This window comes from Hymenobacter montanus (assembly GCF_014699115.1).
In the GTDB taxonomy this organism is placed as follows: Bacteria; Bacteroidota; Bacteroidia; order Cytophagales; family Hymenobacteraceae; genus Hymenobacter; species Hymenobacter montanus.
This window is the reverse complement of sequence record NZ_JACXAD010000007.1, coordinates 56,964-112,994: the sequence shown is the minus strand read 5'-3', so window position 1 is coordinate 112,994 and position 56,031 is coordinate 56,964. Positions and strand designations below refer to the sequence as shown.

At 59.3% G+C, this 56,031-nt stretch carries 56 protein-coding genes and 1 tRNA gene (2 of these 57 running past the window's edge); 43 read left to right on the top strand and 14 right to left on the bottom strand.

What is annotated here, in order from left to right:
• The 14 genes from IC235_RS08160 to secG form a co-directional block, all read left to right on the top strand.
• On the top strand, window positions 1-594 hold the 3' portion of the coding sequence (locus tag IC235_RS08160; protein WP_191004678.1) for a uracil-DNA glycosylase family protein. 150 nt of this gene lie to the left of the window's left edge; 594 of the gene's 744 nt are visible here — the last part of the coding sequence; the start codon falls outside the window, past its left edge; it ends in the stop codon at window positions 592-594.
• 208 nt (window positions 595-802) lie between these two features.
• Window positions 803-1,924, top strand: coding sequence for a Nif3-like dinuclear metal center hexameric protein (locus tag IC235_RS08155; RefSeq protein ID WP_191004677.1), 1,122 nt, complete (start codon window positions 803-805; stop codon window positions 1,922-1,924).
• On the top strand, window positions 1,914-2,675 hold the full coding sequence (locus IC235_RS08150; RefSeq protein WP_191004676.1) for a zinc ribbon domain-containing protein: 762 nt from the start codon (window positions 1,914-1,916) through the stop codon (window positions 2,673-2,675). The genes IC235_RS08155 and IC235_RS08150 overlap by 11 nt, the downstream gene beginning before the upstream one ends.
• A 124-nt stretch (window positions 2,676-2,799) precedes the next feature.
• Entirely contained in the window at window positions 2,800-4,074 is a 1,275-nt protein-coding gene (locus IC235_RS08145; protein ID WP_191004675.1) for an IPT/TIG domain-containing protein, read from the top strand.
• 203 nt (window positions 4,075-4,277) lie between these two features.
• Entirely contained in the window at window positions 4,278-5,846 is a 1,569-nt protein-coding gene (locus IC235_RS08140; protein WP_191004674.1) for a tetratricopeptide repeat protein, read from the top strand.
• A gap of 99 nt (window positions 5,847-5,945) precedes the next feature.
• On the top strand, window positions 5,946-6,533 hold the full coding sequence (locus IC235_RS08135) for a DUF6714 family protein (protein WP_191004673.1): 588 nt from the start codon (window positions 5,946-5,948) through the stop codon (window positions 6,531-6,533).
• 111 nt (window positions 6,534-6,644) lie between these two features.
• The gene (pabB, locus tag IC235_RS08130) at window positions 6,645-7,946 is read left to right on the top strand and encodes an aminodeoxychorismate synthase component I (protein WP_191004672.1); all 1,302 of its coding nucleotides are present in this window, start codon (window positions 6,645-6,647) and stop codon (window positions 7,944-7,946) included.
• 191 nt (window positions 7,947-8,137) lie between these two features.
• Window positions 8,138-9,574 (top strand): tRNA (N6-isopentenyl adenosine(37)-C2)-methylthiotransferase MiaB, encoded by a 1,437-nt coding sequence (gene miaB / locus IC235_RS08125; RefSeq protein ID WP_191004671.1) that lies wholly within the window; start codon window positions 8,138-8,140, stop codon window positions 9,572-9,574.
• A gap of 76 nt (window positions 9,575-9,650) precedes the next feature.
• Window positions 9,651-9,836 (top strand): hypothetical protein, encoded by a 186-nt coding sequence (locus IC235_RS22035; protein ID WP_223847145.1) that lies wholly within the window; start codon window positions 9,651-9,653, stop codon window positions 9,834-9,836.
• 17 nt (window positions 9,837-9,853) lie between these two features.
• Complete coding sequence (locus IC235_RS08120; RefSeq protein ID WP_191004670.1) at window positions 9,854-10,075, top strand: type II toxin-antitoxin system HicB family antitoxin; 222 nt, start codon at window positions 9,854-9,856, stop codon at window positions 10,073-10,075.
• Window positions 10,076-10,096: 21 nt separating this feature from the next.
• Entirely contained in the window at window positions 10,097-11,389 is a 1,293-nt protein-coding gene (locus IC235_RS08115; RefSeq protein WP_191004669.1) for a sigma-54 interaction domain-containing protein, read from the top strand.
• Window positions 11,370-11,948, top strand: coding sequence for an LptE family protein (locus IC235_RS08110; protein WP_223847144.1), 579 nt, complete (start codon window positions 11,370-11,372; stop codon window positions 11,946-11,948). Before IC235_RS08115 ends, IC235_RS08110 begins: the two co-directional genes overlap by 20 nt.
• Window positions 11,949-12,234: 286 nt before the next feature.
• The gene (locus IC235_RS08105) at window positions 12,235-13,656 is read left to right on the top strand and encodes a hypothetical protein (RefSeq protein ID WP_191004668.1); all 1,422 of its coding nucleotides are present in this window, start codon (window positions 12,235-12,237) and stop codon (window positions 13,654-13,656) included.
• Between the two features lie 376 nt (window positions 13,657-14,032).
• Complete coding sequence (gene secG, locus IC235_RS08100) at window positions 14,033-14,455, top strand: preprotein translocase subunit SecG (protein WP_191004667.1); 423 nt, start codon at window positions 14,033-14,035, stop codon at window positions 14,453-14,455.
• A 566-nt stretch (window positions 14,456-15,021) separates the two neighbouring features.
• Here the strand turns inward: secG and IC235_RS08095 are convergent.
• Complete coding sequence (locus IC235_RS08095; protein WP_191004666.1) at window positions 15,022-16,128, bottom strand: DUF4832 domain-containing protein; 1,107 nt, start codon at window positions 16,126-16,128, stop codon at window positions 15,022-15,024.
• A gap of 90 nt (window positions 16,129-16,218) precedes the next feature.
• On the bottom strand, window positions 16,219-16,788 hold the full coding sequence (locus tag IC235_RS08090; protein ID WP_191004665.1) for a DUF4874 domain-containing protein: 570 nt from the start codon (window positions 16,786-16,788) through the stop codon (window positions 16,219-16,221).
• 913 nt (window positions 16,789-17,701) lie between these two features.
• Here IC235_RS08090 and groES point away from each other — a divergent pair.
• The 3 genes from groES to IC235_RS08075 all read left to right on the top strand — a co-directional run bounded on the left by groES (window position 17,702) and on the right by IC235_RS08075 (window position 20,543).
• Window positions 17,702-17,992: a co-chaperone GroES gene (gene groES / locus IC235_RS08085; protein WP_068195400.1), complete on the top strand. Its 291-nt coding sequence runs from the start codon at window positions 17,702-17,704 to the stop codon at window positions 17,990-17,992.
• A 66-nt stretch (window positions 17,993-18,058) separates the two neighbouring features.
• Window positions 18,059-19,711, top strand: a complete 1,653-nt coding sequence (gene groL / locus IC235_RS08080; RefSeq protein ID WP_191004664.1) for a chaperonin GroEL — start codon at window positions 18,059-18,061, stop codon at window positions 19,709-19,711.
• A gap of 367 nt (window positions 19,712-20,078) precedes the next feature.
• Entirely contained in the window at window positions 20,079-20,543 is a 465-nt protein-coding gene (locus IC235_RS08075; protein ID WP_317173545.1) for a transposase, read from the top strand.
• 295 nt (window positions 20,544-20,838) lie between these two features.
• Here the strand turns inward: IC235_RS08075 and IC235_RS08070 are convergent, their stop codons facing one another.
• Both IC235_RS08070 and IC235_RS08065 read right to left on the bottom strand, forming a co-directional pair.
• A complete protein-coding gene (locus IC235_RS08070; protein WP_191004662.1) occupies window positions 20,839-22,410 on the bottom strand; it encodes a peptide MFS transporter in 1,572 nt (523 codons plus the stop codon).
• Window positions 22,411-22,513: 103 nt separating this feature from the next.
• Entirely contained in the window at window positions 22,514-23,455 is a 942-nt protein-coding gene (locus IC235_RS08065) for a helix-turn-helix domain-containing protein (protein ID WP_191004661.1), read from the bottom strand.
• A 231-nt stretch (window positions 23,456-23,686) separates the two neighbouring features.
• Here IC235_RS08065 and pckA point away from each other — a divergent pair, with 231 nt between their 5' ends.
• Window positions 23,687-25,312, top strand: a complete 1,626-nt coding sequence (gene pckA, locus IC235_RS08060) for a phosphoenolpyruvate carboxykinase (ATP) (protein WP_191004660.1) — start codon at window positions 23,687-23,689, stop codon at window positions 25,310-25,312.
• Window positions 25,313-25,749: 437 nt separating this feature from the next.
• Here the strand turns inward: pckA and IC235_RS08055 are convergent, their stop codons facing one another.
• Window positions 25,750-26,784 carry an SDR family oxidoreductase gene (locus IC235_RS08055; protein WP_191004659.1) on the bottom strand — a complete coding sequence of 345 codons (1,035 nt, stop codon included), beginning with the start codon at window positions 26,782-26,784 and terminating at the stop codon, window positions 25,750-25,752.
• Window positions 26,785-26,928: 144 nt separating this feature from the next.
• Between IC235_RS08055 and IC235_RS08050 the strand changes: the two genes are divergently transcribed.
• Window positions 26,929-27,630, top strand: a complete 702-nt coding sequence (locus IC235_RS08050) for a 16S rRNA (uracil(1498)-N(3))-methyltransferase (protein ID WP_191004658.1) — start codon at window positions 26,929-26,931, stop codon at window positions 27,628-27,630.
• A gap of 640 nt (window positions 27,631-28,270) precedes the next feature.
• Here the strand turns inward: IC235_RS08050 and IC235_RS08045 are convergent.
• Both IC235_RS08045 and IC235_RS08040 read right to left on the bottom strand, forming a co-directional pair.
• A tRNA-Lys gene (locus IC235_RS08045) sits at window positions 28,271-28,343 on the bottom strand.
• Window positions 28,344-28,432: 89 nt separating this feature from the next.
• Window positions 28,433-29,815 (bottom strand): hypothetical protein, encoded by a 1,383-nt coding sequence (locus IC235_RS08040; protein ID WP_191004657.1) that lies wholly within the window; start codon window positions 29,813-29,815, stop codon window positions 28,433-28,435.
• Window positions 29,816-30,283: 468 nt separating this feature from the next.
• Here IC235_RS08040 and IC235_RS08035 point away from each other — a divergent pair, with 468 nt between their 5' ends.
• Window positions 30,284-31,882 carry a protein adenylyltransferase SelO gene (locus IC235_RS08035; protein ID WP_223847143.1) on the top strand — a complete coding sequence of 533 codons (1,599 nt, stop codon included), beginning with the start codon at window positions 30,284-30,286 and terminating at the stop codon, window positions 31,880-31,882.
• A 163-nt stretch (window positions 31,883-32,045) separates the two neighbouring features.
• Here the strand turns inward: IC235_RS08035 and IC235_RS08030 are convergent, their stop codons facing one another.
• Window positions 32,046-32,771, bottom strand: coding sequence for a Bax inhibitor-1/YccA family protein (locus tag IC235_RS08030; protein WP_191004656.1), 726 nt, complete (start codon window positions 32,769-32,771; stop codon window positions 32,046-32,048).
• Between the two features lie 208 nt (window positions 32,772-32,979).
• Here IC235_RS08030 and IC235_RS08025 point away from each other — a divergent pair, with 208 nt between their 5' ends.
• From IC235_RS08025 to IC235_RS08005, 5 genes are all read left to right on the top strand, one after another.
• Window positions 32,980-34,422, top strand: coding sequence for a DNA/RNA non-specific endonuclease (locus IC235_RS08025; protein WP_191004655.1), 1,443 nt, complete (start codon window positions 32,980-32,982; stop codon window positions 34,420-34,422).
• Window positions 34,423-34,494: 72 nt separating this feature from the next.
• Window positions 34,495-34,860 carry a DoxX-like family protein gene (locus tag IC235_RS08020; protein ID WP_191004654.1) on the top strand — a complete coding sequence of 122 codons (366 nt, stop codon included), beginning with the start codon at window positions 34,495-34,497 and terminating at the stop codon, window positions 34,858-34,860.
• A gap of 12 nt (window positions 34,861-34,872) precedes the next feature.
• Window positions 34,873-35,613, top strand: coding sequence for a DUF2071 domain-containing protein (locus IC235_RS08015; RefSeq protein ID WP_191004653.1), 741 nt, complete (start codon window positions 34,873-34,875; stop codon window positions 35,611-35,613).
• Window positions 35,601-36,365: a class I SAM-dependent methyltransferase gene (locus IC235_RS08010; RefSeq protein ID WP_191004652.1), complete on the top strand. Its 765-nt coding sequence runs from the start codon at window positions 35,601-35,603 to the stop codon at window positions 36,363-36,365. Before IC235_RS08015 ends, IC235_RS08010 begins: the two co-directional genes overlap by 13 nt.
• Window positions 36,349-36,744, top strand: coding sequence for a hypothetical protein (locus IC235_RS08005; protein ID WP_191004651.1), 396 nt, complete (start codon window positions 36,349-36,351; stop codon window positions 36,742-36,744). The genes IC235_RS08010 and IC235_RS08005 overlap by 17 nt, the downstream gene beginning before the upstream one ends.
• Here the strand turns inward: IC235_RS08005 and IC235_RS08000 are convergent.
• From IC235_RS08000 to rsmA, 5 genes are all read right to left on the bottom strand, one after another.
• A complete protein-coding gene (locus IC235_RS08000) occupies window positions 36,705-37,478 on the bottom strand; it encodes a hypothetical protein (protein WP_191004650.1) in 774 nt (257 codons plus the stop codon). The two genes, IC235_RS08005 and IC235_RS08000, sit on opposite strands and share 40 nt — an antisense overlap.
• 27 nt (window positions 37,479-37,505) lie before the next feature.
• Entirely contained in the window at window positions 37,506-38,327 is an 822-nt protein-coding gene (locus IC235_RS22580; protein ID WP_191004649.1) for a nuclease A inhibitor family protein, read from the bottom strand.
• Window positions 38,328-38,514: 187 nt separating this feature from the next.
• Window positions 38,515-38,988, bottom strand: a complete 474-nt coding sequence (greA, locus tag IC235_RS07990) for a transcription elongation factor GreA (RefSeq protein ID WP_191004648.1) — start codon at window positions 38,986-38,988, stop codon at window positions 38,515-38,517.
• A gap of 105 nt (window positions 38,989-39,093) precedes the next feature.
• Window positions 39,094-40,116 (bottom strand): NAD(P)-dependent oxidoreductase, encoded by a 1,023-nt coding sequence (locus IC235_RS07985; protein WP_191004647.1) that lies wholly within the window; start codon window positions 40,114-40,116, stop codon window positions 39,094-39,096.
• A 22-nt stretch (window positions 40,117-40,138) separates the two neighbouring features.
• Window positions 40,139-40,972, bottom strand: a complete 834-nt coding sequence (gene rsmA / locus IC235_RS07980) for a 16S rRNA (adenine(1518)-N(6)/adenine(1519)-N(6))-dimethyltransferase RsmA (RefSeq protein ID WP_191004646.1) — start codon at window positions 40,970-40,972, stop codon at window positions 40,139-40,141.
• A gap of 178 nt (window positions 40,973-41,150) precedes the next feature.
• Between rsmA and IC235_RS07975 the strand changes: the two genes are divergently transcribed.
• The 18 genes from IC235_RS07975 to IC235_RS07890 all read left to right on the top strand — a co-directional run bounded on the left by IC235_RS07975 (window position 41,151) and on the right by IC235_RS07890 (window position 54,633).
• Window positions 41,151-42,611: a leucyl aminopeptidase family protein gene (locus tag IC235_RS07975; protein WP_191004645.1), complete on the top strand. Its 1,461-nt coding sequence runs from the start codon at window positions 41,151-41,153 to the stop codon at window positions 42,609-42,611.
• An 84-nt stretch (window positions 42,612-42,695) separates the two neighbouring features.
• A complete protein-coding gene (locus IC235_RS07970; protein WP_191004644.1) occupies window positions 42,696-43,070 on the top strand; it encodes a four helix bundle protein in 375 nt (124 codons plus the stop codon).
• A gap of 15 nt (window positions 43,071-43,085) precedes the next feature.
• A complete protein-coding gene (gene pdxA / locus IC235_RS07965) occupies window positions 43,086-44,234 on the top strand; it encodes a 4-hydroxythreonine-4-phosphate dehydrogenase PdxA (protein WP_191004643.1) in 1,149 nt (382 codons plus the stop codon).
• A 79-nt stretch (window positions 44,235-44,313) separates the two neighbouring features.
• A complete protein-coding gene (locus tag IC235_RS07960; RefSeq protein ID WP_191004642.1) occupies window positions 44,314-44,622 on the top strand; it encodes a type II toxin-antitoxin system HigB family toxin in 309 nt (102 codons plus the stop codon).
• Window positions 44,619-44,987, top strand: a complete 369-nt coding sequence (locus IC235_RS07955; protein ID WP_191004641.1) for a helix-turn-helix domain-containing protein — start codon at window positions 44,619-44,621, stop codon at window positions 44,985-44,987. The genes IC235_RS07960 and IC235_RS07955 overlap by 4 nt, the downstream gene beginning before the upstream one ends.
• A gap of 53 nt (window positions 44,988-45,040) precedes the next feature.
• Window positions 45,041-45,598, top strand: a complete 558-nt coding sequence (locus tag IC235_RS07950) for a YceD family protein (RefSeq protein ID WP_223847142.1) — start codon at window positions 45,041-45,043, stop codon at window positions 45,596-45,598.
• A 62-nt stretch (window positions 45,599-45,660) separates the two neighbouring features.
• Window positions 45,661-45,891, top strand: a complete 231-nt coding sequence (gene rpmF, locus IC235_RS07945; RefSeq protein WP_046242677.1) for a 50S ribosomal protein L32 — start codon at window positions 45,661-45,663, stop codon at window positions 45,889-45,891.
• A 114-nt stretch (window positions 45,892-46,005) separates the two neighbouring features.
• A complete protein-coding gene (gene plsX, locus IC235_RS07940; RefSeq protein WP_191004640.1) occupies window positions 46,006-46,947 on the top strand; it encodes a phosphate acyltransferase PlsX in 942 nt (313 codons plus the stop codon).
• 151 nt (window positions 46,948-47,098) lie between these two features.
• On the top strand, window positions 47,099-48,124 hold the full coding sequence (locus IC235_RS07935; RefSeq protein WP_191004639.1) for a beta-ketoacyl-ACP synthase III: 1,026 nt from the start codon (window positions 47,099-47,101) through the stop codon (window positions 48,122-48,124).
• 200 nt (window positions 48,125-48,324) lie between these two features.
• Window positions 48,325-48,888 (top strand): elongation factor P, encoded by a 564-nt coding sequence (gene efp / locus IC235_RS07930; RefSeq protein ID WP_191004638.1) that lies wholly within the window; start codon window positions 48,325-48,327, stop codon window positions 48,886-48,888.
• A 22-nt stretch (window positions 48,889-48,910) separates the two neighbouring features.
• A complete protein-coding gene (accB, locus tag IC235_RS07925; RefSeq protein WP_191004781.1) occupies window positions 48,911-49,384 on the top strand; it encodes an acetyl-CoA carboxylase biotin carboxyl carrier protein in 474 nt (157 codons plus the stop codon).
• Window positions 49,385-49,508: 124 nt separating this feature from the next.
• Complete coding sequence (accC, locus tag IC235_RS07920; RefSeq protein ID WP_191004637.1) at window positions 49,509-50,855, top strand: acetyl-CoA carboxylase biotin carboxylase subunit; 1,347 nt, start codon at window positions 49,509-49,511, stop codon at window positions 50,853-50,855.
• A gap of 41 nt (window positions 50,856-50,896) precedes the next feature.
• A complete protein-coding gene (locus IC235_RS07915; RefSeq protein ID WP_191004636.1) occupies window positions 50,897-51,304 on the top strand; it encodes a hypothetical protein in 408 nt (135 codons plus the stop codon).
• Between the two features lie 190 nt (window positions 51,305-51,494).
• Window positions 51,495-51,746 (top strand): hypothetical protein, encoded by a 252-nt coding sequence (locus tag IC235_RS07910; protein WP_191004635.1) that lies wholly within the window; start codon window positions 51,495-51,497, stop codon window positions 51,744-51,746.
• Between the two features lie 23 nt (window positions 51,747-51,769).
• Entirely contained in the window at window positions 51,770-52,105 is a 336-nt protein-coding gene (locus IC235_RS07905) for a hypothetical protein (RefSeq protein ID WP_191004634.1), read from the top strand.
• A gap of 78 nt (window positions 52,106-52,183) precedes the next feature.
• On the top strand, window positions 52,184-52,798 hold the full coding sequence (locus IC235_RS07900; protein ID WP_191004633.1) for a Uma2 family endonuclease: 615 nt from the start codon (window positions 52,184-52,186) through the stop codon (window positions 52,796-52,798).
• A gap of 117 nt (window positions 52,799-52,915) precedes the next feature.
• Entirely contained in the window at window positions 52,916-54,316 is a 1,401-nt protein-coding gene (locus IC235_RS07895; RefSeq protein ID WP_191004632.1) for a dihydrolipoamide acetyltransferase family protein, read from the top strand.
• A 119-nt stretch (window positions 54,317-54,435) separates the two neighbouring features.
• Window positions 54,436-54,633: a hypothetical protein gene (locus IC235_RS07890; protein ID WP_191004631.1), complete on the top strand. Its 198-nt coding sequence runs from the start codon at window positions 54,436-54,438 to the stop codon at window positions 54,631-54,633.
• A 165-nt stretch (window positions 54,634-54,798) separates the two neighbouring features.
• Here the strand turns inward: IC235_RS07890 and IC235_RS07885 are convergent, their stop codons facing one another.
• Window positions 54,799-56,031 carry the final stretch of a valine--tRNA ligase gene (locus IC235_RS07885; RefSeq protein ID WP_191004630.1) on the bottom strand. It continues 1,506 nt past the right edge of the window, so the window shows 1,233 of its 2,739 coding nt (coding positions 1,507-2,739); its start codon lies off the right edge, out of view; the stop codon is at window positions 54,799-54,801.

Below are 56,031 nucleotides of genomic sequence, written 5' to 3'. Positions count from 1 at the left end.
AACCAGTCTCGCGTGGCTGTACTGGGCATTAATCCCGGCCGGCTGGGCATGGGTCGCACCGGCGTAGCCTTCACCGACCCGGCGGCGCTCACCGAGTTTTGCGGCATCCACCACGACCTGCCCCGCCAGCGGCCGGAGCCCTCAACCCAGTTTGTTTACCAGGTGGTGACGGAGATGGGCGGACCGGCCGCATTCTACCAGCAGTTCTACCTGGGCTCCGTGTACCCACTGGTGCTGCTGCGCGAGGGTCTGAACTATAACTACTACGACTCGCCCGCCCTCACGAAAGCCCTATGGCCCGATATGCGCCAATCGCTGCGCCAGCAAGCGGAAGAACTGGGCCTGCGAACCGACGTAGCCATCAGCTTGGGCCAGCGCAACGGCACCTTCTTCCAGCGCCTGAATGATGAATTAGGCTTGTTTGAAAAAATCATTGCCCTCGACCACCCCCGCTACCTCATGCAGTACCGGCGCCGCGACCTGGAAGCTAACGTCGCCCGCTACGTTGAGGTATTGGGTAGTCTTAGAGCCATTTTCGCATCAGAGAAAGGAATTAAAAATGAAGAATTAAAAAATGGACCAGCACATTTTTAATTCTTCATTTTTAATTTTTAATTCCTAAAAAGCCCTAGCTCTATTGCCCAATAAGCGGCGGGCCACGTGGAGCCCGCCCGGAAATTCGTAGCAGCCCACCGGTTTAGAGTGCCCTCAAAGCTACCCGCGTAAAGCCGGGCTGCGCCGGCCGCGGGTCCGTTAAGCGCCGCGTGGCGTTCTTTGGCTCCCCACTTTACTGGCTCACCTTATGCCTACCGTTCAAGACCTGGCCCGCCTGCTGGAGGCGGCTGCTCCCCTCGCCTACCAGGAAAGCTACGACAACGCCGGCCTGCAGTGCGGCGACCCGCACGCCGAAATCAAAGGGGTTCTGATTGCGCTCGACTGCACGCCGGCCGTGGTGGCCGAGGCCGGGCGGCGCGGCTGCAACGTAGTGGTCTGCCATCACCCGGTCATCTTCCGGCCCCTCAAGCGGCTCACGGGGGGGAGCGAAGTAGAGCAGACCATCATTGCCGCCCTTAAAAACGACGTGGCGATTTACGCCGCTCACACCAACCTCGACAACGTGCGCGGCGGCGTAAACGACAAGCTGGCCGAGAAGCTGGGCCTGGCCAACACCCGCGTGCTGGCCCCGCAAAGCGGTAACTTGGCCCGCCTCAGCACTTACGTACCCCACCGGCCCGAAGACCAGCGCACCGATGTGGCCGGCCGCGTGCTGGCCGCACTGTACGCCGCCGGGGCCGGGCAGGTGGGCTCCTATTCGGAGTGCAGCTTCCAAACCGAGGGCACCGGCACGTTCACGCCCGGCGCGGGCACCCGGCCGGCCATCGGCACTCCGCAGCAACCCGAAGCCGTGCCCGAGCGGCGGCTGGAAGTCCTGCTGCCCCTGCACCGGCAGACGGCCGTGCTGCGGGCCTTGCGGGCGGCGCATCCGTACGAGGAAGTAGCCTACGAGCTGGTCAAGCTCGAAAACCAACACCAGGGGGTGGGCGCCGGGTTGGTGGGTGAATTGCCGGCCGGGATGGTCCCCGCGGCATTCCGGGCCCTGCTGAAAGAGCGCCTGCTCGTGCCGGTGGTGCGCCACACGCCCTTTGAGCGAACCATTAAAACGGTCGCCATCTGTGGCGGGGCGGGTGCCTTCCTCATCGGGGCGGCGCGAGCTGCCGGGGCTGACGCCTACGTGACGGGCGACGTGAAATACCACGAGTTTTTTGGGGCCGAAGGACAACTCATGCTCTGCGATGTGGGCCATTTCGAGAGCGAGCAGTTCACCGGCGAGGTATTCCGCGATTTGTTAACGGCCGGATTTAAACGTACTTTTGCGGTCTTAATCGCCGAAACCCCTACGAACCCCGTTCAATATGACTGCTAAAAGTGCCGCCGTGGCTCCCGCCGACGTTCCCGTAGCTGCCAAGCTCGAAGCCCTGCTCACCCTGCAGCACCTCGACTCGCAGCTCGATGAAATCCGGCGCGTGCGCGGCGATTTGCCCGAAGAAGTTCAGGATTTGGAAGACGAAATTGCTGGCTACGAGGTGCGGGTCAAGAAATTTGACGAAGAGATTCAGGCCCTGAACGACTTCATTAAGAGCCGCAAGCAGGCCAGCAAAGACGCCGAGTCGCTCATTAAAAAGTACGACGAGCAGCAGCAGAACGTGCGCAACAACCGCGAGTTCGAAGCCATTGCCAAGGAAATTGAGCTGCAGCGCCTGGAAATTCAGATTGCTGACAAGAAAATCAAGGAGGCCCAGTACCAGATTGACGTGAAGAACGCCGAAATCAGCGGGACCAAGCAGAAGCTGGACGAGCGGCGCAAAGACCTCGACAACAAAAAAAGCGAGTTGGAAACCATTGTTTCCGAAAATGAGGAGGAAGAGCGGACCATCATGATTCAGCGCGAGGAAGCCACCAAACCGGTGGAAGACCGCCTGCTGACGGCCTACACCCGCATCCGCGGCAACGTGCGCAACGGCTTGGCCGTGGTGCTGGTACGGCGCGATGCCTGCGGGGGCTGCTTCAACACGGTGCCGCCCCAGCGCCAGGCGGACATCATCTCCCACAAGAAAATCATCGTTTGCGAACACTGCGGCCGGATTCTGGCCGACGTAGAAGCCCGCACGGTGTAGCCAGGGCCGGTTGTGCTCGCCAGAGTCATCCCACTGGCTAATCCACTTACCATAACCGCTTCTGCAGATTGTGTGCTAAGATAGTGCTCTACCCCAAAAACAATCTCAACGTGCAACTCCTGTAATGAAGCTCCAATTAATCGCTTCTCGTAAGCTTATATTGCTCGCTAGCACCCTGGTATTTGCAGCCTGTAGCAAAGACAAAAAGAACGACCCTCTCCCACCTCAGAACACGCCCGTAATTACTTCCACTGCGCCGGCTACGGCTATTGTTGGCGCGTCTTTAACCATTAGTGGCACCGATCTAAGCTGGAGCACAGCGCCTGTCCGCGTTACCATCAACAGTGCGGATTGCCCGGTTACTGCAGCCAGCCCAAGCTCCATCACCTGTACGCTACCCACCGAGCTGGTATCGCCTGGCGGCGTGGCAACATTTCCTTTGCAGGTAAAGGTGGGCAGTCAGCTCTCGAACACCGTTCAGCAATCTGTAAGTGCTACCGAGCAAAGCGGATGGTTCTATGTAAAGACCGGCTTGGCAACCGGGCTTAATAAAATTGTTGTCCCAGACCCACGTATTCTTTACGCTCAGAAGTCGAGGTTTATCTATGGAAGTGCAGATGGCGGATACGCATGGGCAGGTGCCAGTGATAATGGTATTCTTGGGCTTGGCTCAGCATTAGCCAGTTACGACGGTACAACGACCATGTCAGATTTCGCCAGGCAGATTGCTTTTGGCAGTCAAAACCATGGCCTGGGAAACATAAGTATTCGGGGTGGCGATGGGGCTAACGGTGTTATCAATGGGATTTTTATGAACAGCCCCACCACTGGTTTGGTAATGACTGACAAAGGCGAATTTTTTACGGTTAACTCTGCGGGCACTTACCAAAGCGAATATGTAAGTACCTATTCTGGAAACAATACGCTTGGTTATAGAATTATGGCTGCCGCAGATATGAATAACCTGGTGGCAACAGGGTATGTTCAGGTTGCAGGCACCGCCACGCCCATCATAATCCGCAAACGGAACGGCGTTTACTCTGAGAGTATTAATTTCAACCTCATCAGCAACCTTCAGACTCAGGTAAAGGACATTCAGATGCCTGATGCTAACACCTACTATATTACTGATGCGAGCAATAAGCTCTATAAATACATTCCTGGCGGGACGGTGCTAGAGAATCAGCGGGCCAGCACTATCTACTTCCCAACTGCGATGGAGGGGTATGCTGCCTATAATGGCGTTATCTACCACACTACGGATGGCGCCGATAACTGGCAGCCTGTTCATACTATGCCCGCAGGCGATAATATAACCTCTATCCGAGGCAAGGGTGGGCTGGTGTATGTGCTCGGTGAAAATGCTTCCGGCGGATTTATTCTAAAGTACAAGCCCTAATCCTTCGTCTTCCAGAGCTGCTGCTCGCTCACCGTGCAAGTATTTTAGCCAAGCAGACTGCTGTCGTCCCACTTATCGTTTTTATTTTCCTCTGCCTGCTCGCTTTAGCAGAGGAGGCACCTGCCTTAACTTCGACCACCTGCTCCATTATAGAAATAAGAAAAGGAACGGTCTGGCCGTTCCTTTTTTGTTGCCTTTTAACCATGTTCAACTGCTTCGGCTTCCTGGCTGCTTTTCGAGTTACGGCCCGGCGCGGCGGGCTGGTGGCGGGGGTGTTGGCCGGGGGGCTGCTGCCCTGGCCGGCGGGCTCGGCCCAACCGGGGGGTTCGGTATTCGCTCAACCAGCGGCCGGTAGTCCCTCGCTAGAACCCCTTACCGCCGCCAGCCGCCGGGCCTACGCGGAGGTGCTTAAGCTGCGGCTGAGCGCGGCCCGCGAGCTGCTGCGACCGGAGCTGGCCAGCACGCCCGCGGCCCCCGCCCCGCTGCTGGTAGCCAACTGCGCCGATTTTGCCGAACTCATCATCACCCAGGACGCTCGCCGCTACGATGCGCTGATAGCGGCTCAGGAAGCGCACTTAAACGCCTTGGATCGGGCCCCCGCCAGCGCTATGCGCGACTACGCCCGGGCCGAGATCACCCTGCACCTGGGGCTGTCGCAGCTGGTGTTCCGGCACCTGATAGCGGGTGGTTTTCACCTACGCGGCGGCTATCACCAGATGCAGGCGGTGGTGAAACGGTATCCGGGGTTTGCCCCCGCCCGCAAAACCTTGGGCATCTGCCAATTTGCGGTGGGCTCGCTCCCTGAAGGCTACCACTGGCTGCTGCGGCTGCTCGGCCTGAGCGCCGACCTCGACACCGGCTTGAAAAACCTGGCCCTGGCCGCCGCCCAGCCCCACGATTTTCAAACCGAAAGCCAGCTCTACCTCGCCCTGATTCGGGAGACCTACTACAAGCAGCCCGACGAGGCCCTGCACTTAATTGAGCGCCTGGCCGCCCAGCAGCCCGACAACCTCCTTTTTGCCTACTTGCTCACCAGCGTGCACAAGCGCCAGCACCATGGCGATGCGGCCCTGGCCGCCTACCGGGCCCGGCCCACCGGTCCCGGCTACCTGCCGGTGGCCTACCTGCATCACATGGCCGCCGACCTACTGCTCTACCAGGGCGACTACGCCGCCTCGAAACGCGAAAACCTCACGTTTTTACGCGAGTATTCCGGACAGCACTACCGCAAAGACGCGGCCTTTAAGCTGTACCTGGCCGCGTGGCTGAGTGGGCAGCCCGCCGCGCAGGTTGCCCGCTACCGGGCGCAAATCAACCAGCCCGGCCCGACCGACGTGGAGGAAGATAATTACGCCCAGCATTATTACGAAATGGCCCAGGCGCTGAACCCCACGCTTACCCGCGCCCGCCTGCAAATCGATGGCGGCTACCATCGCCGGGCGCTGGCCACCCTCAACAGCTTCCACGCCACGCCGGCTACGCTGCTGCGCGACCGCATTGAGGAGCCTTACCGCCGCGCCCGGGCCTACCACGGCCTGGGCCGGCTCGACTCGGCCCGGCTGGCGTACGAGCGCACGCTGGCCATTTCGGGCCCGACGGCACCCTATTATTTTGCCCCCCAGGCGGCGCTGCAGCTCGGGTACCTGGCCCAGGAGGCCGGTCAAAAAGCCCTGGCGCGCTCCTACTTTGAAAAAGCTCTGCACTACCCCTGGCACGAATACAAAAACAGCACCGATGCCAAAGCCAACCTGGCCCTGCGCAAACTGCTGTAAATCAGCTCTTGCTGGAAGAAGCCACCTGGGCCGACGGAGTACTCCTCATTCTCTCATCGGCCTTGCGGCCAGGACCTATCTAACCTTACCGTCCTCGTTATGACTGCCGATGAATTGATTGCCGAGATTACTATGTGCTTCGAGAACGAGCCTTTTCCAGGTGATTTAAATATTGTGACCAATAACACCCCTGGTTACGATTTGGAGGCGCTACAAATCAGGGAAGCTTTCAAAGTACATACGTGGCAAACGCTGCCCGACGAATTGATGCAGTACGAGAATACCGCTTATTGCTCGCTTAGTGCAAAGGGGTTAAAGTATTATTTGCCTGCTTATTTACAATTTGCCGTGCGGGCCTACGCCGAGGCCGATATCATCCCGGATGGCCTTATTTCACTGCTTACTTTACCCGCGGAGGTAGATGTAGTGCGGTCTGCCTTCGACATAAAACGCTATCAAATAGACGAGAAGTTGCCGGAAATTGATTGGGGAAGTTTTTATCAAAATAGGCTCCGCGAGTTGAATGAATCAGTGCGTTGGTCGATCGACCGCTATAGCCAGTTTAACCCGGCACAGGGGCGCGCTATCTATCATTTCCTGTGCTTCATGCGCGATGAACACGGCGCTGACTACTGGAACGACGAGTTGCAGTTAGCTATTGACCGCTATTGGTTTCAGTTTGCTTAACCTCCCAACCGCAAGGCTCTGTTTAGACGATATCAAATCGTAAGAAACCACGCGCTGGGCCCGCTCCACCGGCGAACCCGTTCTGCTTGCCTGCCACTTGACTATTTTCCCGTGTCCGCCGCTGCCCCCTCATCCACCGTCCTCACCGTTGCGTTAGCCGACCTGCCAGCCGATTTCCGCGGGCGAGCCCTGCAGTGGGCGGCCGGTTTTCCGCACTGTGCCTATTTCGAGCCCAACGGACTGGAGTACCCGTACGGACCTTTCGACCGCCTGCTGGCCGTAGCGGCGGCCGGGGCCGAAACGGCCGCGTCGCTGGCCCAGCTGCGCCCGCTGCTCGATCGCCGGCCCGACCTGGGCCCACGCTGCGGCTTTATCACCTACGAGGTAAAAAATGACCTTGAGGCGCTGACCAGTGAAAACCACGACGCCCTGGGCTGGCCGCAGCTGCACTTTTTCGCCCCGGACACCTGGCTGTGCTGGCGGCCCGACGCGGTGGAAATTCACGGGCAAACGGCGGGTGTGCTACCCCAGATTCTGGCGCAGCCACGGCCGGCTGGGTGCGCCCCGCAGCTACCCGCCATGCGGCCCCGGCTGGCTAAGGCTGATTACCTGCGGGCCGTAGCGGCTATCCGCGAAGACATCCTTAACGGCGAAGTGTACGAGCTCAACCTGTGCCAGGAGTTTTACGCCGAAAACATTGTGCTGGACCCCGTGAGCGTATTCTGGCGGCTTATGGAGGCCTCGCCCGCGCCCTTCGCCGGCTTTATCCGCTGGCACGACCACTTCCTGCTGTGCGCCTCGCCCGAGCGTTTTTTGGCGCGTCAGGGCTCGCAGCTCGTTTCCCAGCCCATCAAAGGCACCATCCGCCGCGGAGCCACGCCCGCCGAAGACGCACAGCAGCGGCACACCCTGCTGCACGACGAAAAGGAGCGGGCCGAAAACCTTATGATTGTGGATCTGGTGCGCAACGACCTCGCCCGCGTCGCCCAAACCGGCACCGTGCGTGTGCCCGAGCTGTTTGGCCTCTACCCTTTCCGACACCTCTGGCAAATGATTTCCACGGTGACGGCCGAGCTGCGCCCCGGGGCGGACTTGGTCGACGGGCTGCGGGCGGCTTTCCCGATGGGCTCGATGACCGGGGCCCCCAAGGTTCGGGCCATGCAGCTTATTGAACAGTACGAGAATAGCCGGCGGGGCCTCTACAGCGGCAGCATCGGCTACGTGGGCCCCACCGGCGAGTTCGACCTCAACGTGGTCATCCGCTCGCTCCAGTACCGGCAAGACACGGGCTACCTCAGCTTCCAGGTGGGCTCGGCCATTACCTACGACTCCGACCCCGAGCGGGAGTATGAAGAGTGCCTGCTCAAGGCCAAGGCGCTGCTGGAAGTACTGAGCACCAAAATCGCGGAGTAGAGCTCAAAAAAGCATTTAGATTGCTGGGGTCGCCCGTGACCGGCGTACCTACCGCTACGGGGTAGGAACTAATAGCCGGGCGGGATAAGTGGCCTACTTCGAATGCCCGAGCCGACGGGAAATCTCCTGCCATTCTGTCATTTTACCGCCCGCCGCCGTATCTTTGTGTTCCGCTGAAATGCGCTTTTATTATGGCCCAAGCCCTGTTAACCCTTGACTTTTTAGATAAAGCCCCTGCTACCCCCGAGGCTACGCCGAGTGCGAACGTGCGCGTGAGCGCGGCCACGCGCACCGGCCGGCAGCGTAAGCTGTACATTGAAAGCTACGGCTGTCAGATGAATTTTTCGGACTCCGAGATCGTGTCGAGCATTCTGTTTGACGAGGGTTTCGACACGACCGACGACTTGGCCAGCGCCGACCTGGTGCTGCTTAACACCTGCTCGATTCGCGAAAAGGCCGAGCAAACGGTGCGTATGCGCCTCTCGCAAATCAACTCGTACAAAAAGCGCAACCCGGGCCTGCTCGTGGGCGTGCTCGGCTGCATGGCCGAGCGCCTGAAAAGCAAGTTTCTGGAAGAAGAAAAAATCGTGGACCTCGTGGTCGGCCCCGACGCCTACCGCGACCTGCCCCAGCTCATCAGCCAGGTCGACGGGGGCCAAAAGGGCGTGAACGTGCTGCTCAGCCGCGAAGAAACCTACGCCGACATCACCCCGGTCCGCCTGAACTCCAACGGGGTATCGGCCTTCATCAGCATCATGCGGGGCTGCGACAACATGTGCTCGTTCTGCGTGGTGCCCTTCACCCGCGGCCGTGAGCGCAGCCGCGACGCCCACAGCATCGTGCAGGAAGCCCGGGCCCTGGTGGCGCAGGGCTACAAGGAAGTGACCCTGCTCGGCCAGAACGTGGACAGCTACAAGTGGGCCGCGGCCGACGGCTCCGAGCACGTCAACTTTGCCCAGCTCCTCGAGCGCGTAGCCCTCGTCAGTCCGGAATTGCGGGTGCGCTTCGCCACCTCGCACCCCAAGGACATTACCGACGAGGTGCTGCACACCATGGCGCGCTACGACAACATCTGCAAGTTTATTCACCTGCCGGCCCAGAGCGGTAACTCGCGCATCCTGGCGCTCATGAACCGCACCTACGACCGCCCCTGGTACGAGGAGCGGGTGCACGCCATTCGCCGGATTCTGGGCGCGGACTGCGCCATCAGCACCGACATGATTGCGGGCTTCTGCTCCGAAACCGAGGCCGAGCATCAGGATACCCTCCGCCTGATGGACTTCGTGCACTACGACATGGCTTACATGTTCTTTTACTCGGAGCGGCCCGGCACCCTGGCCGCCCGCAAGCTGGCCGATGACATCCCGCTGGAAGTGAAGAAGCGCCGCCTGCAGGAAATCATTGACTTGCAGCAGCTTCACAGCGCCAGGCGCAACGAGCGCGCCGTGGGCCGGGTACACCAGGTGCTGGTCGAAAACTTCTCAAAACGCTCGAAAGAGCACTTAAGCGGACGCAACAGCCAGAACCAAGTGGTCGTTTTTCCAAAGCAAAACTTCAAGAAAGGCGACTACGTGAACGTGCTGGTGCACAGCAGCACCGCCAGCACCTTGCTGGGCGAGGCGGTATGAGCCGACGGCAGAAGTTCTTAACCCAGTTACTTTCGGCCGAGCAAGATCCGCACTCGACTTTAGCGCGTTATGCCTGTTGCTGGAAGCCCTTGGCTTTGAAAAACGAGTGCGGGGCAGCCACCACTTGTTTGGCAGAACCGGCGTGACTGAGTTAATCAACCTTCAACCCGCCGCCGGCAACACCGTCAAGGCTTACCAAGCGAAACAGGTACGCGCCATCCTATTAAAATATCGTGCGGAGTTGGGCTTAAACGCCCCATAATCTTCTATTTACACGCCATGTTCGACCCTCACCATTATCCGGTTGTTTTGTACTGGAGTGCCGATGACCAAGCCTTTATCGTAGAAGTCCCCGACCTGCCCGGCTGCATGGCCGATGGTGCCACCCAGGAGGAAGCCCTGGCTAACGGGTTGCTCATCATTCAGGAATGGTTGGACTTTGCCAAAGAGTTGGGACGTGAAATTCCAGCTCCGCGCGCACGTTTACAAATCGCCGCGTAGCAGGCCTTTAACTTCCTCGCATTGACACCCTCCGAGATTCAATCCATCAAGCTTCGGTTCGGCATCATCGGCAACGCGCCGGCCCTGAACTACGCCATTCAGGTGGCCGCCCAAGTCGCGCCCACCGACATGACGGTGCTCATCACCGGCGAAAGCGGGTCGGGCAAAGAGTCGTTTTCCAAGATTATCCACGCCTTGTCGCCGCGCAAGCACGGGCAGTTCATCGCCATCAACTGCGGCGCCATTCCCGAGGGCACCATCGACTCCGAGCTGTTCGGCCACGAGAAGGGCTCTTTCACCGGCGCCAATGAGGCCCGCAAGGGGTACTTTGAGGTCACCAACGGGGGCACCATTTTCCTGGACGAAATCGGCGAAATGCCGCTCGGCACCCAGGCCCGCCTGCTGCGCGTGCTCGAAAATGGGGAGTTCATCCGGGTGGGCAGCAGCAAGGTGCAGAAAACCGACGTGCGCGTAGTAGCCGCCACCAACGTCAACCTGCTCGACCGCGTGCAGGCCGGCACTTTCCGCGAAGACCTCTACTACCGCCTCAACACGGTGCCCATCACGGTGCCGCCCCTGCGCGAGCGGGGCGAGGACATTTACCTGCTGTTCCGCAAGTTTGCGGCCGATGCGGCCGAGCGCTACCGTACCCGGCCCATTATGCTGCTGCCCGATGCCGTGCAAGCCCTGACGCGCTTCCGGTTTCCCGGCAACATCCGCCAACTCAAGAACATTGCCGAGCAGATGTCGGTACTGGAAACCGAGCGGGAAGTCGATGCCCGCCGCCTGCTCCCCTACCTGCCCCAGGAACAGACGAGCCGCCTGCCCATGCTGCTCAGCGCGGGGGGGGCCGACGGCACCACGACGGGCTACTCCGAGCGGGATTTGCTCTACAAAGTGCTGTTCGACATGCGCCGCGACATGACGGACCTGAAAAAGATGGTGCTGGAGCTGGCCACCGGCCACCGCCCGCACGAAGCCCAGGAGCTGCTGCGCCAGAACAGCCACCTGTTCAACAATACGCCCCCCGCCAGCACGTTTGAGAGCGGCCCGGCGTCGGAGTACTTTTTACCCCCGGCACCCAGTACCTACAACAGCGAGCCGGTGACAAGCTACCACGACGAAGCCCCGGTTGAGGACATCCCGCACGAAACTGAGGAAGAGACCCTTTCCCTGGACGTAAAGGAACGGGAGATGATTCTCAAGGCCCTGAAAAAGCACAATAACAAGCGTAAGTACGCCGCCCACGATTTAGGAATTTCGGAACGCACCCTGTACCGCAAATTGAAACAATATGATTTGGAACAAATTTGATGGAATAGCGGCTGGCCGGTTGATTGGGCGCGGAAAAACGGTTAGCTACCGGCTCCTGCTAGTGGCTATCGGGTTTCTGGCGGTCCTCAGCAGTTGCGGGGTGTACTCGTTCAATGGCACCAACATTGACCCCGCCGTGCGCACCATTTCCATTGGCACCATCCAAAACAACGCCCCCACCGGGCCCTCCTTCCTGACTCAGCGCTTTACGGAAGATCTGAAAGACTATTTTCAGCGCAACACCAGCCTGAAGCTGGTGCCGCGCGACGGCGACCTGCAGTTTGAGGGCAGCATCGTAGCCTTCGACTTCGCCCCGGCCGCCATCCAAACAGTCAACGGCGTGGACCAGGCCGGATCCAACCGCCTTACCATTCAGGTAAAAATCCGCTTTACCAACACCAAGGACGACAAGCAGAGCTTTGAGCAGCTTTTTCAGAGCTTCGACGACTACCCCGGCGGCCAAAACATCGCCACGATAAACAGCGACCCCACGGCGGTCCGCAGAACCACCACCAAAATCATCACCGATATTTTCAACAAGTCGGTAGCGAATTGGTAATGAGTCGTTAAGTCGCTCCAAGCGGGTACTAGGTGTGCTTCTGGTGGGGCCTCACGTACCCCCTGCGAGGTCGTACCCGGTAGGGCCGGCGCTATCTGCTTTATGCGTAGAGCCTGAGGGAAGAAGGAACCTGCCAAGGAATAAAGTAACACCGCATTCGGAGTGTTGCTGCAGGAGCTATAAATTAGAAGCGGAGCCGCCGTAAGCACTTTTTTGTGGCGTAAATTGCGCCCTTGCTTGATGGCCTGCTAGCCGCTGCTTCATAATTTTTACGCTATACCTGCCCGTGACCCGCGCTACGCTTCTGCATGTTCTTGACCACCCCACCTCCCTGGGCCCGGCGGAAGTGCGTGAGCTGGAACAGCTAGCCCAGGCATTTCCATACTGCCAAACGGCCCACCTGCTGCTGGCCAAAGCCGCCCACGACCAGGGCACCATGCTCGCCGGCCAGCGCCTGCGCCGCGCCGCCACCTACGCCGCCGATCGTACGCTGCTACGGCGCCTCATCGAGCACGTCGAGCCAGCCCTTGCGGAGCCGGTGGCAGCACCCGCTGCGGAACAGCCCGCAGCCCTGCTGACCGAGGCCGCCGAAGTGCCCCAGCCGGTGGCCCCAACGATAGCGGCCGAGCCCCCCGCGGCGGCGCTTCCGTCTTTAATCGAGCAAGCTGCTGAACCCGAACCAACGGCTGCAAGCGTGGCAACAGCAGTCGTAGCGCCAGCCATTTCCTCGGAAGCAGCAGAAGCTTCTGAGCCTGGTTTGCTCAGTTTTGAGCAAGATGTTCCGCCAGCCGAGTTAGCTCCCGTTTCAGAAGAAGTGCCAGCGCCAGAGGTATATCCGACGGCTTCAGCTTCAGTTGCCGGGGCCCCCGGGTCCGATTCAGCAGAAATAGCGGCGTTACTTCCTTGGGACTGGGAAAGCGCGGACATTCCTGCCCCAGAACAGGCCCCGGAAAGTGCTCCCAAAGCCGATTCTGAAGAATCCGAGTTGCCTGTTCAGGCACCCGCCATTCGCCCTCCCGTAGAAGTCGGGGAAGCGCGGTTTGAGTTTGGGTTGGCGGAGCCGCCCCTGGTAACCACACCCGTATACGAGTTGCCAGGCCTGGTAGATGAATGGGCTGCCGCCGACATTACGCGCCGGCTAGGCGGCCTCGTCGTACCAGACGCGCTACCCGCTACCCCCCTGGAAAGTAGCTTGGTCGGGGCCTTCACTCCGGCGGCTTTCACGGGCGATGACCTCATTGGCTACGCCTTGGGCAGCAGTCGTATGGGCTTCTGCCTGCAGCAGCGGCCCACCTCAACCGACCAGGTGGCAGCGCCCGAACCCGACGCCGGACTGGCCATCGTGGATCCGCTCCCGCCGACTGGCGCCTTGTTCGAGCCCGACCCGCTGCTGCTTGAATACTGGACGACGCACTGTCCGCCACCACCGGCCTTGCCCTCGTCGCTCGACCTCATCAACAACTTCCTGCGCCGCCAGCCTCGGCTCACCCGGCCCGCCATGCTGCCGACGGCCCGAGCCCAAGCTGATTTGAGCGTCCGCAGCACCCGGGTCGAGCCCGACCTGGTTTCCGAGAGCCTCGCCAACATCCTCATCCGCCAAGGCAAAACGGCCCGGGCCATTGAGATTTATGAGAAGCTCATGGTGAAGCAGCCGGAGAAGATGGCGTATTTTTTGGCTCAGATCAACCAACTGCAACCGCCGGCGTAGTTCGGTTTTCTACGTTTTCGCGGTAAAAGCCTGCCGCCGCTCGGGGTGGCTCCGCCTACTTTAGTGGGCTCCAGGGAATACCTGTTGGCTTAACGGTTGCTAAGTCATTCGCCATTTGTCGGGAGAGAACGAGCATCGTACCTTTGCTGGAGTTGCCTCCCTTTCCTAATTGTAGTGCATTACCTGAATTACCTCTTCATCTGTAAGAGGTGGTTACCACTAAAGTTAGGTGAGCGACCCCATTGGTCCTACACTAGTTTCTCCGACTAAGCAAAAGCTTATCTAAACCGCTAAAAATTTCCAGGGCGTACTTTGCGGCCCTAATTAGTCCTTTCGCAACCTCCGGCTCAAGCAGCCCTTGTCATTTTTGCTCCTCATGTACATTGCCATCATCGTCCTCATTCTTCTCGTGTGTTTCCTGCTGGCCCTGGTGGTGCTGGCCCAAAACCCCAAAGGTGGCGGCATTTCCAGCCAGTTCAGCGCCGGTGGCGCGGCCAGCATGATGGGCGTAAAGCGCACGGGCGACTTGCTTGAGAAACTTACCTGGGGCTTTGCCATCGGCTTGGTGGTGCTGTCGCTCGGTACCCACATGCTGACCGCGACTGGCGGCGGCCCGGTGCGCAGCGTCAACCAGCAGCGCGCCCTGGAAACGCGTCTGCCAGCCCCGGCCCGGCCGGCCGGCGCGCCGGCTCCTGGTGGGGCGGCCCCTGGTGGCGCTACTGCTCCTGCGGGCACGAGTACGGCACCCGCCACGGCGCCGGCCCAGCCTGCCGCCCCGGCATCGGCTCCGGCTAAGTAATAGCAACATTGGCTCCTGATTAAAGCCGGTGGCTCCTTCGGGAGTCACCGGCTTTTTTTATGCACATAAACAAGATGCCTTGTGCTATCACGGGCAGCACCATTCTAAGAGAATTTTTAATTTCTTTCATCCAACTGCGCTTAGATCCCTCTTTTCAGCCTAGCAGTGCGCTGAAACAACTATTCAGGAGTGCCTTCTAACGCGCCAGAAGGTGGAGGATGCATTTGCAAGAATCTAATTCACAAAGAAAAATCAGCTTAAACAGCTTCTTAGTCCTTTATACTCAGACCTATTTCTGGCAATTACTATTACCAATAAATTTAATCACTTCCAACAGGGGCCATTTACCACGCCGACACACGCGCAGCAGCGGCTCTAGACGCTGCCAATCTCGGGTCGAGAGGTCGGAACTATACCGTTTGCGTAGGCTACACCTTCCATACCCCAAGTTAACTCAAACAACTTCCAAAAGAGCTTTTAAAATGCGGCTTTTGGGCCAACCTTCTAACCAACCCCAAGAAAGCGGCCGCCGCCCTAGGGCAGCGGCCGCTTTCTTGGGGTCGTTCCTACTGCACTTGCAGGCGCTGCTGGACGGGGGCCTGGCCCGGGGCCGTCACCCGCAGCAAGAAGGGGCCGCCCGTGGCCGGCACGGCCGGCAAGAGCAAGCTGTTGGGGCCCGCCTGCACCAGCCGCTCCTGGTTCCAGCGCACGCGGCCAAGCAGGTCGAGCAGCTGTACGCGCACCCAGCCACGGCCCGGGGCCTCGTACTGAGCCCGCAGCGGGGCGTGCCCGCTGGGCATAGGGTTGGGCGTGACGGCCAGGCGGGCCACCGGCGCGGTGGCCGTGCGGACCGCAGTTACGGTGGGTGGCGTGACCTGGAGTGTGTGCCCGAGCTTGTTGTAGCCAGTAGCCGCTTCCCACGTGTTCTGGTTGGCTAGGCGGATGCTGTACTCCGGGCGGTCGTGGAGCGAGACGTACGGGTCGGGTAAGTTGAGGAGCACGTCGTAGGGACCGGCGGGTAAAGACGCCGGGGGCGTGAAGGCCAGGGTCCATGTTTTGGTTTCGTGTGCGCTGGGGAAGTAGAGCCGGTTGCCGACTTGGTCGCCTATTATGTCTTGCACAAATTTCTCGCCGGTAGTCTGATGGCGCAGAATCACCTCGATCTTGCGGGCGTTGTATAAAGTTCCTCCATTGTCGTTAACCAGAGTCACGGCCAGGGTCGAGGCCTGCCCCGCCGCCACGCTGTTGGGAAGGGAGGCGCTGATTAGGCGAAAGCGATACCCTACGCTTTTCAAGACCCGTACCACCTCCGGGTCCGTGTCGCTGGTTTTCCCTAATGCCTCCGTCGGCGCGGCGATGTGGTCCCAGTGGCCGGCATCCAGCTCGGCGATGAACTGGTCGCCGGTCGGTAGATAGCCGCAGTTTGGATCGGCCACTGCAATCTGGGGCACGTACAAGCCATCCGTCGCCATATACGGGGTTGGGCCCCGGTACTCATTGGTGTGGTAATCGCCCTGCGAGTCGGTCAGAAAACACTGGTTTTGAAACCCCACCCGAGATTTATCGGAACCGCTGAAGGCCTCCGTGGCGGAGATGGGAGCGTTGCCATACAGTCCGCGCTTACCGCGGGGGGTATAGCAAATCGCGCGGTCGCTGGGGGTGGCATCCAGCATGGCCCGGAAGATAGCGCGCGTGTTGTCGTTGGTGGCATCAATGGACGTCGCGTTCCCGATGTTGAGGTTGGCGGAAATCCATTGTTCGCCTCAGGGGCCGATTATGCCCCAGGCGACCAGCGCCAGCACGTCCGCATTCCTCGTCCAGATGGGTTTGAGCTGGGCGCAGTGCTGAACGATAATGTCCTTGGTGGCGTCTTTTTCCGACTCGCGCCAGTTTTGCGGGTTTTCGTAATCGTATTCGTACGCGTAGTGAAAGTACGGAATGGCCTTCAGCCCCAGGCCACGCAGCGTCGCCATGTCGGCATCGATGCGGTCCAGCACTGACTGTGGCACCGCCTCATACTTGTAATCGCCCAGATAGTAGGTAAGGCAAACCGTCGAGACCCCGTTTTGCTGCCGTTGCGTGCGCAGGGTATTGCTGATACTGCTTACGGCTGGCAAGAAAGTACTGGTGCCGGTGCTGAAAAACCAATACATATTGCCTGTTTCCGGATTAGCAAAGAAACTATTGTCGGCGGTGTAGGTTTTGGTGGTTTGGGCCTGGGCACGGCCGGCATTGATGGCCAAGACGAGGGCGCCCCCCACGCTCAGGTGCCGGAGCTTAGTGCCGGCGACCCGGAGTCGGGAGGACAGCGTACGGGTGGGGTTGGAGGTCATGGTTGGACAGGGAGCAGAGGGTGAAGTTGGGTTTGTGACGCCGGGTAGCCCCCACTCAGGCAAGTTTCGCGGCTTGCTCCAGAAAAGGAAAACCGTATCTCATAGCAAAGAGGAGTGAGCGTGAAACCTCTTATGCCCGTTGGTTAGGCGGCAGCCGGTCGGACAGTAATAGTTACCAAGTATTGCTTATTGCTACTTGCCTACGGGAGCAGTAGCGCTTGGGCGTAGCTAGTGACCACCACTAAGTATCAAACCAAAGCCAGCAGGCTGGTTACGGAACCTCGGCTCCCAAAGTATGGGGTCACCTCACAGGCCGCCGTAGCAACTGCCTGGGCAGAACAGATTTGAGTGGGAGCTTGCAACAAGTCTTGTTTCAGCCTAGGCCGGAAACAGTTCATCTAGGATGAGCTTCCAAGTAGATGTTGTTGCATGATGGAACGGAGAGGCTTAATGACTGATAAAGGGGAAGCATAAAGCAAAAAGTATAATATAAAGAAAGATCAGAGGAGGGGGCTACGAGACCAGCGCGAAAAGGCATGGGCCTCCCAGGCCCTTGAGCAATGATGTGATTGAGAACCTAATACAAGGATGAATCTCCTGCTGGAGTAAATATAAGTAACATTAGCAGTCCTCAACCCCGGCCTCGGTTAAAAGTTTGGTACTGAAGTTAACTGAGCAGCCTCTAGAAGTGACAGCCACACTATACCAGCCTGCATTCAGCGGCTAAACCAGTAAGAGGTGCTGCCGCACATCAGCCAGGTTTTGCCAGTGGCAGTAGGCTGCCAAACAGCAATTCTGCCATCTTTTGGTTGCCAACACTGCCTATTTTGTCAGGTTTATGGCCCTGGCACGGGAAGTGACATTGGGCCGGACACCCTGTTTTTCCATCTAACTTAATCCAAACACACACAGAATGGCACTTAGCATGAAACCGCTGGCTGACCGCGTCATTGTTCGCGCCGCCGCCGCCGAGGAAAAAACCAAATCCGGCATCATCATTCCCGATACGGCCAAGGAGAAGCCCCAGCGTGGCGAAGTTGTAGCCGTGGGCGAAGGCAAAACCGCCGATAGTGGCTCGCTTATCAAGCCGCAGGTGAAGGTGGGCGACCAGGTGCTCTACGGCAAGTACGCCGGCACTGAAATCACCGTCGACGGCGAAGATCTGCTCATCATGCGCGAGTCGGACATTTTCGCCGTGCTCTAAGCCCCGGGCTTAATCCGCGAAAATTTCTCAGTTAACACCTCATCTAAATTACTTCATCATCCAGAAATGGCTAAGAACATCCAATTCGACACCGACGGCCGCGCCCGCTTGCAAGCCGGCGTGAACAAACTGGCGAATGCCGTGAAAGTGACCCTCGGTCCGAAAGGCCGCAACGTCATCATCGACAAGAAATTCGGCGCGCCCAGCATCACCAAAGATGGCGTGACCGTGGCCAAGGAGATTGAGCTGCGCGACCCGATTGAAAACATGGGGGCCCAGCTCGTGAAGGAAGTAGCCTCGAAAACGGCCGACCAGGCCGGCGACGGCACCACTACGGCCACCGTGCTGGCCCAGGCCATCTACACCGCCGGCTCGAAGAACGTGGCGGCCGGCGCCAATCCTATGGACCTCAAGCGCGGCATCGATAAGGCCGTGCACGCCGTGGTAGCCAACCTGAAAGCGCAGTCGAAGAAAATCGAGAACAACTCGGAGATTGCCCAGGTGGGCACGATCTCGGCCAACAACGACGCGGAAATCGGGAAGATGATTGCCGATGCCATGGACAAAGTGGGCAAGGAAGGCGTCATCACGGTGGAAGAAGCCCGCGGCACCGAAACCGAAGTGAAGACGGTGGAAGGCATGCAGTTCGACCGCGGCTACCTCTCCCCTTACTTCGTGACCAACCCGGAGAAAATGGAAGTAGAGTTTGACTCGCCTTACGTCCTCATCTACGACAAGAAAGTGAGCACGATGAAGGAGCTGCTGCCCGTGCTGGAGCAAGTGCTGCAAACCGGCAAGCCCCTGGTCATCATCTCCGAAGATGTGGACGGCGAGGCCTTGGCCACCCTGGTGGTGAACAAGCTGCGCGGCTCACTGAAAATTGCCGCCGTGAAGGCTCCCGGCTTCGGCGACCGCCGCAAGGCCATGCTGGAAGACATTGCCACCCTCACGGGCGGTACCGTTATCAGCGAAGAGCAGGGCTACAAGCTCGAAAACGCTACCCTGGAGTACCTGGGCACGGCGGAGAAAATCATCATTGACAAGGACAACACGACCATCGTCAATGGCAAGGGCTCGAAGGAAGCCATCAGCGGCCGCATTGCCCAGATTAAGGCCCAAATGGAAACCACCACATCGGACTACGACAAGGAGAAGCTCCAGGAGCGCCTCGCCAAGCTGAGTGGTGGCGTGGCCATCCTCTACATCGGTGCTTCGACGGAGGTGGAGATGAAAGAGAAGAAAGACCGCGTCGACGACGCCCTGCACGCTACCCGCGCCGCCGTTGAGGAAGGCGTAGTCCCCGGTGGGGGCGTGGCCCTGGTACGGGCCATCGAGGCTCTGGCCGCCGTGGATACCCTCAATGCCGACGAGCGTACCGGCGTGAACATCATCCGCACCGCCCTGGAGTCACCCCTGCGCACCATTGTGCAGAACGCCGGGGGCGAAGGCTCAGTAGTAGTTCAAAAAGTGATGGAAGGCAGCGGCGACTTCGGCTACAACGCCCGCGAGGACCGCTACGAAAATCTGGTGGCCGCCGGCATCATCGACCCCACCAAGGTAACGCGCCTTGCCCTGGAGAACGCCGCCTCCATCGCCGGCCTGCTGCTGACGACCGAAGCGGTGATTTCAGACGAGCCCGAGCCCAAGGAACACGGCCATAGCCACAGCCACGGCGATGGTGGTATGGGCGGTATGGGTGGCATGGGTGGCATGATGTAATCGCCTCAACTGCTTTTAGCCCGTTGCTAATTAGCGTAAACAGCCCCGCTGGCAGTGCCAGCGGGGCTGTTTGTATTAACGGATGTGGTGCCACGAATTGCCCGTAGGGCTTTGTGGTAACATTATAGTTCGGGGTGTTAAATAATATAAGTCATCTATATTAATTTTCTTACAGTATACTTACAGAACATTCAAGCAATTTAGTGGTGCCACGAAGCCCTGCGGGCAATTCGTGGCACCACATCGGCCTTTTCATTTCTGCGATATGCACCTTCAGCCCGGGCACCTTTACCACATTTATAACCGGGGAAATAATCGGGAGCGTATCTTTTTCAGCCCCGAGAACTATTTATTTTTCCTGAGAAAGATGCGTAAATACCTTAGCCCGCACTTGCGTATTCTGGCGTGGTGCCTCATGCCTAACCATTTTCACTTGCTGGTCCAGGTGCGGGAAGAAGCCACTCCAGTAGGCTGCGGCGCCGGGTTTCGAATCTTGCTCAGTTCCTACACCCGGGCCATTCAGCGGCAGGAGAACCGCACGGGCTCACTGTTTCAGCAGCAAACGCAAGCTAAGAGCCTAGCCGATGGCGACCCGGCCTACGCCGGAATATGCTTCTGCTATATTCACCAAAACCCGTTACGCGCCGGGTTGGTGCGCGACTTGCTCGAATGGCCGTGGTCGTCGTTTGCTGATTATGCGGGGCAGCGCGCCGGTACGCTTTGCGACCAGGCGATGGCGCGGCAGTTGCTGGACTTGCCAGCGGCTGAGCCGGAGGTTGTGGAGTGGATTCTGCAGACCATGCCGCCAGAGGTTACGGCATGGTTGTATTGAAGAGAGTCAAACTCACTGCGCAATCAGTTAGTCGTTCGGGATAACAGCGGGACCACGACCCATCTGGACAACTGGCTTCGCCGGCCTGGGATTCATGGCCCCACAATTCGCTTTGCCAAGACCAGAAGAAAGCGAGGGAACGAGCAACTACGCCTTGGGAAGTATCGACAATGGATCAGACAATGCCCCAAATGGGAACGACCACATCATCGAGCAACAAATCAATTCCACCACGAAAAAGCCCCCGGCACCACTGATGCCGGGGGCTTTCGGAGATGTGCGCAACGAATCCGCTTTACGCCTGGGCAGTTGGTGCGGGGTAGTTGCGGGCGTCCATCATCTTGGTCAGTTGGCGGCTGATGACGAATAGGATGAGGGCGGCGGCGGAAGCAGACACCACAAACACCAGGAAGAAGTCATACAGACTGGTGATGGTGAAGCCCAGCAGCACGGGGGCCGGGGCCGTAGATTTCGGGTCGGGGTAGAGGCTGCTCATGTAGCCGGCCAGGTAGTTGGCAGCGGCGTTGGCCAGGAACCAGACAGCCATGAGCAGGGAGGCAAACTTGACGGGGGCCAGCTTGTTCACCAGCGACAGGCCGATGGGCGACAAACACAGCTCGCCAATGGAATGGAAGAAATACAGGGCCACCAGGAAGAACATGCTCACCTTCACGCCCGGCTGCAGGTTGTGCACGCCCAAGCACATTACCAGGTAGCCCAGCGCCAGCAGGGCCAGGCCGATGGCCATCTTGACTGGGGAGGGCGGCTCGGAGCCGCGCTTGCCCAGGGCCGTCCAAAGCAGGGCCATTACCGGGGCGCCGGCCACTACGAAGAACGCGTTCAGGTTCTGGAAAATACTGGCGGGCAGCTCGTAGCCAAAGAGCGTGCGGTCCATCTGCTCGTCGGCAAAAAACGTGAGTGAGGCCGGAGCCTGCTCGAACGCCGCCCAGAAGAACACCACGAAAAACGACACGATGAAAATAACCAGCACGCCCTGCACGTCGGCCCCGGACAGGGACTTGTCGCTGAAGATCATGATGATGATGGCCACCAGCGCCAGGCCCAGCAGCGGAGCAATGGTCGGAAACTTGGCTGAATCGAGCCACAGAATGCCCAGCATGACGGCCAGCAGCACCGGCAGCAGGGCAAACACGCCCTTAATGCCGCCCGAGATAGCCGGGGTCTCCCCCACCTGCACGCCTTCGGGGGTGTGCAGGTACTTGGTTTTGCCCCACTGAAAAATGCTCGTGCCCAACAGCATGGCAATGCCGCAGGCTAAGAACGCCCAGCGGAAGTCGCCCGGGTGCCCAGTGTCGCCCAAAAGGCTGGTGATGGTATTGCCGATGAAGGAGCCCAGGTTGATGCCCATGTAAAAGATGGTGTAGGCCGCGTCCTTGCGCTTGTCGGTGGCGCTGTAGAGAGAGCCCACCATGCTCGAAATATTGGGTTTAAAGAAACCATTACCCAGGATCATAAAGCCCAGGCCTAAGTACAGGAGCTGGTGGCTAAGGCCGTGAGTGGCGGCCGGACCGTAGTTGGAAGCGGCGAAGAAGAGGGTAAACTGGCCCAGGGCCATCAGCACGCCGCCCGTGAGGATGGAGCGACGATTGCCCCAGTACCGGTCGGCAATAAAGCCGCCGATCAGGGGGGTGAGGTAAATCAGGCTGGTGTAGCCCCCATAGAACTTGGACGCGAAGGCCTTGTCCATCATCATGGCCTTGGTCAGAAACAGCACGAGCACGGCGCGCATGCCGTAGTAGCTGAACCGCTCCCACATTTCGGTGGCGAACAACAGGTATAAGCCGCGGGGGTGGCTCGTGGATTCCGCCTGAAGCGGCTGCTCGGTTTGAGCGGAAATGGTTTGCATGAGGGAAGCTGGGGGGTGAACGGAAAGGATGAGGAAGTTACAACCGGCGCCCGCTGCGCAAGCCGTGCAATACGGGCACGGTAAATCTAGGAAAGTTTCGGCATTATGAAGGCAGCGTGACATTTTTCCACTCGGGCAACTCGGGCCGGGCCGTTTTGGGCGGCCCGTCGGGGCGGTAGGCTTTGGCGCGGTAGGCCCCGGGTGAGAGCCCGGTTTGCTTGCGAAAAAAGCGCGTGAAATAGCCGGGGTCGACAAACTGCAGCTCGTAGGCAATCTCGGCTACCGAGAGCGAGGTATACAGCAGGTAGTTGTGCGCCTTGCGAATGGTGTGGGCCTGCACAATCTGCTGGGCCGTTTTGCCCTTCACGGCCTGGCAGATTCGGTTCAGATGCACCTGGGTAATCTTGAGCTCCTGGGCAAACTGCGAGATCTTCTTCTCGAAGGGGGCCGTCCGCTCAATGGCTTTCTGGAACTCGCGGAAGTAGTGCAGGGCGCGGTTGGGGCTTTCCTCCTTCCGGCGGTTGTGGTGCAGCAGGCGGAATATCTTTACAAAAAGCAGCTTGAAGTAGCCGTTGAGCGCAAGCTGCTTGCCGGGCAGCTCCGAATAAATCTCCTCGTGAATCTGCTGCTCGAGGGACAGTAAATCGGCAAACCCTACTTCGGAGTTGAAATCGGAAAGAATATGCACCGAGTTCAACTCCACCAGTACGCCGGGAGTAGCCTGCAGGATGGTATCGAGCAAGGCCTCCGCCAGCGTGAGGGTGCGGCCTTTCACTTGCGGGCTGAACGTGAAGCCGTGCACCGTGTTGGCGGGAATGATGACCAGACAGGGCGTGGTGAGCTCGACCAGCTCGGTGGCCTCGAAAGAAGCGCGGCCGGCTTCGAGAAAGAACAGCTGGAACAGGTTTTCGTGCAGGTGCGGCTTGAGGCCCCAGTCGGTGAGGCGCTGCCGGGGCACGATGAGCTGGCTCTGCAGATAGTCGTGCGAAATCTGCGCTTTGCTGTCGCCGTAAATTCCGTTGTAGCGGGCAATGTGAGAGGCCATGAGCGGGGAAGTAAAGCAGGGACAAAGCAAACCTACGCAGGCCCGGTGATTAAATCTTCCCCTGGTACTGCCTTATTCAATACGGCTGGGGGCGGCAAAAATTGCACGGGCGGCAAGACCAAAGTTTAATTTGTCCCGTTAAAGAAACGAATTGTTTCACTGTCCGCCAGCCGAACAATTCTACCTTTGCACCCTGATTCCCCAAAACTCCCACCCAACACTTTTTCAGCCATGCAAGAACCATCCCCCCTTGCTGCCACCTCCCCCAATCGTTTGCAGCCGCTGGGCTTCCACGAAACGGCGACCGTTCACCTCAACCTGACGCCCGCGGAGCTCATCGAGCACGCCCTGCGTAACGGGGAAGGCCACCTGACCGACACCGGCGCGCTGATGGCCGACACCGGCAAGTTCACCGGCCGCTCGCCCAAGGACCGGTTCGTGGTGCGCGACGCCAACACCGAAGACAGTGTGTGGTGGGGCGACATCAACATCCCCTTCGACGCCGACAAATTCGACCAGTTGCACCAGAAAATGGTGGCCTACCTGGCCGACAAGGAGCTGTACGTGCGCGAGGCCTATGCCGGCGCCCACCCCGACTATCAGCTCAAGCTGCGCATCGTGAACGAGCAGGCCTGGCACAACCTGTTTTGCTACAACATGTTTCTGCGCCCCGCCGAAGGCGCCGACACCAGCTGGACGCCCGATTTCAGCATCATCTGCGCCCCCGGCTTCGAAGCCGACCCGGCCGTGGACGGCACCCGCCAACCTAACTTCGCCATCCTCAACTTCACCAAGAAGATGATTCTCATCGGCGGTACGGGCTACGCGGGTGAGATGAAAAAAGGCATTTTTGGGGTGCTGAACTACCTCTTGCCTCACCAGATGAGCACGCTGCCCATGCACTGCTCGGCCAACGTGGGCCAGGGCGGCGACACCGCCATCTTCTTCGGCCTCTCCGGCACCGGCAAAACCACGCTCTCCGCCGACCCCCACCGCGGCCTCATCGGCGATGACGAACACGGCTGGACCCCCGACGCGGGCATCTTCAACTTCGAGGGCGGCTGCTACGCCAAGGTCATCGACCTGAGCCGCGAAAAAGAGCCGCAGATTTGGGATGCCATCCGCTTCGGCGCCATCGTGGAAAATACGCGTTTCATCCCCGGCACCCACACCGTGGACTACGCCAATAAGTCGGTAACCGAGAACACGCGGACAGCCTACCCCATCCACTTCATCGACAACGCCATCGAGCCCTCGGTGGCCGCCGCACCCAAGAATATTTTCTTCCTTACCGCCGATGCCTTCGGCGTACTGCCCCCCATCAGCAAGCTCGATAAAAGCCACGCCATGTACCTGTTCATGTCGGGCTACACGGCCAAGGTGGCGGGCACCGAAATGGGCGTGGTAGAACCCCAAACCACGTTCTCGGCCTGCTTCGGGGCCGTGTTCCTGCCCCTGCACCCCACCCGGTATGCCGAGATGCTGGGCCAGAAAATGGATGAGAACCCTGACATCAACGTCTGGCTCATCAATACCGGCTGGACCGGCGGGAGCTACGGCACCGGCCACCGCATGAAGCTCAACTACACCCGCGCCATGATCACGGCGGCTCTCAACGGCCAGCTCAGTGAAGTAAAGTTCACCAAGCACCCCATCTTCGGAGTGGCCGTGCCCGGTGCCGTGCCCGGCGTACCCACCGAAATCCTGGACCCGCGCAACACCTGGGCCGACAAGGAAGCCTACGACAAAACCGCCGCTGACCTCGCGGAGAAGTTTGTTGAGAACTTCCGGAAGTACGCCGATTTTGCCAACGAAGAGATTCTGGCCGGCGCCCCCAAAGTGGCCGTTGAAGCCTAAGCTTCGACCGCGTTTAACGATAAAAAAGCCCCGCTAGCACATGCTAGCGGGGCTTTTGTTTGAATGGGTGGGGAAGCGCAACCGTGGGAACCTCACATGCCCCCTGAGGGTCGTACCCGGGAGGGTGAGCTCTCCCGGGTATGACCCCGGTTCGCTTCAGGCGCCAAGCCACAGGAGAGAGGGAGCCTGATGGCCGGTACGCGAACGGTCGGCAAGGAAATCGGACCGCTCACCATAGCACGGACGGAGCCTGATGACTAGTATGCGAACCGAACAGCCGCATAGCGGCGACAGGTTAGTAGAAAAGCTAACCGGGAATGTGGCAAAGCCGCGTAGCGGTGACAGATTTTCCTAGACGCTCTGTCACCGCTACGCGGCTTATTTACGGCATAACCCTACAGGCGGCTAGCAGCTTGGCACAATTAATGGGCCCTCACTTAATCCTTTTGCCCGTCGCCAGTTTTCTCCGGAGCAGGCCGGCCCAGCCAGGCGGCCAGGCCCACGCCGACCCCAGCCAGCGCGGCGGCCGTCACCAGCGGGTGCGTAGTAGCGGCGGTGTACAGGCTGGTCTCGCGGGTGTGGCCGGGGTAATTGCCGCGCTCTTGCAGTTCGCCCATGGGCTGGTCGAGGCCGTTTTGGGCGCGCGGCCGGGGCGGGCGCTTCGACTGCTCCTGCTTGGCAAACACCTTTTCCATGAACTTGTCGGTGAGGCGCGGGGCGTAGTGGTTCAGGGCCGAAATCAGCTTGCCACCGCCCCCTATCGTTACTTCGGGCTGGCCGGTTTCGGCGCAGTGCAGGATGGCGCGGGCCACAAGGTCGGGCGCGTAAGCCGGCGGGGCGTGCTGGGGCTCGCGATCCAGGTAGTTCTTGGCGTGTTCGGGGTAGGGTGTGTCGATGGCCCCCGGCTTCACGAGCGAAACTGCCACCGGGGTGCCGTCCATTTCCAGCTCCATGCGCAGGCCGTCGGTGAAGCCCTTCACGGCATGTTTGCTGGCACTGTAGATGGTTTGGAGAATAGCAGTGGTTTCCGACAAAATACTGCCGATGTTGATGAGGCTGCCGCCCCGCGCTTTGAGGTGCTGCACGGCCTCGAGCGAGCCGTAAATCAGGCCCCAAACGTTGGTATCGAACAGCTTGCGCATGTCTTCTACCGGCGTTTGCTCGACCTTGCCGTATATCGACACCCCGGCATCGTTCACCCAGGTATCGAAACCGCCAAACTGCTGGATGGCGGCTTGCGCAATGCCGTGCACCTCGGCCGGCTGGCTCACGTCGGCCACTACGTAAATGGCCTGCCCCCCGGCGGCAGTGATTTCGTGGGTGAGTTGCCGCAGGGCGTCTTCGCTGCGTGCGGCCAACACCAGCCGGGCTCCTTTTTGGGCCGCCAGGCGGGCCGTAACCAGGCCAATGCCCGACGAAGCGCCGGTAATGACCATAACCTGGTCGCTTAATTTCTTGAGGGTAGGTTTCATAAGGTGAGGTGGAAAGTGATAAGGTTGAGTAATTGGGTACGACGGGGCCTACTGTGGAGTTGCCGCTAACTCGGGGTGGACGTGGTGCGAGCCAGCCCACGCTTGGCCGCCCGGCCTTGCTGCCCTAGTATCGTTCTTTGCCCCATGCACACTTTTTATGCACCCGACTTGAGCGGTGCCACCTACACCCTGCCCGAAGACGAAAGCAAGCACGCCGTGCGGGTGCTGCGCCTGGGTCCCGGCGAAGCCGTGGAGCTGCTCGACGGCCGCGGCGGCCGCTACACCGCCGCCGTGGCCGACGCCAATCCCAAGCGCTGCCAGCTCCGCATCACCTACCAGGCCACGGTGCCACCCCGCCCCTACTTCACCCACGTAGCCGTGGCTCCTACCAAAAACCTCGACCGCATGGAATGGTTCGTCGAGAAAGCCGTTGAAGTAGGTGTGGAGCGCCTCACCTTCCTGCGCTGCGCCCGCTCCGAGCGCCGCGAGCTGAAGCTGGATCGGCTGGAGAAAATCGCCATCAGCGCCCTCAAGCAGTCAGGTCAGGCCTGGCTACCGCAGCTGGACGAGATGACGGATTTTAAGAATTTTGTAGCCGAAGTGGGGCCCGACACCACATTTATCGCGCATTTGGAAGAAGGTGAGCGTACAGCACTGGCGCAAGTGGCCGGCGCAGGACCACGCTGCTGCGTGCTAATTGGCCCAGAGGGGGATTTCACGCCGGAGGAAATTAAGTTAGCCCTCAGCCGGGGCATTCGGCCGGTGACGTTGGGAGCTTCACGGCTGCGCACGGAGACGGCGGCCCTGGCGGCAGTGTTTACCATGCACATCTGTCGGGAAACGTGAAATGAATATGTTCAGAAGTGATTTAAAACAAATACTAAATTCTGAAGAACCTACGGAGTCACTTCGTGAATTTGCCATTAAATTGAATACTAATGGTTTCAATAAGCAGGAGATTTATAATGTGTTCTACAATTATTATTCAGAGCTACAAGAAAAAGGAAATGATGTAGAAGCTGATATTTTAGGTGATATAATGGATATGATCACAGGGTGGTATTCAGGAAGGAACTTAGACTTAATATAAGGCTAATGCTTGGTTTACGCATTGATTTGTTCTTGCTAAAAGTCACCGATAATGAGGTCCACTTTGGACTTGCACACGGATTATTCGATTAGCTCGCCAGGACAGACCTCTGTCGTAGGTGCTGGACAGGTCCACGCCCAGGTCAGGCGCTGGTGAGTACGCCTTGCTTGGGCGCGACTTAAGCCTGGGCGCAACTCAAACCTGTGATTCGATGGAATCAGCGAGCCGCCAGCGCCATATGTGTAATCAGTATCGGAGGCTGGGGCGGTCCAAATAATTGCCGACTACGAGAATACATTAGCTTCTGTATCAGCCACGGCGGGCCTTATCCCTCGGCATAAACAGAACGAGCCCGCTATTACAGCGGGCTCGTTCTGTTCAGCCAGGTAAGCGGTGCTCTAGTAGCAGGGCTCGAACCTGCGTCCACCCGGTCCAAGAGCCAGGCGCTCTTCCGCTGAGCTATACCAGAGTTGGTGATGAGGGCAGGGCTCGAACCTGCGTCCACCCGGATTAGAGCCGGGAGTTCTCCCACTGAACTACCTCATCATCGTTGGCTTATTAATTCACTTCGGGCCGTAGCGGTAACACGGGCTTTCCGGAGAAATACCGGTGACGCTTTAAGACGGCAGCAAGGTACGGATTCGTGACGCTCACGCCGTGCACCAGTTCCGGCGTGGGCCGAAACGGGACTACTCCGTGAGGCCGGGGAGCCAGCCAGCCGGACTTTAGGGGGTCAAGGCCGGCCTGTCGGCAAGCACTCGCTACCTGGGCCCGAGTGCAAGTAGCAGTACCCAAAAATACCTCCCAGGGCAAGGGCAAAGCGGCCCACACTTGCGTATTAGGGTCTAGTCCTTGGCCCGCTCTATGGTGCCAGGCGACTACATCAGCAGCCATAAGACGCAATACTTTGCCAAAGCACATCTCTTCCAGCACGAACTCCATGCCCAGAGCGTAGAGCAGGTTTATCCAGTTATCCCGGGTCTTATTCCAGGAGCCAGCGGCCGCATTCCAGGTTGATGAATCATCTCCTCGTTTGACAATCATGGAATCCCGCTGAAACGAGTTTTGCGACCATATTCCGTGCAAATAACCCGCTAGCTCTTGCAACAAGGAAGTCCACCGACCGAGCAGCTCACCTTGCTGCTCGCTGGTAAGCAGCGCTAATACCTCTGGTGCTGGATATACATGGGCAATGGCCCACCAATTGGCTGTGGCAGCGGGTGGGCTTGGCGTAGCCCCGAGCCAGCGCGCAAGGGTCGAGGGCTGCCGGCCGGAACAACGCCGAAACAACATGTCGGCTACTTCATCGTAGGCCCGCTGCTGTCCGGCAATAGTAAACTCACTGCGCATGTTGCAGCGAGCAGTGTAGTAGGCCACAAAAGCGGCGCTGTCTAAGTCCTGCGCGAAAACCTCGTAGCTCAACTCGTGCGCCAGGCCATGTTTGGCAACCTGTTCAAATTCGGCCCGGCGTTGCTCTGCCAGCATAGTTTGCAACTTTTCCTCCAGGTGTCGGACCGAGCGAAAAAGCTTGTTGTACTGACGCTTGGGCAGGTCGATTCCCGAAGCGGCACGGGCGGCGCGGTCCAGACGGTCGGTGAGGTAATTATTGTGGCCCAACTGTTTGCCTAGTAAGGGATTTACTTTTTTCAGAAAAGCTTCCACATCGGCGGGAACATCATAGCGCAAGCCTGGAGGAGGCACCTGGGCGAACAACTCCGCGGTCTTCCGCACCTGTCGGTCTGCTCCCTGCGGCGGCCGAAAGATGCTTGCCATGGCTGAATATTGCCACACACTCCGACGCAGCGAATGATTAGCCGCTTTGCGCAGGGTGAGGCTCTGTTGCCCAGTCAGCTTGTCTTGCAGTAGCGGCAGCAGCATGTCCGCTACATCTTCAGGCCGACGGCGCTGTCGTAGCGTATCGTATAAAGCGCGTAGATTCATTGCATTGCAAGCTGAAAATGTAATCAGCTATAAGCACCTTCCAAGTGGGAACGCTAATATATAGCACCGGTTTATATTCACCGAAGTAGGGTCTGGGCAGCAAATATACTTAATATAAACAAGATAAAATTGACTCTTTCTGGAATCATTAGCGATGAAGTTGGCCCGCCGCGTAGAGTTGCTGGTGATTTCAGCCTCGGACGCCTGTCCCTACAACTAACCTCAAATTTCGTTTTAAACACCCATTAAAGGGCTTCGGCGAAAAGCACCGACCTATGCCGGGGGCATTTTTGCATTCTTCCAAACAACCCTTTTTACTGATGCTGCTTCCGCGGCCTCCCGTTCAGGTTCCGCAGCAGGAGCATGGCGAACCCAAGCTCAACCAAACCCGCCCGGCTGATTAGCGTTTGCCTGCTGATAGCCCTTACTTTCTGGTCCGCTGGTCCAGCCTTTCCAACCCAACTTCCGATGGCTACTCCGCAACTGCACCAACTTGAATTCAACAACACCTTCGTCGATGAGCTGCGCGGCGAAGTAGCCCGGGATAATCGCCCGCGCCAAGTGCCCGGCTACACCTATTCGCGGGTGAAGCCCACCCCCGTGCGCGACCCGCACCTGCTGGCCTGGTGCGATGAGCTGGCCGCTTACCTCGGCATTGCCCGGCCGGCAGAGCGGGGCCCTACGGTCGACGCCCTGGCCGGCAACCTGGTCACGGACACTATGAAGCCCTTTGCCGCACGCTACGCCGGCCATCAGTTCGGTAATTGGGCCGGGCAGCTTGGTGACGGCCGCGCAATCTCCCTGGGCGAAGTGACGGCTACTGACGGCAGCTCCTGGGAAATCCAGCTTAAAGGGGCCGGTCCCACGCCCTACTCGCGGCGGGCCGATGGCCGGGCCGTGCTGCGCTCGTCGCTACGCGAGTTTTTGTGCAGCGAAGCCATGCACTACCTGGGGGTGCCCACCACCCGGGCCCTGAGCCTGGTGGGAACCGGCGACTTAGTCGTGCGCGACATGTTCTACAACGGCAACGCCAAGCCGGAGCCGGGTGCTATCGTGGCCCGGGTGGCCCCCACCTTCATCCGCTTCGGCAATTTCCAGATGATGGCAGCCGCTCGCGAAGTCGACAACCTACGGGCCCTGGCCGACTACGTCATCCGGCACCATTTTCCGGAGTTGGGCTCGCCGTCGCCGGCCGGGTACGTACGCTGGTACGAGGAAATCTGCCGCCGCACCGCCGTGATGGTGGCGCACTGGATGACGGTCGGCTTTGTGCACGGGGTGATGAACACCGACAACATGTCCATCCTCGGCCTTACCATCGACTACGGCCCCTACGGCTGGCTGGAGCCCTACGACCCCGACTGGACGCCCAACACCACCGATTTTGGCTCCCGCCGCTACGCCTTCGGCCAGCAGCCCCAGGTGGCGATGTGGAACCTAGCCCGCCTGGCCGAGGCGCTCTACCTGCTGGTGGGAGACATTGAGCTGCTGCGCCCGGGGCTGGACGTATACGAGTCGACCTTCGAGCGCACCCGGCAGGAAATCCTGCTGAAAAAGCTGGGCCTCACGGCGCGCCAAACTGAAGAGGACGTACACTTGATTGGCGGCTTGCTGGAGGCGCTAGCCGAGGCCGAGGTTGACATGACCATTTTTTTCCGCCAGCTCTCGCACGTAGCACCGGCCCTGATTGCCGCGCCGGAGCAGGAATACGACCGGTTCCACGAGCTGCTGGCCGCGGCCTCCTACGTTCCGCTGCCTAACCCGGCGCACTCCCCCCTGCTCGACTGGCTGCGGCGCTACCTGCCCCGGCTACGGGAGGAGACGACCACCGCCACCGCCATAGAGGCCACCATGCTGGGGGCCAACCCCAAGTACGTACTGCGAAACTACCTGGCTCAGCGAGCCATTGAAGCGGCGGAGCGAGGAGACCTCTCCTATTTGAACACGCTGATGGAAGTTCTCAAGCAACCGTACGCGGAGCAGCCCGAGCACCAGGAATTTGCCGCCAAACGTCCCGACTGGGCCTGGGAAATGCCCGGCTGCGCAACGCTGTCGTGCAGCTCGTAGGCGGGCTTTGGCTTTGCTCATTCACCTAAAAAGCCCCGCTGATGTGATGATTCAGCGGGGCTTTTTAGGTGACTGGGTGGTGCCCGGGGTTGTTCTGATGGGAGCCAGACGAGCACAAAGTGATACCGCAACGGGGGCTTGGCAGGTCGCGTCGTGGTTGCTTCTACCGGCGCCGGCCAAAAATGCGCAACAGAAACAGGAAGAGGTTGATGAAGTCCATATACAATATTAGTGCCCCCAGGATGGACGCTTTGTTGCTCATCTCTTCGCCTTCCGTTAGGCCGAGCAGCGCCAGCTGCTTCAGTTTCTGGGTGTCGTAAGCGGTCAGGGCCACGAACAGCAGCACCCCGACGAAGGAAGTAACAATTTGCAACACCGAGTTGGCCCAGAACAGGTTCACCACCATGGCTAGTACTAATCCGATGAGGGCCATACTCAATAGCTTGCCCCAGCCCGAAAGGTCCTGCTTGGTAAAGTAGCCGTACAGGCTCATCACGCCAAAGGTGCCGCCCGCCACGAAAAAAGTGGAGGCAATGGAAGAGTAGGTATAAGCGAGGAAAATGCAGCTCAGGGTGACCCCGTTCAGCACGGCGTAGCCCACAAAAGTGGCTTGCACCATGCTCTGGCTCCAGTCGAATACGCGGGCCGAGAGGAAGCTCACCAGCACCAGTTCGGCAATAATGAGCCCTAAAAAGACGAAGCGGGTGCCGAACACGAATTCCAGCAGGGCGGGCGAGGACGCCGCAAACAGCGCCACGCCCCCCGTCAGCCCCAGGCCGGCCGCCATCCAGCCGTACACCTGAGCAAAAAATCGAGCTTGTACTTCGGCAGCTTCCGCGGGCGAAATAAGCACCGACTCGGGAGTCGGGGCCAGGTTGTTTTCTTCCATGATTGAGTAAGCGAAAAATGACAGGGAATGCAAGTGCCAAGCTACGCAACGGCACGCCGCCAGCAAAACGCCGAACCAAACTCAATGGTTGCTCTTTAACCGTCTCAGCAAATCGCCCGCGCTGGTGCGAATTCAGCGCTCCGCCAGGCTCGCACCAGTACCGGACTGAACGCCCGTCAGTGCCGAGGCGGGGTGTATTTTCGCACCCATGCACTCTTCTGCTTACCTCACCATCGCCTTCGCCCTGCTCGCCTGCTCGCAGCAGCCCACCGAATCGGGTACGTCTGCCGGTACCCGGCTGACCACTTCAACCCGCGCCACTTCAACCTCCACCCCATTCCCCGAAACTTTCGAAGCCGGTAGCAAGGGCGCTTACGAAGAAGCCGATGAGCCCCTGACTACGGGGGGCTGGCATTTTCAGGACGCCCTCATTGGCAGCAGCCCCCAGGACCACAAAACCGGCGAGCGCGCCGCCCGCCTCCGCAACCAGGGCCGCATCCGCATGAACTTCGACGCGACGACCGGGGTGCGGCGCATTACCATCAGCGCCGCGGCCTACGGCACCGACGGGCCCAGCACCTGGGAGCTGTGGCTGAGCCGCGACGGGGGCCGCACCTACGCCCGCACCGGGGCGCCCGTTATCACCAGCGGCCCGAAGCTAGTGCCCCACGTGTTCTCCAACAATGCTAGCGGCCCCATTCGCCTGGAAATCCGCAAAACCAGCGGCCCCAAAAACCGGCTGGACATCGACGACATCACCCTCGAAACGGCCACGGGTCCCGCCGGGGCGGCAGGTGGCGTTACGGGCGGCTTCCTCGACAATGGCAACAAGCCGCAAGCGTCCATCCAATCGCCTAATCCGCCGCGCCGGCCTACTTCGGTCGACCCCAACGACGGCAACCTCGCCTTAGGCAATCCAAGTGGGGCCACCTCCGATCCGGCTAACGCCAACAACTACCTGCTCGTCCACCCCGAATTTACCATCGGCTACAATGGCGCGCGCGGCATTCCCACCTGGGTGAGCTGGCACCTGGGCCGGGCCGATATTGGCCAGGCTCCCCGCCAGGACGATTTCCGCCCCGATGCCGCCCTGCCGCGGCAGTTCTACCAGGTCACCCCCGCCAGCTACGCCCGCTCCGGCTTCGACAAAGGCCACAACTGCCCCAGCGGCGACCGCACCGCCAGCCTCGACGCCAACTCGGCCACTTTCCTGATGACCAATATGGTGCCCCAGGCCCCGCGCAATAACCAGCAAACCTGGGCCCAGCTCGAAGAATACGGCCGCACTCAAGTGCAGCATGGCCAGGAAATCTACGTCATCATGGGCAGCTATGGCCGGGGCGGGACTGGCGCCAACGGCTTCGCCCAAACCCTCGACCAGGGCCGCGTTACCGTGCCCGCCCGCATCTGGAAAGTGATGGTCATCCTGCCCGAGGGCCAGAATGACCTCCAGCGGCTCGCCACCGACCCGGGCGTCCGCGTGCTGGCCATCGACACGCCTAACGACAACGGTATTAAGTCTGACTGGCAGCAATACCTGACGTCGGTCGATAAAATCGAAGAAGCCACCGGCCTGGATTTACTGAGCGCCTTACCCCACGAAACACAGGCCCGCCTGCAAAAGCTGGTCGATAAAGGGCGGGCGCGGTAACGCGGACTCTGCGAGTCCGCGAGTAAACGGCCCCGAACAACCCACGCGCGGACTCGCAGAGTCCGCGTTACTATGGATGCTTTGCGCTATTTTATTGCCTTGGTCTGGCTGGTCAACGGCCTGTTTTGCAAGTTGCTCATGCTGGTGCCGCGCCACGCGGCCATCGTGGCCCGCATTCTGGGGCCGACGCACGCGGGGCTGCTCACGCGCCTGATTGGGCTGGCCGAAATCGGTATGGCGCTTTGGGTGGTCAGCGGCCGGTACCGCCGCTGGGGCGCGCTCACTCAAATCGTTCTCATCCTCAGCATGAACGCGCTGGAAGCCTGGCTGGCCCCCGACCTGCTCTTATGGGGCCGGGCCAATGCGGGGTTTGCCGTCCTGTTCTGCCTGCTCATCTACTGGCATACCTTTGGCCGCCCGCGTGGGGCACCACCCTAACCTCCGCCGTCGATGCGGTCCTGGTTGAAGACTCACCCGTTTGCGGTCGAGGCATTCTTTGAACATTCGCTGGTTCTCACCTTCGCCGCGCCGCGGGCGGAGGTCCAGGCGTTGCTGCCCGCCCCGCTGGTGGCCGACACCTTTGCCGAGGACTGGGCCTTCCTGGCCGTGGCGCTGGTTCAAACGCGCCAACTGCGGCCCAAAGGCTTCCCGGGCTGGCTGGGGCAGGATTTCTTTCTGATAGGGTACCGGACTTTTGTTCGCTACCCCTCGTCGGGTGGCAAACGCCTGCGCGGGCTGTACATCCTGCGGTCGGAGACCGACAAAAAGCGCATGACGGCGCTGGGTAATCTGTTTACCCACTACCGCTACCATACCGTCGACATCGCGCAACAACACGCCGCCGGGCAGTTTGCGATCCGGTCTCAACGGGCTGATTTTCAGGTCAGCCTGGCCCCACCCAGCCCGGAGGTTTTGCTGCCCGACCGCTCCCCTTTTGCCAGCTGGCAGGAAGCCCGCCGGTTTGCCGGGCCATTACCCTTTACTTTCTCAGCGGACCCGGGCTCCGACCGCATGCTGATTGTTGAAGGCGTGCGCCAACACTGGGAGCCGGAGCCGGTGGCCGTCAAAAGCTATCACGTTGGTTTCTTTGAGCGACTGAATCTAAGCCAGTTAGTATTGGCCAATGCCTTTGCGCTGCGAGATGTGCCCTACTACTGGAAAAAAGGCCGCACTGACCGATGGACCCGCTAAGAAAACCCTTCCAAGGACTATGGAATGTGGTTCGGTTTAACTGGCATTTCTACCTCCTGGCCCTGGTAGCGGCACTGGGGTTGGGCTTGCTGGGCGTGGCCGGGCCGCCCGCCGCCCGGGGCTACGCCTCGGCCTTATTGGGGCTGGTACTGATTCCGGTCGTAACCTCCTTAGCCGTCTCGGCCTACGTGTACGATTTCTCCGACTTATACCGCCTGACCTGGCTGCCGACCACTGCTCCTGCTCATCCCGCGGTGCTCACTATAAATGCCGGCTTCGATGAAATCAGCGCCGCACTGCAACGCAAGTACGCGCCCCGCCAGCTGGTGGCCCTTGATTTCTACAACCCGGCCCGACATACGGAAGCCTCTATTGCGCGGGCCCGCCGGGCGTATCCCCCCTTTCCGGGCACCCAGTCGGTAGACACCCGCGCGGCGCTGCCGCTGCCCGACAATTCCGTTGACCTCGCCTTTGCGTTTCTGGCCGCCCACGAAATTCGGGACCCTGTCGAAAGAGTGACTTTTTTTCGGGAGATTCGGCGCATCACCAAGCCCACTGGCCTGGTCATCGTAACCGAGCACTTGCGCGATACGGCTAATTTCCTGGCCTACAACGTTGGTTTCTTCCACTTTCACTCGCGGCGCGCCTGGCTGGCTACCTTCCAGCAGGCGGGGCTGCGGGTTGCGCAGCAAATTCCCATTACCCCTTTCATCACCGCATTCATTCTGAGCCCCCATGGAAGCGCAGCTTAAGCTTATTGGCTGGCTCTTAATCATCTTGGCGCTGTTGCACGCCGGCTTCGCGCGCTACTTCAACTGGCGCCACGAGTTCGCGGCCGTTAGCTTAATTAACCGCCAGATGATGTACGTTCATACGTTTTTCATTGCCTTTACGGTCTTACTCATGGGGCTCTTGTGCCTGAGCTCGGCGGCCGAGCTGGTCGGTACTCCGCTCGGTCGTAGGCTGGCGCTGGGCTGCAGCGTCTTCTGGCTGGTCCGGCTCCTCATTCAGTTCTTTGGCTACTCTGCCCAACTCTGGCGAGGCAAGGGGTTCGAGACTTTCGTTCACGTGGTCTTATCCGGGCTGTGGTCTTATTTAAGCCTGGTTTTTCTACTGGTTGGCCTGGCTTGATAATCAGGAATTTGAGCTAATCGAAACCCCGCTTCGGCGGGCCAATTGCCCCAGGTCTGGTAGCCCAACTGCTGGGCCGCGGCATCGCCGTAGAAGAAGGTAAGTAAAGTGGGCGTGTCGGTGGCGTGCTGCACTACTTGGTAGCGCATCCATAACTCGTCGTCCACAGGCTGTTCTAAATCAATGCGTTCAGAGATCTGCTCCGTCACAAACCGCTCCTGCGCCAAATGCTCCGCTACCGTGCGCGGCTGAGGATGCTGGGCGCGGTAGCGGGTGCGCCAGGCCTGGGCCAGCACCCGCTGTTGCACCAAAGCCGGGGTGTAGTCCTCACCAGCCCAAAACAATGGCGTGCAAAAGCCCCTTTTCAATAGAGGGCCAATGTTGAATTTGTTGGCATAGTCGGTAGTGTAGCGGTTGGTCCAACCGCCCTGCAGATCATCGGCCAAGTTCAGGGCAACCCGGTAAAGCGGTTCATCGGACCCAACGGAGCGGGCCAGGTTGAGCTGCCGCAAGGTTTGGGCTGCAATCCCTTCGGCTTTCAGTTGCACTAGATCTCGCAGTTTAGCTACGAATGGCTCCTTCGCCATGGGATTGAAATGCAGCACCGGCACCGCCAAATCGGCCTTGGTGCCGCCACCCAGCAACTGTAAGTATGCCTGAAAACGAGCTTGGTCGCGGGGCTTTTCATAAAGCTCCAGCATAGCATCCAGCACCGGTAGCACTTCAAACGGCATGGCGATCGAATCGGCTGGAAAACGCGCTTAGGTTTCCGTCAGTACCGTTTTGAAGCCCGCCAGGGTGCCCTCGGCCGTGCGGCCCAGCGCGTAGGCGTGGATTTGCGGCTCGGTGCCCACCCGGTACACCTGCGTGCCATCCAGTTCCTGCTTCAGGTACATCTGCAGGGCCTTGTACCGGTTAGCCAGCGCCACATCGCCCAGCACGCCATCGTCGGCCGTGTGGTTGCGCAGGAACTGGGTCAGCGGCACGGTTTCGACGGGGGCATCGGCGGGTTCGTCGAGTGCCTTTAGCAGCGCGGCGTTGCTCAGCTCACCACTAGGCACGTCGTAGACCACGGCGACCAGTGGCGCATCCGATTCGCTGATGAACTGCAGTCCCGCCACCAGCTTTTCGAGTTCCGGGGGCACGGCAGCTTGGGCATCGGGCTTCTTATCGCTTAGCCCGCTACCGCCGTCCACCTTCGCCGCGATGGCCGTGGCCAGCTCCTGCATCCGTTCCTCGGGCACTTTTATTTTAGGGTTGGCGAAGTTCATGTCGGCAACCTTCTTCATCGGGATGAGATGGATATGCGCGTGCGGCACTTCCAGGCCAATAACGGCTACTCCGATGCGCTGGCACGGCACGGCAGCCTGCACGCCTTTAGCCACGCGTTGGGCGAACACGTGCAGGGCCGCCAGCTCATCGGCGGGCAGGTCGAAGATATAGTCGACCTCCTTCTTCGGAATCACCAGCGTGTGGCCTTCCACCAAGGGCGTAATATCAAGGAAAGCCAGGTGGCGGCCGTCTTCGGCTACTTTATAAGCCGGCAGCTCGCCGGAAACGATACGGGAGAATATAGAAGGCATGTTTGGTGCTTGGTGCTTGGTGCTTGGTTATTGGTTATTGGTTATTGGTGCCTGGTGCTTGGTTTGCAACGCAAGTAACTATCTACGGGCGCAACAAAAAGGCGGTGCTCATCAGCACCGCCTTTTTGTCGTCCGGCTACCTGGACCCAAGCACCAGGCACTAAGCACCAGGCACCAACAATTCAACCTACCGGCTGATCTCCAGAATTTCGAACTGCAGCTTGCCGGCCGGCACCACGATTTCGGCCGTATCGCCGGCCGACTTGCCCAGCAGACCTTTGCCGATGGGCGACTTCACCGAGATTTTACCGGCGGCCAGGTTAGCTTCTTCCTCGGCCACTAGGGTGTAGTCGAGTACCATGTTGTTTTTCAGGTTTTTCAGCTTCACCTTACTCATGATGAGCACTTTGGTGAAGTCCATGTTGGTTTCGTCGATGAGGCGGGCATTGCCCACCACTTCTTCCAGCTTGGCTATTTTGAGTTCCAGCAGGCCCTGAGCGTCCTTGGCGGCGTCGTATTCGGCGTTTTCGCTCAGGTCGCCTTTATCGCGGGCCTCGCGCAGGTCTTCCGCGGCCTTGGCGCGGCCCCGTATTTTGAGGTCCTGGAGTTCCTCCTTCAGTTTTTGCAGGCCCTCGGGGGTGTAATAATTGATAGTGGCCATAAGATGTGAATGACTGGAAGGTTTGGCTAAAAAGCAAGGAGAACGGCTGGCAGCGCCAACCGTTCTCCCTTTTTTAGGTTCGCTGCAAAGATACGCAAAAACCGACTAGCTCCCCGCAATCCGGCCCGCGCCCCCCAGTCGGAAAGCCGCAATCTTCCGCGCCAGCACTTCGTTGATGCGGGCGTAGCTCTGGTGCGTCCAGCCGCCGATGTGCGGCGAAAGCACCACATTGGGGGCCCCTGCGAGAAAATCGAACGTGGCCCGCTGCTCCGGGGTAAGCGTAGTCAACCGTTCGTTTTCCAGCACGTCCAGCGCCGCGCCACGCACGGTGCCGGCTTGCAGCGCACCCACCAATGCGGCTTGGTCCAGCACTTCGCCGCGCGCCGTGTTCATCACCCAAATCGGGGTGGCAAACCCGGCCAGCAACTGCTCATTCACAAAATGATGGTTGGCCGCCGAGTACGGAATGTGTAAGCTCAATACTTCGGCGCGGGCCTGCAGCTCGCTCAAGTCCACTAGCCGGGCGTAGTCATCGGCTCCAATACCAGGGTCGCTATCGTGGGCCAGCACGGTGCAGCCAAAGGCGCTGAGCCGGCGGGCGAAGGCCCGACCCATGTGTCCGTATCCGAGCAGGCCGACGGTTTTGCCCCCTAGCTCTTCGCCCCGGTTGGCTTCGCGGTGCCACTGGTGCTGGCGTACCTCATGGTTGGCCCGGGCAATATTGCGAAATAAGGCCAGCAGCAGCCCAACCGCGTATTCGCCCACTGCATCGCGGTTGCCTTCGGGGGCGTTGAGCAGGGCCACCCCAGCCGCGGCCAGGGCGGCTTCGTCGATGTTGTCGGTACCAGCGCCGGCGCGGGCTACGTAGCGTAAGTGGGGCCCGTGGGCCAATAGTTCGGCCGTGACGCGCAGCTTGCTGCGCACCACCAAGCCCTCGTAAGGGTAGGCGGCCAGCGCCGCAGGCACCTCCGCGGCCGTCAGGCGGGGGCAGTAGGTAATCGTCACGCCAACGGCTCGTAGCAGCGGCTCCAGCGAAGGGTGCATTTCATCAACTACCAGGCACGCGCCCGGAACTGCTGAAGCGGGTGGCGGGCAGGTATTGGGGAGAGGGCGTTCGGGCAGGCTCATAAAGCGTTGATTCAATAGCTGCTTACTCAGCCAAGTCGTTCAGGGTCAGGTCGGGCAGGGCGGCGCTCAGCCCGGCGTGGTGCTGCTCCACGCGCTGGGTCAGGCCCACGAAATCGGCTACGCCCAACTGCTCGGCCCGCTTCTCGAAGAGGGCATCGGTGGTTGCCTCGGGGGGCAGGCCAAACGGCTTCAGGGCGTTGCGCAGCGTTTTGCGCCGGGTCTGGAAGGCCTGCTTCACGACCCGAAAAAACAGCTTCTCGTCGCAATCCAGCTTGATCGTTTCGTTGCGCATAAGGCGCACCACCGCCGACTCTACTTTGGGTGGGGGCACAAACACGTGCGGCGGCACCGTAAACAGGTATTCTATCCGGTAGTAAGCCTGCAGCAGCACGCTCAGGATACCGTACGTTTTAGAGCCCGGCGGCTCGGCCAGGCGCTGGGCTACTTCTTTCTGAATCATGCCCACTACTTCGCGCACCTGCTGCCGGTTGGCCAGCACCTGAAAAAAAATCTGGCTGCTGATGTTATAAGGGAAGTTACCAATGATGGCCAACGGCTGGTTCGGGAACAGCGTGCTCAGATCCTGCCGCAGGAAGTCGGTGGCAAAAATGCGGGACTCCAGGGCGGGGTAATGCAGCTTCAGGTAGGCCACCGACTCGGCATCAATCTCCACCACGCTGGTTTGGTAAGCTGCATTTTCGAGCAAGTGCCGGGTGAGCACGCCCATGCCGGGCCCAATTTCGAGCACCTGCCCTACTCCACCGGGCAACTGTAGAGCGGCCACGATGCGGCGGGCGATGTTGGGGTCGGCCAGGAAATGCTGGCCTAAATGTTTTTTGGGGCGAACGGTATTCATTTTTGCGGGAAAAGACGCGCTGGGCAATGGTAGCTGGCGAAGGAGCGGAAGCGCTGAAAGACCCGGTTCTCCGGGGTTGGCTGCCGATTCCCGGCCGACCTCCTCCCTTCTCCACCTCACTACCTCATCGCCTTGCTACTACCTTGCGAACTCAAATCTACGGCCTTCATCCCCACCCATGTCTCTAGCTCTTGCCCACGTGGCCACCGCCCCGGCCCATTCGACGCAGGTATTCATCCTCTCGCCCGGCACCACTACCCTGCCCGCCGGCGCGGCCGGCGACCTTTCGGCCCCAGCCCAGCAGTACGTAGCCACAGCCCTGGCCGACGACCAGCCGCTGGTTCACCTCAACCATTTCAGCCACCACCACTTCTTTGTGGTGCTCGCCGACAAGCCCACCCCCGAACAAGTAGCCGAAGCGCTACGCCGCAGCGGCCACACCCTGCACGGCCACCTGAAAAGGGAAAAAGTAACCGAGGTTTTCATTCATAATCTGAGCCAAACGCCCGACGCCGACCTGCTGCTGGCCGAAGGGCTGGCCCTGAGCGCCTACCAGTTCGAAGGCTACAAAACCGACGCGAAATCACGGACCGCCGCCACTCTAACTACCGTCTCCGTGGTGGGCGAGGCCGCCGCTCCGGCCGCCGTCGCCGAGCTCGACGGCCTGCTGCAAGGCGTGTTTCTGGCCCGCAACCTGGTCAACGCGCCGGTTAATAAGCTGAATGCCGTTCAGCTGGCCGAGCACATTGCCGCCGCGGGCGACCAGGCCGGCTACGCCACCGACATCCTCGATCTGGCCAAAATCGAAGCCCTGCGCATGGGCGGCCTGCTGGCCGTGAATCTGGGTTCGCCCGAGCCCCCCACCTTCAGCATTCTGGAATGGAAGCCTGCCGGGGCCCAAAATGCCAAGCCCTTCGTGCTGGTGGGCAAAGGAGTGGTGTTCGACACCGGCGGCCTCAGCCTCAAGCCCACCCCGAACAGCATGGACATGATGAAGTGCGACATGGCCGGCGCCGCGGCCGTGGCCGGCACGCTCTTCGCCCTGGCCAAGAACCAGGTTCCACTGCACGTCATCGGCCTGGTACCCGCCACCGACAACCGCCCGGGCGGCCTCGCTTACGCCCCGGGCGACGTCATTACCATGCACAGCGGCCTCACGGTCGAAATAAAAAATACCGACGCCGAAGGCCGCCTGCTCCTGGCCGACGCCCTGAGCTTCGCCCGGAAATACGACCCTGAGCTGGTCATTGACCTGGCCACCCTCACCGGCGCGGCGGTGCGGGCCCTGGGCACCGAAGCCTCCGCCGTAATGGGAACCGCTGCGGCCACGACCAAGGAGCAGCTCTCGGCCGCTGGCTACCGCGTGCACGAACGCCTGGTGGAGTTCCCGCTCTGGGACGAGTACGCCGACCACATCAAGTCCGACATTGCGGACCTCAGCAACCTGGGCAAGGGCGAAGCGGGCCAAATTTCAGCGGCTAAGTTCCTGGAGCGCTTCGCCGAAGGCTACTCCTGGCTGCACCTCGACATCGCCGGCCCCGCCTTCCTCACCGCCGCCGAAAGCTACCGCGGCAAAGGCGGCACCGGCACCGGCGTTCGGCTGCTGTACGAGTTCTTTAAGCTGGTGCTTAGTGCTTAGTTGTTGGTGCTTGGTGCTTGGTGCTTAGTTGTTGGTGCTTAGGATTTGGTTATTGGTATTTTGGGACTTAGCTGCTTTGATTTGATGGAAAGAGATAATAAATCTTATACAGATTTAGAAGTGTGGCAGCTTGCTCGAAAGCTCACCTCTGAAGTGTATGCTGTTAGCCGTCTTTTTCCGAAGGAGGAATTGTTTGGCTTGACCAATCAATTGCGTAGAGCAGCCGTTTCGGTTCCTTCCAATATTGCCGAGGGCTGTGGCCGACAAACGCCCCGAGATACCATCAACTTTTTGTTCATCGCCCGAGGGTCTCTATACGAGCTGGAGACCCAACTCTACGTAGCCCTCGACCTTCAGTACCTAAATTCAGAGGTTACGGAAACGTTATTTGCCTTTATAACAAGCTGTAAGAAGCTGCTCCACGGCTTCATCAATCACTATCGCCAACAAGTGGCCTAAACTTCCAGCAATCCAATGACCCCAACACCTGACACCACCAATCAGACACCAACCACCAACCAAGCACCAGCACCCAACCAAACCCCAAACCCCAAAACCCAAGCACCAAAACCCAAGCACCAGGCACCAGGCACCAAGCACCAAGCACCAAGAATAGGCTTTTCCGTGGGCGACCTGGCCGGCATCGGCCCCGAAGTCATTTACAAAACCTTGCTCGATGAGCGCCTGCTGAAGCTCTGCACGCCCGTTGTTTATGGCACGGCCACGGCCCTTTTCGCTGACTTCCCCACCCCTACCGACGCTGAGCACCTCACTTTCCGGCAGCTGCGCGACGCGGCCGATATCGCCCCTGGTCGTCTCAATGCGGTGACGTGCTGGGAAGAAGACTTCGCCCTGGCCCCCGGTCAGCCCTCGGCCGCCACTGGCCAGGCCGCGCGCGAAAGCCTGCTGGCCGCCAGCCGCGACCTCAAGGCCGGCAAGCTCGATGCCCTCGTCACGGCTCCCATCAGCAAGGACAACACCCAGTCCGACGACTTCCGCTACCCCGGCCACACCGAGTTCCTGACCGCTTTCTTCAAGGCGCCCGAAAGCCTTATGTTTCTGGTGGACGACAATGGGCTGCGTATCGCCACCGTTACCGGCCACGTGCCGCTCAAGGATGTGCCCGCCCGCCTCACGCCCGAGCTGCTGAGCACCAAAATCAGCCTGCTGCTCAATTCTCTAAAGCAGGATTTCGGCATTCTCAAGCCCCGCGTTGCCGTGTTGGGCCTTAACCCCCACGCCGGCGAAAACGGCCTGTTGGGCCACGAAGAAAACGACCTCGTAGCCCCCGTCATCCAGCAGTTCGCGCAGGACGGCCACCTGGTTTTCGGGCCCTTCCCGGCCGATGGCTACTTCGGCACCCAGCAGTTTCGGCAGTTCGATGCCACCCTGGCCCTCTACCACGACCAAGGCCTGATTCCCTTTAAGCTGATGGCCTTTGAACGAGGAGTAAACTTCACGGCGGGCCTGCCGGTGGTCCGTACCTCCCCCGACCACGGTACGGCGTACGGGTTAGCCGGGCAGTTTAAAGCCGAGGAATCATCGTTCCGGGCGGCCGTGTACCTGGCGTGTGAGGTATGGCGGCAGCGGTGGCAAAACGCTCAGCCCCGCTCCGTGCGTTAGCATCTTCGCATTATCGAAATTTTCTTTCTAATTTTGAAACGCGGCCTTTACGGGTCGCGTTTCTCCTTTTAGTGCATCCATGGTAATTATCAGCCGTGCGGTGTTGCGCGCTTTTGTGCTTGCACATCCCGCTTCTGAAGCGGCTTTGGAAGAGTGGTACCATCATGTGCGGACAGTTGAATGGGCTAATGGAGCAACCGTGCGGCAGTCGTTCCGCACAGCTGACTATGTTGGCAATGAGCGTTTTGTTTTTAATATCAAGGGCAACCGATACCGCCTAATAGCCTCGGTGTCTTTCACTACCCGAACTGTTTATCTCAAGTTTGTTGGCACTCACCGCCAATACGATGCCGTTGATGCAGCCACTGTCGAATTTCTAAAGCCATGATTATTAATACTGCGGAAGAGTTACGCGATGCTTTTCGCCAATACGATGCCTTAGAAGCTCAGGGCATCGACGCGCATCCTGAAATCCAGCCCCTTGCCCGTGCCTTGGCTGAAGCCATTGAAGACTACGAGCTTCGAATGGAGTTGTTTCCGCTGCCCCCCAAGCCTACCACCCTGCCGGCCATGATAGAGCTGAAACGTCAGCAGCAGCACTTGAAGCAAAAAGAGCTGGCTGCCCTGCTCGAAGTACCGCCCGGCCGCCTCTCCCAAATCTTGAGTGGCAAGCGACGCGTAACCATGGACCTAGCCAAAAAGCTTTACGAACGCCTGCACATCAGCCCGGAATTTATTCTCAAAACGGCCTGATCTGACCGGAATATGGTCCAGTCTTTTGGCAAAAAGCCGGAATTTCACTACTTTTGCCCCCTGCTATTCAGCCGACCGTGAAAAAAGACAGCCAATACGACCTCAACTTAGCCAAGCTGGCGCTGAAAACGCACCATTTTGAGTACAAGTTAGGTCCCGACTTTTTCGCCCTGTTCGACCAACCGCTGGTAGAGCAAGGCCAGCTGCACGCCGACGTAGAGCTCCTTAAAACCGAGCGGCTGCTCACCTTGAATTTCCACATTACGGGCACCGTCTCCCTGAATTGTGACCGCACGCTGGACGAGTTCGACCAGCCGCTGGACGTTCGCGAACAGCTGCTGGTACGCATTGGCGACGAAAACAAGGAGCTGGACGACAACGTGCTGCAAATCACGCCCGACACGCAGGTCCTGCCCTTGGCCCAGCACCTGTATGACTACATCGGCCTGGCCCTGCCCATGAAGAAGCTGCACCCGCGCTTCCAGAACGAGCCCGACGACAACCCGGACGCTCCCACCAAGCACATCTTCAGCACCCGGCCGGCCGATGATGCCCCCGATGACGATGAGCCGGCCGACCCCCGCTGGGCCGCCATGCGCAACCTGAATTAATCCGTCAGCGCCCCGAGTCGCTTTCTAACTCCTAACGTTTAAACTTATAACTCCCCCTCCCCATGGCTCATCCTAAGCGCCGCACCTCTTCCGCCGTTCGCGACAAGCGTCGTACGCACTATAAACTCACCCCGAAGGCCGTTACCTTGTGCCCCAACACGGGCGAGCTGCACCTGCGCCATAAAGCGTACGTAGTGGATGGTGACCTCTATCACAACGGCCAGCTGGCCATCAAAAACTACACGAAGGTGAGCGCTGCGCCCGCCGCCGACACGACCGGCGACGACGAATAGCGCGTCGGGTTGTTACTTCGCGGCACCATTCGGTCCGGCTTCGCTCCTTTTTAAGCCAGCGAGGCCGGACTTCTGGTTCCTACCCTTTCCCTGACGTTCCCAAACACCTCGTACATGAAAATAGCCCTCGACGCAATGGGCGGCGATTTCGCCCCCCAAGCCGCCGTGGCGGGTGCTCTACTAGCAGCCGAACAACTAGCCGGGCGGGCCACCATCGTCCTCATTGGTCAGGAAGACGCCGTGCGGCCCCTGCTCCAAGCCGCCGGTCCCGCGGGCGACGCCCTTGAATTCGTCCCGGCCTCGCAGATTATTGAGATGGGCGAGCACCCGGCCAAAGCCTTCCAGCAGAAGCCGGACTCCAGCATCGCCGTAGGCTACAAGCTACTCCTGGCGAGCGAAGTTGAGGCCTTCTGCTCGGCGGGCAACACCGGCGCCATGCTCGTTGGGGCCATGTTTACCGTGAAAGCCGTGCCCGGGGTAATCCGCCCGGCCATCGCCAACTTCGTCCCTAAGCTCCAGAACAGCTTCGGCATCCTGCTCGACGTGGGCGCCAACGCCGAATGCAAGCCGGAGATGCTCGAGCAGTTCGGCGAGCTCGGTTCGCTGTATGCCCAGTACGTGCTGGGCATTGAGCGGCCCAAAGTAGGCCTGGCCAACATCGGCGAAGAAGAAGGCAAGGGCACTCCCCTGACCCAGGCCGCGCACCAGCTGCTGAAAGTGAACCCACACCTTCATTTCGTGGGCAATATCGAAGGCCGCGACCTGTTCAATGACAAGGCCGACGTGGTGGTCTGCGATGGCTTCACGGGCAATATTCTGCTGAAAATGGCGGAATCCATCTACGAAATGATGGACGAGCGACATATTCACGACTCGTTTTTCGATAAGTTCAATTACGAGACAGTAGGCGGCTCTCCTATCCTGGGCATCAACGACAACGCCATTATCGGCCACGGCCGGAGCACGCCCCGGGCCATTGGCAACATGCTCGTGCAGGGCTACAACATGGCCGAGTCGGGCATTGTCGACCAAATAAAGGCTACTTTTAAGTCTTAACTCCGGCTGACCGCGGTGGAAAAATCTCCGGCTCTGGCCGGATTTTTTTTAAATCGTTGCCGTTCCGCCCCTGGCTTACTAAGCGCGTAACGGCGGCGCTTTTTTCCGCTTTGATGCCCACTTCTCGCTTGCCCCGCCTACTTTTGCTCGTATGAAGATTACTGCTGCTATCACTGGCGTGGGTGCTTACGTGCCCGAATATGTGCTGACCAACACCGAGCTGGAGAAGCTGGTGGACACCACCGATGAGTGGATTATGTCGCGAACCGGCATCAAAGAGCGCCGCATTTTAAAGGGAGTCGACCAAGGTTCCTCGGTGATGGGCATCAAGGCCGTGCAGCAGCTCCTGGATAAAACCGGCACTAATCCCGAGGACATCGACCTGCTGATTTGCGCCACTACGACCCCCGATTTGCTGTTCCCGGCCACGGCCAACATCATCTCCAAGGGGGTGGGCCTCGCCCGGGCCTTCAGCTACGACGTGAACGCAGCCTGCTCCGGCTTTCTGTTTTCGCTGGCCACCGGGGCCCAGTTCATTCAGGCGGGCACCTGCAAAAAGGTGATTGTGGTGGGTGCCGATAAGATGTCCTCTATCATCGATTACACCGACCGCGCTAACTGCATTCTATTTGGTGATGGGGCGGCGGCCGTACTCCTCGAACCCAGCCTCGACGGCTACGGCCTGCTCGACCAAGTGCTGCGCACCGATGGCAGCGGCGAAGCCTACCTGCACCAGAAAGCCGGGGGTAGTCGCCGCCCCCCCTCGCAGGAAACGGTGGCCAACAAGGAGCACTACATTTACCAGGAAGGCGCCACGGTGTTCAAGTTCGCCGTGAAAAGCATGGCCGACGTCGCGGCGCAGGTAATGGAGCGCAACCACCTCAGCAACGACGACGTGGCTTGGCTGGTGCCGCACCAAGCCAACAAGCGCATCATCGACGCTACCGCCAACCGCATGGGCGTGGGCCCCGAAAAGGTGATGCTTAACATCCACCGCTACGGCAATACCACCAACGGCACCATTCCGCTGTGTTTGGCCGACTACGAAAGCCAGCTACGCCGGGGCGACAACCTGGTGCTGGCGGCCTTCGGCGGCGGCTTTACCTGGGGCTCCATCTACCTGAAATGGGCGTACGACGGCACGGCAGCGGCAGGGGCAATTAAAAATGAAAAATGAAGAATTAAAAATTAGCAGGAAGCTCCTCTTCCCCTACCGCTACCGGTCGACCTAGTAGCTCTGCGCTAGGCGCAATTAAAAATCAGCGGAAAGCCCCTTTTCCCCAATATACCCCCAATCAAAACCCGTTAAAAAAAGAAGCGTTGGAAATTGAGCCGTCAATTTTTACTTCTTCATTTTTAATTTTTAATTGAATTCCCATGGCATCAACCGCCGACTTCCGCAACGGTCTCGTCCTCAACTATAATGGCGAACTGCACGTCATCACCGAATTCCAGCACGTGAAGCCGGGCAAAGGGCCCGCATTCGTGCGCACCAAGATGCGTAACATCAAAACCGGCCGCACCATCGACAACACCTTCAACGCCGGCGTGAAGGTGGAAACGGCCCGCGTGGAGCAGCGCCCCCACCAGTTTATTTACAAAGACGACTACGGTTTCACGTTCATGGACACCAGCACCTTCGAGCAGATTGTGCTACCCGAGGCCATGGTGCCCTTTGCCGACCTGATGAAGGAAGGCCAGGAGGTAACCATCCTGATGCACGCCGAAACCGAGCAGCCCCTCACCGCCGAACTGCCTTCCACGGTCGAGCTGATGGTGACCTACACCGAGCCCGGCCTGAAGGGCGACACGGCCACCAACACCCTAAAGCCGGCCACCGTCGAAACCGGGGCGCGCATCCAGGTGCCGCTGTTCATCGACCAGGACACCAAAATTCGGGTAGACACCCGCAACTACGCTTATGTCGAAAGAGTCAAGTAAGGATTCGCACAAAAAGGACGCCATGAAAGCCAAGGAACTGCAGGAACTGCTCGATTTTATTGCAAAGTCGGGGTTGAATAAGGTCAACATTGAAACCGAAGAATTCAAGATCTCGGTGCAGCGCGACCCCAACACCAAGCACGTGGTCAGCGTGGCGCCGCCCGCGGCCCCCGCGGCCGCCCCTGTACCAGTGGCGGCGCCCGCCCCGGCAGCCCCCCCCGCCCCTGCTCCAGCGCCGCCCGCCGAAGCCGCGGGCGGCAGCTACCGCGCCCTGAAGTCTCCGATGATCGGCACTTTCTACCGCAGCAGCGGCCCCGACGCCCCGGCTTTCGTGCAAGTAGGCGACATGGTCGAGAAAGGCCAGGTTATCTGCATAATCGAAGCCATGAAGCTGTTCAACGAAATTGAAGCCGAGGAAAGCGGGCGCATCGTGAAGGCCCTGGTTGACAACGCCACCCCGGTGGAGTACGACCAGCCCTTGTTTTTGATTGAATAACTCAATTGTAGAGATTAGAGCCAAGAACCTAGAGCTTAGACCCTGCAATGGAACAGTAGCCGTCCGCAAGTCTAAGCTCTTGGCTCTAAGTTCTTGGCTCTAATCTCTTCTCTTTCCCCACCCAATGTTCAAGAAAATACTCATCGCCAACCGGGGCGAAATTGCGCTGCGCATCATCCGCACCTGCAAGGAAATGGGCATCAAAACGGTGGCCGTGTACTCTACTGCCGACAAGGAAAGCCTGCACGTGAAGTTTGCCGACGAGGCCGTCTGCATTGGCCCGCCCGCTTCGTCGCAATCGTACCTGAGCATGCCCAACCTGATTGCGGCCTGCGAAATCACCAACGCCGACGCTATTCACCCGGGCTACGGCTTTCTTTCGGAAAACGCGGAGTTCTCGCGCATCTGCGCCGAAAACGGCATTAAGTTCATCGGGGCCTCGCCCGAGATGATTAACCAGATGGGCGATAAGGCCACCGCCAAAGCGACCATGATCAAGGCCGGCGTGCCTTGTATTCCTGGCTCAGTCGGCCTGCTCGATTCGGTGGAAGAGGGCAAAAAAATCGCCAATAAGATTAAGTACCCGGTTATCCTGAAGGCCACGGCGGGCGGGGGCGGACGCGGCATGCGCATCATCCACTCCGACGAAGAGTTTCAGAAAGCCTGGGACGATGCCCGCACCGAATCGAAGGCGGCCTTCGGCAACGACGGCATGTACCTGGAGAAGTTCGTAGTGGAGCCGCGCCACATCGAGGTGCAGATTGTGGGCGACCAGTTCGGCCACGTGGCGCACCTTTCGGAGCGCGACTGCTCCATTCAGCGCCGCCACCAGAAGCTGGTGGAAGAAGCCCCCTCTCCGTTCATGACCGATGCCCTGCGCGAGAAAATGGGCCAGGCCGCCATTGCCGGCGCCGCAGCCATCGGCTACGAAGGCGTGGGCACGATTGAGTTTCTGGTGGATGCCAACCGCGATTTCTACTTCATGGAAATGAACACCCGCATCCAGGTCGAGCATCCGGTGACCGAGGAAATCATCAACTACGACCTCATCAAGGAGCAGATCAAGGTAGCGGCGGGCATTCCGATTTCCGGCAAGAACTACTTCCCCAAGATGCACGCCATGGAGTGCCGCATCAACGCCGAGGACCCGCGCAACGGCTTCCGCCCCGCGCCCGGCCGGATCACCACGCTGCACATTCCCGGCGGCCACGGCGTGCGCGTGGATACGCACGTGTACGCCGGCTACCAGATTCCGCCCAACTACGACTCCATGATTGCCAAGCTCATCACCGTGGCCCAAACCCGCGAGGAGTGCATCGTGAAAATGAAGCGCGCCCTGAGCGAATTCGTGGTCGAAGGCGTGAAAACCACCATCCCTTTTCACCTGGCGCTGATGGACAATGAGCAGTTTCGCGAGGGGAATTTCACGACGGCGTTTTTGGAGCAGTCGTTTGACTTCTCGCAGATTTAACTGCTCTTAACCAAAAATATTCTTTATTCCTATTTTTTATCATGGATAAAGCTCAAATTATTTCCTTTGCCAAGAAAATCTCTGAGAGGTTAGAGAGTGACTCCCGGAGTATAAGCACCAAGCTTATTAAAGAAGTCCAGCAAAATACTTTTAAATGCAAAATTCGTGATAATAAGGATATTACATTTGATTTGAAGTTTTTTGATGCGTCTGGAACGATTGAGAGTCTTGTGCTCAAAAAGTCAGACTCAACCCACATCTCACAGAGGTACATTATTATTCTAAGAAGCTCAGGAACAGAATCATCATTTTCTGCTACAGATCAAGACCAAATAAAAGGTACTGAAAATGCAGATTTATATGAGGCTCTTAAAACGCTTTACAATTCCATCCAACAGGCTAGCAAGAAAAACCTTAGCTCTGATTTAGATAAATTCATAGCTGACTAGTTACCCCGGCGGGGCGTCTCCTATCGGTAGTAATTCATTGCTCCTTCCGTGGTCAAAGCTCCAGCAGGGCGACGCTCGTACCAACGAATGCCGACCTGTTGGGGCTTTGGTTTTTGCTCTATACACCTACTGATAGGTCGCCCCACTTAGGCTACTTGCTTGGTAATAGCTGTTGCTTTACCTTTCATCTATGGCAGTACATAAACTTGTTTTTCCTGATGAGGCTAACTATCTTCTGTTTCTTAAAATAGCTGAAGCAGCAGGGTTCGAAATTTCCGAAGATGGAACGGTTTCCAAGAAACCATCAACTGTTTTGTCGGCGGAAAACAGGCAACATCACCTAAGCGTAATCGCTGCCGGAGGCAGTGGTACAAGCATTCTCGACCCTCTCGCCTGGCAACATGAGCAGCGCGCAGACCGGGACTTACCCTCTCGCTCATGAAGTATATCCGCCTTTCCCAATCTATGTTGGCGTTTGCCGGGCTGACCGCCCTCGCTTCCTGCGCCGAAGAGTGCACCGGCAACATCGAAACCACGGTGCTCTACGCCAAGCCGGGGCCGAAAGGCGTGGGCCGGTTCATCTACGTCGATGTGGTGAACAAGCCGGGCCTGGGCGTCAAAAAGACGCTGCTATACCAGGGCAAGGAGTTCGGCACCTTCCCCCACGTAGTTATCATCAACGACCCGCAGAGTCGGTTTGCGAAGAACCGGACCATCTGCTTCACCAACTACCGCACCAACGCCCCGACCACCGGCGGAGACTTGAGCGAGGAAGGCATTCCCGAAATCACGGTGGAATAACCTCTGAAGCTGCCCCACCCCACACGGAAGAGGCGTTCGGATTCTGGCTACCTTTGCCCCGCCTTAAACTCTGGCTCTATGCACCCGGACGACTCCATTTACCAGCGCCGCTACACGGTCGAAGAATACTTCGCCCTGGAGGAGCAGTCCGACATCCGACACGAGTACTACCAGGGCGAGATTTTTCCGCTCGATGGCTTCGGGCCCGAGGCAATGGCCGGGGCTACGTTCACCCATAACACGCTCAAGCAGAACTGCGTGATGGCCTTGCGCCAAGGTCTGCGCGGCAGCGGTTGCCGGGTATTCGATGAGAATGTACGCCTCACCATCGAGGACTTTTTTACTTACCCCGATGTGCTGGTGACCTGCCACCCCGCCGACCGGGCCGAAACCCGCACCGTCCGCCACCCCGTGCTGATTATTGAAGTACTGTCGGGCAGCACCGAAGGCCGGGACCGAGGCTGGAAATTTCAGCAGTACCAGCGCCTGCTTGAATTACAACAATACGTGCTGGTTTCGCAGAACCGCGTGTTAGTAGAAAGCTTTGTCCGAACGGGCCACGGCACCTGGGAGCTGACGACCCTACGCCAGCCAGACGACGTTTTACTGCTCATTCCATTCCCGTTGCGGCTCCCCTTGACCGCCATTTACGAAGACGTCGACCTGCCGCCACTCCGGCTTGCCGACGCATAAAGCCAACCGTCGAACGCTCCCGCTGCTCCGTGCGCCGGGGGCGTTCGCCTTTCTGGCTACCTTTGCTCCTGCAAATTCCCATCCCACCCTAATTCCCCCAATACCCTCCTATTAAATATGGCACGAGTGGAAATGACGATGCCCAAAATGGGCGAAAGCATCATGGAAGGCACCGTCCTGAAATGGCTCAAGCAAGTCGGCGACACGATTGAGCAGGACGAATCGGTGCTGGAAGTAGCCACCGACAAAGTCGATACCGAAGTGCCAGCCATCCACGCGGGCGTGTTGCGGGAAATTCTGGTGCAGGAAGGCCAGGTCGTGGCCGTGGGCGCCCCCATTGCCGTGGTGGAAACCGATACGGCCGCCGCGCCAGCCGGGGCATCGGCTTCCCCGGCCGCTACTCCCGCCGGCAATGGCCGGGCAGTACCGGATGCGGGCGTGGCCGAGGTACCCTATCTGCCCGAAGCCGGCTCTCCGCAGGACGCCCAGCAAGCCGCCCCGGCCGCAGGTGCCGTGCACCAACCCGGCCGTTTCCTCTCGCCCCTGGTGCTGAGCATTGCCCGGGAAGAAGGCGTGAGCATGACGGACCTGGAATACCTGCCCGGCACGGGCAAGGAAGGCCGCGTCACCAAAAAAGACATCCTCGACTACGTGGCCAATGGCAAGCCGCCGCTGGTACCAACCGCGGCGGCGCCCGTTTCTACCCCGGCCGCCCCCGCTCCGCAGCCGCAAGCCGCGCAGCCCGAAAAACCAGCCGTCAGCAGTCCGCAACCAGTTGCGGTATCCAAGCCGGCGCCCAGCGTGAGCGGCGGCCAGGAGCTGATTGAGATGGACCGCATGCGCAAGATGATTGCGCAACGCATGGTGGACTCGAAGCGCATTTCGCCGCACGTCACCAGCTTCGTAGAAGCCGACGTGACCGAGCTGGTGAACTGGCGCAACAAGCACAAAGACGCTTACAAAAAGCGCGAAGGCGAAAACCTGACCTTCACCACCATCTTCATTCAGGCCGTGGCCCGGGCCATCCAGGACTTCCCGCTGATTAACGTCTCGATTGACGGCGACTACATCATCAAGAAGCGCGACATCAACATTGGCGTGGCCGTGGCCTTACCCAGTGGCAACCTCATTGTGCCGGTTATCCACAACGCCGACCAGCTTAACCTGAATGGCTTGAGCAAGCGCGTCAATGACTTAGCCAACCGGGCCCGGCAGAACAAGCTCAAGCCCGAGGACCTAGAAGGTGGCACTTACACGCTCAGCAACGTGGGCTCGTTTGGCAACGTGATGGGAACACCCATCATCATGCAGCCGCAGGTGGCCATTATGGCCGTGGGCGCCATCAAGAAGAAGCCGGCCGTGATCGAAACCCCGCAGGGTGACCTCATTGGCGTGCGCCACTTCATGTTCCTCTCCCACAGCTACGACCACCGCGTAGTCGACGGCTCGCTCGGCGGCATGTTCGTTCGCAAAGTGGCCGACTACCTGGAGCAATTCGACCCGAACACCACCGTTTAGCGCAAAGGTCCGCGAAGTGAACAAGGAAGTCTCGCGAAGTTGATGTTCGAACATCAACTTCGCGAGACTTCCTTGTTCACTTCGCGAAACCTTGCGCTCCAAACTGCCTTAGTTAACCCATGAAAAACCTGATCTTCCTCGGAGCGCTGGTGTTGGCCCTGGGCCTCATCGGCTACTTATACCAGCAGCTTACTGCCACCCAAAAGGCCCTGGAATTCGCTGAAAAACGCTTCACGGACTGTGAGAAAGTCACTTTCCAGCTCCAGAACCAGCTAGCTCCGCTGCAGAAGAAGCAGCCGGGCGGCGTACCGCAGTAACCCCGGCTTGGCGCCGGGGGCCTCACCCCCAGCCCCGGTTCGTTTCATGCGCGAAGCCGCGGGAGAGGGGAGCCAGACGGCAGAGATATGGACCAACAAGATCTAAAAGCCAAAGAGCCGCTCCCTGATATAGAAAGCGGCTCTTTGGCTTTTTAGAGTACCCGGCTACAATGCTTTAATAGCCTGCTCCAGCGCGGCAATGCGGGCTTCGGCATCGGCTAGCTTTTGCCGCTCGCGCTCCAGCACGTCGGGCTTGGCATTTTGCGCAAACTTCTCGTTTCCAAGTTTTTTCTGCACCGATTCGCGGAAGCCCTGAGCGTATTCCAGCTCTTTTTCCAGGCGGACGCGCTCGGCGGCCAGGTCGATGTGGCCTTCGAGTGGAATAAAAAACTCGCTGCCGCCCAATACGAAGCTGACGGATGCGGCGGTGCCGGCCTCGGCAAAGGTCAATTCCGAAATGCCGCCCAGCTTGCGGATAATGCCCTCGTAGCGGGCCAGCAGCGCGGGATCCTCGGTTTTGGCGACCAAAGCCAGCGGCTTGTTAGGGCCGATATTTTTCTGGTTGCGCACGGTCCGGATGCCGGCCACCACGGCCAGCACGCGGTCCATATCGGCCAGCAGGCGGGTGGCGTCGGGGGGAGCAGTGGCTTGGGGCCAGGGCGCTACGCACACGTAGTCGCGCTCGGCGCGCTCGGCCAGCTCGTGCCACAGCTCTTCGGTGATGAAGGGCATGAACGGGTGCAGCAGCTTGAGCAGGGTTTCGAGGTAGGCGGTGGTGTGGCGCAGGGTTTCGGCGTCGATGGGGTGCTGGTAGGCGGGCTTCACCATTTCCAGGTACAAGGCGCAGAAGTCGTCCCACACCAGCTTATATACCGTCATCAAGGCGTCGCTCATCCGAAACTTCTCGAAATGGTCGTCGAGCTCCGCGATGGCCGCTTGCAGCCGGGCGTTGAACCAGGCCACGGGCTTTTCATTCGCAAAAGGCAAGGCGGCGTCCACCTCCCAGCCTTTCACCAGGCGGAAGGCATTCCAGAGTTTGTTGGAGAAGTTGCGGCCCTGCTCCACCAGTTTGACGTCAAAGAGCAAATCGTTGCCGGCGGGGGCCGAAAACAGCATGCCCGTCCGCACGCCATCGGCGCCGTACTGGGCGATGAGATCCAGGGGGTCAGGCGAGTTACCCAGCTGCTTACTCATCTTGCGGCCCAGCGAATCGCGCACGATGCCGGTGAGGTAAACCTCTTTGAACGGCACTTCGCGGCGGTACTCCAAACCAGCCATGATCATGCGGGCCACCCAAAAAAACAGAATGTCCGGGCCCGTCACCAGGTCGTTGGTGGGGTAGAAATAGTTGATGTCCGCGTTGTCGGGGTCCTTGAAGCCATCGAATACCGAAATCGG

Bases quoted from the DNA above. Each gene is read 5' to 3' on its own strand.
- IC235_RS08155 (WP_191004677.1), top strand. From the start codon at position 803: ATGCCTACCGTTCAAGACCTGGCCCGCCTGCTGGAGGCGGCTGCTCCC.
- IC235_RS08150 (WP_191004676.1), top strand. From the start codon at position 1,914: ATGACTGCTAAAAGTGCCGCCGTGGCTCCCGCCGACGTTCCCGTAGCT.
- IC235_RS08145 (WP_191004675.1), top strand. From the start codon at position 2,800: ATGAAGCTCCAATTAATCGCTTCTCGTAAGCTTATATTGCTCGCTAGC.
- IC235_RS08140 (WP_191004674.1), top strand. From the start codon at position 4,278: ATGTTCAACTGCTTCGGCTTCCTGGCTGCTTTTCGAGTTACGGCCCGG.
- IC235_RS08135 (WP_191004673.1), top strand. From the start codon at position 5,946: ATGACTGCCGATGAATTGATTGCCGAGATTACTATGTGCTTCGAGAAC.
- miaB (WP_191004671.1), top strand. From the start codon at position 8,138: ATGGCCCAAGCCCTGTTAACCCTTGACTTTTTAGATAAAGCCCCTGCT.
- IC235_RS08120 (WP_191004670.1), top strand. From the start codon at position 9,854: ATGTTCGACCCTCACCATTATCCGGTTGTTTTGTACTGGAGTGCCGAT.
- IC235_RS08110 (WP_223847144.1), top strand. From the start codon at position 11,370: ATGATTTGGAACAAATTTGATGGAATAGCGGCTGGCCGGTTGATTGGG.
- secG (WP_191004667.1), top strand. From the start codon at position 14,033: ATGTACATTGCCATCATCGTCCTCATTCTTCTCGTGTGTTTCCTGCTG.
- IC235_RS08095 (WP_191004666.1), bottom strand. From the start codon at position 16,128: ATGCTGGATGCCACCCCCAGCGACCGCGCGATTTGCTATACCCCCCGC.
- IC235_RS08090 (WP_191004665.1), bottom strand. From the start codon at position 16,788: ATGACCTCCAACCCCACCCGTACGCTGTCCTCCCGACTCCGGGTCGCC.
- groES (WP_068195400.1), top strand. From the start codon at position 17,702: ATGGCACTTAGCATGAAACCGCTGGCTGACCGCGTCATTGTTCGCGCC.
- groL (WP_191004664.1), top strand. From the start codon at position 18,059: ATGGCTAAGAACATCCAATTCGACACCGACGGCCGCGCCCGCTTGCAA.
- IC235_RS08075 (WP_317173545.1), top strand. From the start codon at position 20,079: ATGCGTAAATACCTTAGCCCGCACTTGCGTATTCTGGCGTGGTGCCTC.
- IC235_RS08070 (WP_191004662.1), bottom strand. From the start codon at position 22,410: ATGCAAACCATTTCCGCTCAAACCGAGCAGCCGCTTCAGGCGGAATCC.
- IC235_RS08065 (WP_191004661.1), bottom strand. From the start codon at position 23,455: ATGGCCTCTCACATTGCCCGCTACAACGGAATTTACGGCGACAGCAAA.
- pckA (WP_191004660.1), top strand. From the start codon at position 23,687: ATGCAAGAACCATCCCCCCTTGCTGCCACCTCCCCCAATCGTTTGCAG.
- IC235_RS08055 (WP_191004659.1), bottom strand. From the start codon at position 26,784: ATGAAACCTACCCTCAAGAAATTAAGCGACCAGGTTATGGTCATTACC.
- IC235_RS08050 (WP_191004658.1), top strand. From the start codon at position 26,929: ATGCACACTTTTTATGCACCCGACTTGAGCGGTGCCACCTACACCCTG.
- IC235_RS08040 (WP_191004657.1), bottom strand. From the start codon at position 29,815: ATGAATCTACGCGCTTTATACGATACGCTACGACAGCGCCGTCGGCCT.
- IC235_RS08035 (WP_223847143.1), top strand. From the start codon at position 30,284: ATGGCTACTCCGCAACTGCACCAACTTGAATTCAACAACACCTTCGTC.
- IC235_RS08030 (WP_191004656.1), bottom strand. From the start codon at position 32,771: ATGGAAGAAAACAACCTGGCCCCGACTCCCGAGTCGGTGCTTATTTCG.
- IC235_RS08025 (WP_191004655.1), top strand. From the start codon at position 32,980: ATGCACTCTTCTGCTTACCTCACCATCGCCTTCGCCCTGCTCGCCTGC.
- IC235_RS08020 (WP_191004654.1), top strand. From the start codon at position 34,495: ATGGATGCTTTGCGCTATTTTATTGCCTTGGTCTGGCTGGTCAACGGC.
- IC235_RS08015 (WP_191004653.1), top strand. From the start codon at position 34,873: ATGCGGTCCTGGTTGAAGACTCACCCGTTTGCGGTCGAGGCATTCTTT.
- IC235_RS08010 (WP_191004652.1), top strand. From the start codon at position 35,601: ATGGACCCGCTAAGAAAACCCTTCCAAGGACTATGGAATGTGGTTCGG.
- IC235_RS08005 (WP_191004651.1), top strand. From the start codon at position 36,349: ATGGAAGCGCAGCTTAAGCTTATTGGCTGGCTCTTAATCATCTTGGCG.
- IC235_RS08000 (WP_191004650.1), bottom strand. From the start codon at position 37,478: ATGCCGTTTGAAGTGCTACCGGTGCTGGATGCTATGCTGGAGCTTTAT.
- IC235_RS22580 (WP_191004649.1), bottom strand. From the start codon at position 38,327: ATGCCTTCTATATTCTCCCGTATCGTTTCCGGCGAGCTGCCGGCTTAT.
- greA (WP_191004648.1), bottom strand. From the start codon at position 38,988: ATGGCCACTATCAATTATTACACCCCCGAGGGCCTGCAAAAACTGAAG.
- IC235_RS07985 (WP_191004647.1), bottom strand. From the start codon at position 40,116: ATGAGCCTGCCCGAACGCCCTCTCCCCAATACCTGCCCGCCACCCGCT.
- rsmA (WP_191004646.1), bottom strand. From the start codon at position 40,972: ATGAATACCGTTCGCCCCAAAAAACATTTAGGCCAGCATTTCCTGGCC.
- IC235_RS07975 (WP_191004645.1), top strand. From the start codon at position 41,151: ATGTCTCTAGCTCTTGCCCACGTGGCCACCGCCCCGGCCCATTCGACG.
- IC235_RS07970 (WP_191004644.1), top strand. From the start codon at position 42,696: ATGGAAAGAGATAATAAATCTTATACAGATTTAGAAGTGTGGCAGCTT.
- pdxA (WP_191004643.1), top strand. From the start codon at position 43,086: ATGACCCCAACACCTGACACCACCAATCAGACACCAACCACCAACCAA.
- IC235_RS07960 (WP_191004642.1), top strand. From the start codon at position 44,314: ATGGTAATTATCAGCCGTGCGGTGTTGCGCGCTTTTGTGCTTGCACAT.
- IC235_RS07955 (WP_191004641.1), top strand. From the start codon at position 44,619: ATGATTATTAATACTGCGGAAGAGTTACGCGATGCTTTTCGCCAATAC.
- rpmF (WP_046242677.1), top strand. From the start codon at position 45,661: ATGGCTCATCCTAAGCGCCGCACCTCTTCCGCCGTTCGCGACAAGCGT.
- plsX (WP_191004640.1), top strand. From the start codon at position 46,006: ATGAAAATAGCCCTCGACGCAATGGGCGGCGATTTCGCCCCCCAAGCC.
- IC235_RS07935 (WP_191004639.1), top strand. From the start codon at position 47,099: ATGAAGATTACTGCTGCTATCACTGGCGTGGGTGCTTACGTGCCCGAA.
- efp (WP_191004638.1), top strand. From the start codon at position 48,325: ATGGCATCAACCGCCGACTTCCGCAACGGTCTCGTCCTCAACTATAAT.
- accB (WP_191004781.1), top strand. From the start codon at position 48,911: ATGAAAGCCAAGGAACTGCAGGAACTGCTCGATTTTATTGCAAAGTCG.
- accC (WP_191004637.1), top strand. From the start codon at position 49,509: ATGTTCAAGAAAATACTCATCGCCAACCGGGGCGAAATTGCGCTGCGC.
- IC235_RS07915 (WP_191004636.1), top strand. From the start codon at position 50,897: ATGGATAAAGCTCAAATTATTTCCTTTGCCAAGAAAATCTCTGAGAGG.
- IC235_RS07910 (WP_191004635.1), top strand. From the start codon at position 51,495: ATGGCAGTACATAAACTTGTTTTTCCTGATGAGGCTAACTATCTTCTG.
- IC235_RS07905 (WP_191004634.1), top strand. From the start codon at position 51,770: ATGTTGGCGTTTGCCGGGCTGACCGCCCTCGCTTCCTGCGCCGAAGAG.
- IC235_RS07900 (WP_191004633.1), top strand. From the start codon at position 52,184: ATGCACCCGGACGACTCCATTTACCAGCGCCGCTACACGGTCGAAGAA.
- IC235_RS07895 (WP_191004632.1), top strand. From the start codon at position 52,916: ATGGCACGAGTGGAAATGACGATGCCCAAAATGGGCGAAAGCATCATG.
- IC235_RS07890 (WP_191004631.1), top strand. From the start codon at position 54,436: ATGAAAAACCTGATCTTCCTCGGAGCGCTGGTGTTGGCCCTGGGCCTC.